This window comes from Sphingomonas astragali (assembly GCF_051400615.1).
In the GTDB taxonomy this organism is placed as follows: domain Bacteria; phylum Pseudomonadota; class Alphaproteobacteria; order Sphingomonadales; family Sphingomonadaceae; genus Sphingomonas.
Map to the genome: position 1 here is coordinate 1,320,455 of NZ_JBLFFH010000002.1, position 57,671 is coordinate 1,378,125.

Annotated in this window: 41 protein-coding genes and 1 tRNA gene (2 of these 42 running past the window's edge); 21 read left to right on the forward strand and 21 right to left on the reverse strand. The window is 69.0% G+C overall.

Features of this window, described 5'->3' with window-relative positions; translation table 11 throughout:
• Nucleotides 1-29, reverse strand: the beginning of a protein-coding gene (locus ACMGER_RS14340) for an endonuclease V (protein WP_436812803.1). It extends 679 nt beyond the left edge of the window; the window shows 29 of its 708 coding nt (coding positions 1-29); the start codon lies at nucleotides 27-29; the stop codon falls past the left edge of the window.
• 209 nt (nucleotides 30-238) lie between these two features.
• On the opposite strand from ACMGER_RS14340, the gene ACMGER_RS14345 reads away from it, so the two are divergent.
• Both ACMGER_RS14345 and glnA read left to right on the forward strand, forming a co-directional pair.
• Entirely contained in the window at nucleotides 239-577 is a 339-nt protein-coding gene (locus ACMGER_RS14345) for a P-II family nitrogen regulator (protein ID WP_118863029.1), read from the forward strand.
• 93 nt (nucleotides 578-670) lie between these two features.
• A complete protein-coding gene (glnA, locus tag ACMGER_RS14350) occupies nucleotides 671-2,083 on the forward strand; it encodes a type I glutamate--ammonia ligase (protein ID WP_436812804.1) in 1,413 nt (470 codons plus the stop codon).
• 299 nt (nucleotides 2,084-2,382) lie between these two features.
• On the opposite strand, the gene ACMGER_RS14355 is transcribed toward glnA, so the two are convergent.
• Complete coding sequence (locus ACMGER_RS14355; RefSeq protein ID WP_436812894.1) at nucleotides 2,383-4,650, reverse strand: TonB-dependent receptor; 2,268 nt, start codon at nucleotides 4,648-4,650, stop codon at nucleotides 2,383-2,385.
• Nucleotides 4,651-4,876: 226 nt separating this feature from the next.
• On the opposite strand from ACMGER_RS14355, the gene ACMGER_RS14360 reads away from it, so the two are divergent.
• A complete protein-coding gene (locus tag ACMGER_RS14360; RefSeq protein ID WP_436812805.1) occupies nucleotides 4,877-6,187 on the forward strand; it encodes a M20/M25/M40 family metallo-hydrolase in 1,311 nt (436 codons plus the stop codon).
• 36 nt (nucleotides 6,188-6,223) lie between these two features.
• On the opposite strand, the gene ACMGER_RS14365 is transcribed toward ACMGER_RS14360, so the two are convergent.
• Nucleotides 6,224-7,201 carry a quinone oxidoreductase family protein gene (locus ACMGER_RS14365; protein ID WP_436812895.1) on the reverse strand — a complete coding sequence of 326 codons (978 nt, stop codon included), beginning with the start codon at nucleotides 7,199-7,201 and terminating at the stop codon, nucleotides 6,224-6,226.
• An 85-nt stretch (nucleotides 7,202-7,286) separates the two neighbouring features.
• Here ACMGER_RS14365 and ACMGER_RS14370 point away from each other — a divergent pair, with 85 nt between their 5' ends.
• The gene (locus ACMGER_RS14370) at nucleotides 7,287-8,711 is read left to right on the forward strand and encodes an aldehyde dehydrogenase family protein (RefSeq protein WP_436812806.1); all 1,425 of its coding nucleotides are present in this window, start codon (nucleotides 7,287-7,289) and stop codon (nucleotides 8,709-8,711) included.
• Between the two features lie 4 nt (nucleotides 8,712-8,715).
• On the opposite strand, the gene ACMGER_RS14375 is transcribed toward ACMGER_RS14370, so the two are convergent.
• The 3 genes from ACMGER_RS14375 to ACMGER_RS14385 form a co-directional block, all read right to left on the reverse strand.
• On the reverse strand, nucleotides 8,716-10,473 hold the full coding sequence (locus ACMGER_RS14375) for an SLC13 family permease (RefSeq protein ID WP_436812807.1): 1,758 nt from the start codon (nucleotides 10,471-10,473) through the stop codon (nucleotides 8,716-8,718).
• A 43-nt stretch (nucleotides 10,474-10,516) separates the two neighbouring features.
• Nucleotides 10,517-14,575, reverse strand: a complete 4,059-nt coding sequence (locus ACMGER_RS14380) for a translocation/assembly module TamB domain-containing protein (RefSeq protein ID WP_436812896.1) — start codon at nucleotides 14,573-14,575, stop codon at nucleotides 10,517-10,519.
• A gap of 113 nt (nucleotides 14,576-14,688) precedes the next feature.
• Nucleotides 14,689-16,644 carry an autotransporter assembly complex protein TamA gene (locus ACMGER_RS14385; RefSeq protein WP_436812808.1) on the reverse strand — a complete coding sequence of 652 codons (1,956 nt, stop codon included), beginning with the start codon at nucleotides 16,642-16,644 and terminating at the stop codon, nucleotides 14,689-14,691.
• A 175-nt stretch (nucleotides 16,645-16,819) separates the two neighbouring features.
• Here ACMGER_RS14385 and ACMGER_RS14390 point away from each other — a divergent pair, with 175 nt between their 5' ends.
• Nucleotides 16,820-17,005, forward strand: coding sequence for a hypothetical protein (locus tag ACMGER_RS14390; protein ID WP_436812809.1), 186 nt, complete (start codon nucleotides 16,820-16,822; stop codon nucleotides 17,003-17,005).
• Between the two features lie 143 nt (nucleotides 17,006-17,148).
• Nucleotides 17,149-18,048, forward strand: a complete 900-nt coding sequence (locus ACMGER_RS14395; RefSeq protein WP_436812897.1) for a hydrogen peroxide-inducible genes activator — start codon at nucleotides 17,149-17,151, stop codon at nucleotides 18,046-18,048.
• Nucleotides 18,049-18,093: 45 nt separating this feature from the next.
• On the opposite strand, the gene ACMGER_RS14400 is transcribed toward ACMGER_RS14395, so the two are convergent.
• From ACMGER_RS14400 to pgsA, 3 genes are read right to left on the reverse strand one after another with little or no spacing between them, the layout of a single operon-like run.
• Entirely contained in the window at nucleotides 18,094-18,537 is a 444-nt protein-coding gene (locus ACMGER_RS14400) for a molybdenum cofactor biosynthesis protein MoaE (RefSeq protein WP_436812810.1), read from the reverse strand.
• On the reverse strand, nucleotides 18,534-18,791 hold the full coding sequence (moaD, locus tag ACMGER_RS14405) for a molybdopterin converting factor subunit 1 (RefSeq protein WP_436812811.1): 258 nt from the start codon (nucleotides 18,789-18,791) through the stop codon (nucleotides 18,534-18,536). The genes ACMGER_RS14400 and moaD overlap by 4 nt, the downstream gene beginning before the upstream one ends.
• Nucleotides 18,791-19,345, reverse strand: coding sequence for a CDP-diacylglycerol--glycerol-3-phosphate 3-phosphatidyltransferase (gene pgsA, locus ACMGER_RS14410; protein ID WP_436812812.1), 555 nt, complete (start codon nucleotides 19,343-19,345; stop codon nucleotides 18,791-18,793). The genes moaD and pgsA overlap by 1 nt, the downstream gene beginning before the upstream one ends.
• Before the next feature lie 123 nt (nucleotides 19,346-19,468).
• On the opposite strand from pgsA, the gene ACMGER_RS14415 reads away from it, so the two are divergent.
• Nucleotides 19,469-20,764, forward strand: a complete 1,296-nt coding sequence (locus tag ACMGER_RS14415) for an MFS transporter (RefSeq protein WP_436812813.1) — start codon at nucleotides 19,469-19,471, stop codon at nucleotides 20,762-20,764.
• Between the two features lie 43 nt (nucleotides 20,765-20,807).
• On the opposite strand, the gene ACMGER_RS14420 is transcribed toward ACMGER_RS14415, so the two are convergent.
• From ACMGER_RS14420 to ACMGER_RS14455, 8 genes are all read right to left on the reverse strand, one after another.
• The gene (locus ACMGER_RS14420; protein ID WP_436812814.1) at nucleotides 20,808-20,972 is read right to left on the reverse strand and encodes a hypothetical protein; all 165 of its coding nucleotides are present in this window, start codon (nucleotides 20,970-20,972) and stop codon (nucleotides 20,808-20,810) included.
• Between the two features lie 73 nt (nucleotides 20,973-21,045).
• Entirely contained in the window at nucleotides 21,046-22,275 is a 1,230-nt protein-coding gene (locus ACMGER_RS14425) for an NAD(P)/FAD-dependent oxidoreductase (protein ID WP_436812815.1), read from the reverse strand.
• Nucleotides 22,276-22,440: 165 nt separating this feature from the next.
• A complete protein-coding gene (locus ACMGER_RS14430) occupies nucleotides 22,441-25,650 on the reverse strand; it encodes an autotransporter outer membrane beta-barrel domain-containing protein (protein WP_436812816.1) in 3,210 nt (1,069 codons plus the stop codon).
• Nucleotides 25,651-25,860: 210 nt separating this feature from the next.
• Nucleotides 25,861-28,344: a TonB-dependent receptor gene (locus ACMGER_RS14435; RefSeq protein ID WP_436812817.1), complete on the reverse strand. Its 2,484-nt coding sequence runs from the start codon at nucleotides 28,342-28,344 to the stop codon at nucleotides 25,861-25,863.
• Nucleotides 28,320-29,246 carry a FecR family protein gene (locus ACMGER_RS14440; RefSeq protein ID WP_436812818.1) on the reverse strand — a complete coding sequence of 309 codons (927 nt, stop codon included), beginning with the start codon at nucleotides 29,244-29,246 and terminating at the stop codon, nucleotides 28,320-28,322. The genes ACMGER_RS14435 and ACMGER_RS14440 overlap by 25 nt, the downstream gene beginning before the upstream one ends.
• 36 nt (nucleotides 29,247-29,282) lie before the next feature.
• Nucleotides 29,283-29,798 carry an RNA polymerase sigma factor gene (locus ACMGER_RS14445; RefSeq protein ID WP_436812819.1) on the reverse strand — a complete coding sequence of 172 codons (516 nt, stop codon included), beginning with the start codon at nucleotides 29,796-29,798 and terminating at the stop codon, nucleotides 29,283-29,285.
• A gap of 147 nt (nucleotides 29,799-29,945) precedes the next feature.
• Nucleotides 29,946-30,851 (reverse strand): FecR family protein, encoded by a 906-nt coding sequence (locus tag ACMGER_RS14450; protein ID WP_436812820.1) that lies wholly within the window; start codon nucleotides 30,849-30,851, stop codon nucleotides 29,946-29,948.
• On the reverse strand, nucleotides 30,848-31,378 hold the full coding sequence (locus ACMGER_RS14455) for an RNA polymerase sigma factor (protein WP_436812821.1): 531 nt from the start codon (nucleotides 31,376-31,378) through the stop codon (nucleotides 30,848-30,850). The genes ACMGER_RS14450 and ACMGER_RS14455 overlap by 4 nt, the downstream gene beginning before the upstream one ends.
• A gap of 176 nt (nucleotides 31,379-31,554) precedes the next feature.
• Here ACMGER_RS14455 and ACMGER_RS14460 point away from each other — a divergent pair, with 176 nt between their 5' ends.
• From ACMGER_RS14460 to ACMGER_RS14510, 11 genes are all read left to right on the forward strand, one after another.
• On the forward strand, nucleotides 31,555-34,974 hold the full coding sequence (locus ACMGER_RS14460; protein ID WP_436812822.1) for a TonB-dependent receptor: 3,420 nt from the start codon (nucleotides 31,555-31,557) through the stop codon (nucleotides 34,972-34,974).
• A complete protein-coding gene (gene ggt, locus ACMGER_RS14465; RefSeq protein WP_436812823.1) occupies nucleotides 34,974-36,704 on the forward strand; it encodes a gamma-glutamyltransferase in 1,731 nt (576 codons plus the stop codon). The genes ACMGER_RS14460 and ggt overlap by 1 nt, the downstream gene beginning before the upstream one ends.
• A 49-nt stretch (nucleotides 36,705-36,753) precedes the next feature.
• Nucleotides 36,754-38,217 carry an amidohydrolase gene (locus tag ACMGER_RS14470; protein WP_436812824.1) on the forward strand — a complete coding sequence of 488 codons (1,464 nt, stop codon included), beginning with the start codon at nucleotides 36,754-36,756 and terminating at the stop codon, nucleotides 38,215-38,217.
• A 139-nt stretch (nucleotides 38,218-38,356) separates the two neighbouring features.
• Nucleotides 38,357-38,935, forward strand: coding sequence for a DNA-3-methyladenine glycosylase I (locus tag ACMGER_RS14475; RefSeq protein WP_436812825.1), 579 nt, complete (start codon nucleotides 38,357-38,359; stop codon nucleotides 38,933-38,935).
• A gap of 40 nt (nucleotides 38,936-38,975) precedes the next feature.
• A complete protein-coding gene (locus tag ACMGER_RS14480; RefSeq protein WP_436812826.1) occupies nucleotides 38,976-40,136 on the forward strand; it encodes an alpha-hydroxy-acid oxidizing protein in 1,161 nt (386 codons plus the stop codon).
• A gap of 214 nt (nucleotides 40,137-40,350) precedes the next feature.
• Nucleotides 40,351-40,623, forward strand: a complete 273-nt coding sequence (locus ACMGER_RS14485; RefSeq protein WP_436812898.1) for a PadR family transcriptional regulator — start codon at nucleotides 40,351-40,353, stop codon at nucleotides 40,621-40,623.
• Nucleotides 40,624-40,646: 23 nt separating this feature from the next.
• Complete coding sequence (locus tag ACMGER_RS14490) at nucleotides 40,647-41,264, forward strand: hypothetical protein (protein ID WP_436812827.1); 618 nt, start codon at nucleotides 40,647-40,649, stop codon at nucleotides 41,262-41,264.
• A gap of 298 nt (nucleotides 41,265-41,562) precedes the next feature.
• Nucleotides 41,563-41,931, forward strand: coding sequence for a hypothetical protein (locus ACMGER_RS14495; protein ID WP_436812828.1), 369 nt, complete (start codon nucleotides 41,563-41,565; stop codon nucleotides 41,929-41,931).
• A gap of 593 nt (nucleotides 41,932-42,524) precedes the next feature.
• Nucleotides 42,525-43,571, forward strand: coding sequence for a 4-hydroxyphenylpyruvate dioxygenase (gene hppD / locus ACMGER_RS14500; protein ID WP_436812829.1), 1,047 nt, complete (start codon nucleotides 42,525-42,527; stop codon nucleotides 43,569-43,571).
• A 66-nt stretch (nucleotides 43,572-43,637) separates the two neighbouring features.
• On the forward strand, nucleotides 43,638-44,930 hold the full coding sequence (gene hmgA / locus ACMGER_RS14505; RefSeq protein ID WP_436812899.1) for a homogentisate 1,2-dioxygenase: 1,293 nt from the start codon (nucleotides 43,638-43,640) through the stop codon (nucleotides 44,928-44,930).
• On the forward strand, nucleotides 44,927-45,298 hold the full coding sequence (locus ACMGER_RS14510) for a Rieske (2Fe-2S) protein (protein WP_436812830.1): 372 nt from the start codon (nucleotides 44,927-44,929) through the stop codon (nucleotides 45,296-45,298). The genes hmgA and ACMGER_RS14510 overlap by 4 nt, the downstream gene beginning before the upstream one ends.
• Before the next feature lie 16 nt (nucleotides 45,299-45,314).
• Here the strand turns inward: ACMGER_RS14510 and ACMGER_RS14515 are convergent.
• Nucleotides 45,315-45,401, reverse strand: a tRNA-Leu gene (locus ACMGER_RS14515).
• A 325-nt stretch (nucleotides 45,402-45,726) separates the two neighbouring features.
• On the opposite strand from ACMGER_RS14515, the gene ACMGER_RS14520 reads away from it, so the two are divergent.
• Together ACMGER_RS14520 and ACMGER_RS14525 are read left to right on the forward strand one after the other, a co-directional pair.
• Nucleotides 45,727-48,351 (forward strand): TonB-dependent receptor, encoded by a 2,625-nt coding sequence (locus tag ACMGER_RS14520; RefSeq protein WP_436812831.1) that lies wholly within the window; start codon nucleotides 45,727-45,729, stop codon nucleotides 48,349-48,351.
• A 147-nt stretch (nucleotides 48,352-48,498) separates the two neighbouring features.
• On the forward strand, nucleotides 48,499-49,884 hold the full coding sequence (locus ACMGER_RS14525; RefSeq protein ID WP_436812832.1) for a glycoside hydrolase family 140 protein: 1,386 nt from the start codon (nucleotides 48,499-48,501) through the stop codon (nucleotides 49,882-49,884).
• A 383-nt stretch (nucleotides 49,885-50,267) separates the two neighbouring features.
• Here the strand turns inward: ACMGER_RS14525 and ACMGER_RS14530 are convergent, their stop codons facing one another.
• From ACMGER_RS14530 to ACMGER_RS14540, 3 genes are read right to left on the reverse strand one after another with little or no spacing between them, the layout of a single operon-like run.
• Nucleotides 50,268-54,299 carry a glycosyl hydrolase gene (locus ACMGER_RS14530; RefSeq protein ID WP_436812833.1) on the reverse strand — a complete coding sequence of 1,344 codons (4,032 nt, stop codon included), beginning with the start codon at nucleotides 54,297-54,299 and terminating at the stop codon, nucleotides 50,268-50,270.
• 24 nt (nucleotides 54,300-54,323) lie between these two features.
• Entirely contained in the window at nucleotides 54,324-55,442 is a 1,119-nt protein-coding gene (locus ACMGER_RS14535) for a CaiB/BaiF CoA transferase family protein (RefSeq protein WP_436812834.1), read from the reverse strand.
• A complete protein-coding gene (locus ACMGER_RS14540) occupies nucleotides 55,439-56,542 on the reverse strand; it encodes an extracellular solute-binding protein (protein WP_436812835.1) in 1,104 nt (367 codons plus the stop codon). Before ACMGER_RS14540 ends, ACMGER_RS14535 begins: the two co-directional genes overlap by 4 nt.
• 111 nt (nucleotides 56,543-56,653) lie before the next feature.
• On the opposite strand from ACMGER_RS14540, the gene ACMGER_RS14545 reads away from it, so the two are divergent.
• A protein-coding gene (locus ACMGER_RS14545; protein WP_436812836.1) for a CaiB/BaiF CoA transferase family protein crosses the window boundary here: on the forward strand, nucleotides 56,654-57,671 show its 5' portion. 146 nt of this gene lie beyond the right edge of the window; only the first 1,018 of its 1,164 coding nucleotides appear in the window; the start codon lies at nucleotides 56,654-56,656; the stop codon falls past the right edge of the window.

A 57,671-nucleotide genomic window follows, 5' to 3' on the forward strand; every position in this document is an offset into this window, starting at 1 on the left:
GCGAGCCAGTCGGCGGGAACGTCGCGCATCCTTGTCTCCTTCCTCGCTGCCGTCCGATTGGGCAACGGCGCGCCCGCTGCCCAATTGCTGGGCAACGCTCGGCCTTCGATTGCGATGCGGCGGTGCAACGGCGCGAGGATTTCCACCGCATCCGCGAATGGCACGCTTGCTGCAAGCCGCGCGATCAGGGAGTATGGGGCCGCTCTCAACACAGCGACCAACAGGGAAACCCAAGCCGGTGAAGAAGATTGAAGCCATCATCAAGCCGTTCAAGCTCGACGAGGTGAAGGAGGCGCTGCACGAAGTGGGCGTGTCCGGCATCACCGTCACGGAAGCCAAGGGCTTCGGGCGGCAGAAGGGGCATACCGAGCTTTACCGGGGCGCCGAATATGTCGTCGACTTCCTGCCGAAGGTGAAGCTGGAGGTAGTGGTCGAGGACGGGCTCGCCGACCGGGTGGTGGAGGCGATCGCCGCGGCGGCGCAGACCGGCCGGATCGGCGACGGCAAGATTTTCGTGATCCCGGTCGAGACGGCGCTGCGCATCCGCACCGGCGAGCGCAACGAGGACGCGATTTGACGCGGCGCAATAATCTGTGAAGACGATGCACCGCGGCGCAACATGATTCTGCCGCATCCCGGCGGCACATTTTGAGAGAGCAAAGGGCAAGACATGGCGAATTCGGCGAGTGACGTCCTCAAGATGATCGAGGAGAAGGAGATCGAGTGGGTCGATCTCCGCTTCACCGATCCGAAGGGCAAGTGGCAGCACCTGACGATGGTCTCGAGCGTGCTCGGCGAGGACGAGCTGACCGACGGCCTGATGTTCGACGGTTCCTCGATCGCGGGGTGGAAGGCGATCAACGAATCGGACATGATCCTGAAGCCGGACCTCGACGCGGTCTATGTCGATCCCTTCTCGGCGACGCCGATGCTGATCCTGATCTGCGACATCGTCGAGCCGTCGACCGGCGAGCTTTACGCCCGCGATCCGCGCTCGACCGCGAAGCGCGCGGAGGCGTACCTCAAGACCACCGGCATCGGCGACACGGTCTACGTCGGCCCCGAGGCCGAGTTCTTCATGTTCGACGACGTCCGCTTCGAGAACGGCTACAGCACCAGCTACTACAAGATCGACGACATCGAGCTGCCGACCAACACCGGCCGCGAATATGAGGGCGGCAACCTCGCCCATCGTCCGCGCGCCAAGGGCGGCTATTTCCCGGTCGCCCCGGTCGACAGCGCGGTCGACATCCGCGGCGAGATGGTCTCGACCATGCTCGAGATGGGCCTGCCGTGCGACAAGCACCACCATGAGGTGGCGGCGGCGCAGCATGAGCTGGGCCTGACCTTCGGCACGCTCACCACCACCGCCGACCGGATGCAGATCTACAAGTACGTCGTGCACCAGGTCGCGCACGCCTACGGCAAGACGGCGACCTTCATGCCCAAGCCGATCAAGGAGGACAACGGCTCGGGTATGCACACCCACCTGTCGATCTGGCAAGGCAAGGAGCCGCTGTTCGCCGGCAATGGCTATGCAGGCCTTTCCGACACCTGCCTCTACTTCATCGGCGGCATCATCAAGCACGCCAAGGCGATCAACGCCTTCACCAACCCGACCACCAACAGCTACAAGCGGCTGGTGCCGGGTTACGAGGCGCCGGTGCTGCTCGCCTATTCGAGCCGCAACCGCTCGGCCTCGTGCCGCATCCCGTACGGCGCGGGCGCAAAGTCGAAGCGCGTCGAGGTGCGCTTCCCGGACGCGATGGCCAATCCGTACCTCGCCTATGCGGCGCTGCTGATGGCCGGCCTCGACGGCATCCAGAACCGCCTCCACCCGGGCGACGCGATGGACAAGAACCTCTACGACCTGCCGCCGGCCGAGCTCGCCAACGTGCCGACCGTGTGCGGCTCGCTCCGCGAGGCGCTCGACAGCCTGGAGGCGGACATGGACTTCCTGCTGAAGGGCGACGTGTTCTCGAAGGACCAGATCGAGGCCTATGTCGAGCTCAAGCGCGAGGAGGTCGCCCGCTGGGAGATGACGCCGAGCCCGGTCGAGTTCGATATGTACTACAGCGCATAGGCGCGGCCGCGACCGCGCCCGTTGCGGACCGGCAAAGCCCGGTCCGCAACGCGCTGTACGGCCGGCCTCGCCAAAGCGAGGACCGACGGCGCGGCTTCGCCCGGCGTCCTGCCGCACAAAGAAAAGGGCGCCCGGATTACCTCTGGGCGCCCTTCTCGTTTCCAGACTCGAAAGTCGGATTCAATCAGCGTAAATCGTTCCCCGGCGAAGGCCGGGGTCCAGTATCGAACCGCTCGCAACTGGGCCCCGGCCTTCGCCGGGGAACAGCTGTTTCGAGCCGGATGGATAAACCTCTGCTCTCAGCGGAACTTGCCGCTCAGCGACACGCCGATGATGCGCGGCTCGTTGAACACCGCGGCCATGTAGTTCTCGATCACGCCCTTGAGGTTCTTCTCGTTGGTGATGTTGCGCGCGAATAGCGCGACCTCGTATGCGTCATCCTTCGCGGCATAACCGATCTTCAGCCCGCCCTCGAAGTTGCCGTTCGAGGTGAACTCCCTGGTCCGGTAGAGCACGAACTGGGTATAGCCCTGCAGGTTCCAGTCGGTCGCGACGAAGGCGCGGCCGCCGTTGCCGAGCGGCAGGTCGTAACGCGCGTTGACGTTGAGGTTGTACTCAGGCGCGTTGGGCAGGGGCTCGCCGTCGATCTGCGCGAACACCGCGGGAGCGCCGAATACGGGACGCGTGATCGTCGGATTCTCCACCGTGCAGACGACTACGCCGTTCAACGCGCAGACCTGTGCGTAGACGCGCTTGTCCTTGATCTCGCTGTGCAGCAGGCTGAGCCCCAGCCCCGCGGTGAAGTTGCGCGTCGGCCGCCATTCCAGGTCCGCTTCCAGGCCATAGGCATAGGCATGGTCGGCGTTGAACAGCACGCCGTTGCCGTCGGCATCGTTGCCGTTGAGCTGGATGTCCTTGACCGAATAGGCGAAGGCGGTGGCGTTGAAGCGCAGCGTGTTGTCGAACAGGTTGCTCTTGAAGCCGGCTTCGAGTGAGGTGATCGTCTCCGAATCCGCGGTGGTGAAGTCGGAGTTGAACACCGCCGAGCGCCCCTGGATGGTCGGGCCGCGGAAGCCGCGGGCGAGACGGGTATAGAAGCTGAGGTCGGGGTTCGCCTGCCACATCAGGCTGACGTCCCAGCTCGGCTTGGTATCCGACAGGCGGACGTGGCGGCGGCCGCGATAGGTCACCACGCCGGCCGCGGTGTCGGCGGTCTTGATGAGGTCGGTCTTCTTGGTGTCGTTGGTCTCGCGCGCGCCGATCGTCAGCGTGAAGTCCGGCGCGAACTGGTAGCTGAGCTGTCCGAACACCGCCCATGAGGTGTTGATGTTGTGCAGCCGCACCCAGTTGTTCGGGTTGTTCGCCGGCGGCGTCAGGAAATAGGCGCGCTGGTAGAAATCGGTGATGTCGCGGCTGTCGAAATACATGCCGCCGAGCTGCCACTTGACCGGGCCGTCGCCGTTGCTGGCGAGGCGGACCTCCTGCGTCCACTGGTCGAGGTCGCGGACGTTGCCCTGCGACTGGCCGAAGCCGTTGGGCGCGCCGTTCACCGGGAAGTCCGCCGCCGCGCCGCCGTCGGTGTCGCCGCGGCTGTAGCCCGAGGTCGTCTCATAAGCGGTGATCGAGGTCAGCGTGACCGGGCCGAAATCATAGGCGGCGCGCACCGACCCGCCGTAGGTGTCATAGGCCTGCCGATTGTCCTGCGCCTCGTCATAGGCGACCGTGCCGCGCGGCTCGTCCGAGACGTCGTTCGATCCCTTCCTGAGCGCGGCGCGATGGAACAGCGTCGAGGTGCCCTCGTACCAGCGGGCATGGGCCGAGGCGGTGATCGAGAAGGCATCGGTCGGCTCGAGCAGCAGCTGGAAGCGGACGTTGCGGTCGTCATAGCCGCCCATCGCGTCCTTCTTCGGCGTCTCGGTGCCGTCGGCGCTGGTGTCGGCAAATGTGTTGTCGACCCAATCGTCGCGGTGCTGGATCAGCGTCGACAGGCGGAAGGAGATGCCGTCGGCGATCGGCCCGCCGACGCCGGCGTCGAGGCTGACCGTGTTGTAGCTGCCGTAGGAGAGATCGGCGCGGCCCTCGAAGTCGTGGCTCGGCTGGATGGTATCGAACTTGACGATGCCGGCGGTGGTGTTGCGCCCGAACAGCGACCCCTGCGGCCCGCGCAGCACCTCGACCTGGCGGATGTCATAGGCCGGGTTGGACTTGAGCACGACATGCTCGAGCACGACGTCGTCCTGGATGATCGACACCGGCTGCGACGCGCCGAGGTAGAAATCGATGTTGCCGAGGCCGCGGATGTAGAAGCGCGGGAAGATGCGGCCGGTGGTCGTCTCCGCATAGAAGCTCGGCACGCGGCCCGACAGCGCCAGCAGCGTGTCGTCGCCGCCGCTGGTGTAGGTGCGCAGGTCCTGCCCGCCGACGACGCCGACCGAGACGGGCACCTTCTGGAGATTCTCCGAGCGACGCTCGGCGGTGACGACGATGTCGCCGACGCCCTCCTGCGGCGCGGCGTCGGCCGTCGGCGCGGCACTGTCCTGCGCATGGGCCGAGACGGCGCCGAGCATCGCCGTGGCGGCGCTCAGCAGCAGGATGGATTTGGTGAGTTTCAGATGCGGCACGAAGGCCCTCCCTGGGACGTGGGTTTGGTTCTGCCCCCTCCTGTGCCGGGCATTCTGCGACGCTTGGCGCGGGCGCGGTATCGATAGCTTGTGACCGAATCGTGACCCGCTGGGTCGGCCTGTCATGTGATGGCCGCTTCCCTCGCCGCGCCGGCTTTGTTAGCCCGGCGGAATGACCCATGTCCTGCCCACCCTGATCGCCGCCGGCCTCGCCGTCGCCGGCCTGCCCGCTGCCGCACAGGGCCTCGTTCCCGCCGAGGCGAAGATGAAGGCCGTGATCGCCGCCGAACAGGACCGCGACATCGCGCTGCTCGAACGCGCGGTGAACCAGAATTCGGGGACGCTGAACCTCGACGGGGTGCGCAGGGTCGGCGACATCTTTCGCGCCGAGCTGGAGCCGCTCGGCTTCGCCGTGCGCTGGGTCGACCAGTCGGCGGTCGGCCGGGCCGGGCATCTGATCGCAACACACCAAGGCAACGGCAGGGGCAAGCGCATCCTGCTGATCGGCCACCTCGACACGGTGTTCGAGCCCGATTCTCCGTTCCGGAAGTTCGTCCGCGACGGCAGCCGCGCCACCGGACCCGGCACCAGCGACATGAAGGGCGGCAACGTCGTGATCGTCGCGGCGATGCGGGCGATGCAGGCGGCGGGAACGCTCGGGGACGCCGACATCCAGATCCACCTGATCGGCGACGAGGAACGTACCGGCACCCCGCTGGAGGCCGCGCGCAAGGACTTGATCGAGGCGGGCAGATGGGCCGACGTCGCGCTCGAATACGAAGGGCTCGCCGAGCAGGACGGTCGCGACATGGGCACCGTCGCACGGCGCAGCGCGGCGAGCTGGGAGCTCAGGACCAGCGGCACGACCGGCCATTCGAGCGGGGTGTTCTCGGTCGGCCTCGGCTATGGCGCGGTCTACGAGATGGCGCGCATCCTCGACGACTTCCGCCGCGAGCTGCCCGAGCCCAACCTCACCTACAATGTCGGCGTGCTGGCGGGCGGCACGCCGGCCGAGATCGATCCGTCGGGCTTTCGCGTCACCGCGCAGGGCAAGACCAACGTCGTCGCGGCGAGCGCGATCGCGCGCGGCGACCTGCGCTCGCTGACCCCCGAGCAGGACGCGCGGGCGCGGGAGAAGATGCAGGCGATCGTGGCGAAGCACCTGCCCGGCACCGGCGCGACGCTCAAGTTCTTCGACAGCTATCCGCCGATGGCGCCGACCGAGGGCAACCGGGCGCTGCTGGCCAAGCTCAATGTCGTCAACCGCGACCTCGGGCTGGAGGAGATGGGCGAATATGATCCCGCCAAGCGCGGCGCGGCCGATTCCGGCTTCGTCGCCGCCTATGCCGACACGCTCGGCGGCATGGGCGTCGCCGGCGGTGGCGCGCACGCCGAGGGTGAATGGGCCGACCTCGACAGCATCCAGCGCCAGGCGCTGCGCTCGGCCGTGCTGATCAGCCGGCTGGCGAAGGAGCGGCGTTAACTCAAACCCTCCCCGCTCGCTGGGAGGATTTGGGAACTACGGCAGCAACAAGCTGCTCCCTATCGTCTCCCCCGCCTCCATCGCGCGGTGGGCGTCGGCGGCATCCTCCAGCGCGAAGGTGCGGCCAATCTCGGGCCTGATCGCTCCCGCGCGCAGCATCGCGAACACGCGCTCGATGCCCGTCTTTCGCTCCTCGGGCGTCGCATAATAGTCGAACAGCGTCGGGCGGGTGACGAACAGCGACCCCTTGGCCGCGAGCACGCCGAGATTGACGCCGGTCACCGCCCCGCCGGCATTGCCGAAGCTGACGATCAGTCCCCTGCGCGCGGCACTGGCGAGCGACACCTCCCAAGTGGCCATGCCGACGCCGTCGAACACCACCGGCACGCCGGCGCCCTCGGTGATCTCGCGCACGCGCTTCGCCACATCCTCGGACTTGTGGAGGACGACATGGTCGGCGTCGGCCTTGCGTGCGGCCTCGGCCTTCTCCTCGCTGCCAACGGTGCCGATCACGGTGATACCGAGCGCCTTCAGCCAGCCGACCAGCAGGTGCCCCACCCCGCCCGCGGCGGCGTGGACCAGCACCGTCTGCCCCTGCTCAACCCGCGCGCAGCGCTCGACGAGGAACTCGGTGGTGCAACCCTTCAGCATCAGCGCCGCGGCGGTGCGGTCGTCGATGTCGTCGGGTAGTCGGAACAGCTCCTTCGCCGGCACGTTGCGCGCGGTCGCATAGGCGCCGCGGGTCGGACCGAACGTCGCCACCCGGTCGCCGGGCGCGAAGCCCTCGACGCCCTCGCCCACCGCCTCGACCACGCCGGCCGCCTCGGCGCCAAGGCCGGTCGGCAGCTCGAGCGGGTAGAGCCCGCTGCGGTGATAGGTGTCGATATAGTTGAGCCCGATCGCGGTATTGCGCATCCGCACCTCGCCGGGGCCGGGCTCGGGCACCTCGACGTCGACGATGCGGATCACCTCCGGCCCGCCGGTCGCTTCGATCCTTGCCGCCCGTGCCTGCATCGTCACCTCCGAACGCGTTTCGACTTGCAACGCTCCGCCCGCATCGCCATCCACATACCCAAGGTTCGAACCGATGGAGGCGAGGATGCGGAGCTATCTGAAGCACTATATTGGCGGCCGCTGGGTCGAAAGCCAGGGCGGCACGCGCCATGAGGTGATCAACCCGGCGACCGAGCAGCCATGCACCGAGATCACGCTCGGCACCGCCGCCGACGTCGATGCGGCGGTGAAGGCGGCGCGGGCGGCGTTCGAGAGCTTCGGCCGCACCCCGGTCGACGAGCGGGTGGCACTGCTCGAGGCGATCCTCGCCGAATACAGGAACCGCGCGAATGACCTCGCCGAAGCGATCGCGCTGGAGATGGGCTGTCCGATCGCCATCGCCAAGACCGCGCAGGTCGGCTCCGGCATCGGCCACCTGATGGCGGCGATCAAGGCGCTCAAGGAATTCCGGTTCGAGGAGACGATCAACCAAAGCATGGTCGTCCACGAGCCGATCGGCGTGGTCGCGCTCATCACACCATGGAACTGGCCGATGAACCAGATCGTCGCCAAGGTCGCCCCGGCGCTGGCGGCGGGCAACGCGATGATCCTGAAGCCGTCGGAGGAGGCACCCTCCTGCGCCGCGATCTTTGCCGAGATTATGGACAAGGCAGGCGTGCCGGCTGGCGTGTTCAACCTGGTCCAGGGCGACGGCCCCGATGTCGGCACCGCGCTGGCGCAGCATCCGGGGATCGACATGGTGAGCTTCACCGGATCGACCCGCGCCGGCATCCTCGTCGCCAAGAACGCCGCCGACACGGTCAAGCGCGTGCACCAGGAGCTGGGCGGCAAGTCGCCCTCGGTGGTGCTCGACAGCGCCGATTTCAGCCGCGCGGTGCCGGGTACGCTGATGAGCGTGCTGATCAACTCCGGCCAGAGCTGCATCGCCCCCACGCGCTTGCTGGTGCCCAGGGACCGGCAGGAGGAAGCGGTGGCGATCGCCAAGCAGGTGATGTCCGCCACCGAGACCGGCGACCCGCTCGCCGAGGGCCGCCACATCGGCCCGGTGGTAAACAAGGCGCAGTGGGACAAGATCCAGGGCCTGATCACCAAGGGCCTGGAGGAAGGCGCGAAGCTGGAGGTCGGCGGTCCGGGGCGGCCCGACGGGGTCGACAGCGGCTATTATGTCCGTCCCACCCTGTTCTCCAACGTCGCCAACGACATGACCATCGCGCGCGAAGAGGTGTTCGGGCCGGTCGTCACCATCATCCCCTATGAGGATGAGGAGGATGCGGTGCGCATCGCCAACGACACCGACTACGGCCTGTCGGCGGTGGTGTTCGGCGATGCCGAGGGCGTGAAGCGCGTCGCGCCGCGGCTACGCGCCGGCATGGTCTATGTGAACGGCGGCGCACCCGACCCCAACGTCCCGTTCGGCGGCTACAAGCAATCGGGCAACGGGCGCGAGTACGGCAAGTTCGGACTGGCCGAATTCATGGAGGTGAAGTCGCTGGTGGGCGCGCTGGCCTGATCGGTTACCGCACCGGCCACATCCACAGGATCAGCGGCGTCGCCACCAGCAGCACCAGCAGCGACAGGGGCGCGCCGAGCCGCGCATAGTCGCCGAACTTATACCCGCCCGGCCCCATCACCAGCGTGTTGCACTGGTGGCCGATCGGCGTGAGGAAGTCGCACCCCGCCCCCACCGCCGTCGCCATCAGGAACGCCTCGGGCCGATAGCCGAGATCGCCGGCGAAGGTCGCGGCGATCGGCGCCATCACCAGTACGGTCGCGGCGTTGTTGAGGAACGGCGTCACCGCCATCGCCGCGGCCAGGATCAGCGCCACCGCCCCCCACGGCGGCAGGCTGGCTGCGGCACCCGACAGCCAGGTGCCGATCAATTCGGTGACGCCGGTGGTGCGCAGGCTGTCGCTGACCGGGATCAGCGCGCCGAGCATGATCAGGATCGGCCATTCGATATGGCCGTACGCCTCGCGTGCCGGCAGCGCGCCGGTCGCGATCACCAGCCCGGCGGCGGCGAAGAAGGCGACCGCCACCGGCACCAGCCCGATCGCGGTCGCGGTCATCGCCGCGGCGAGGATGGCGATCGGCAGCAGCCATCTGCGCGGGCTGCCGAGGCGGAGCTCGCGCTCCGCGAGCGGCAGCATACCGAGATCGCTCAGACGCTCCGGCATCTGGGGGAGCGGTCCCTGCAGCAGCAGCAGGTCGCCGGCCGCGAGCGTGATCCGCGCCAGCCGCCGGTCGAGCCGCTCTCCCCGCCGCGAGATCGCGATCAGGTTGATCCCGGTGCGCTCGCGCAGATGAAGGTCGCCGGCGGTCTCGCCGACCAGCGGCGAATCGATCGTCACCACCGCCTCGATCACACCGATGTCGTCGCCCTCGTGCTTGTCCTGGCCGACCAGCTCGAGCTCGTCGCGGGCGATGACCCGCTCCAGAACGTCGGGCGCGCCGCCCAGGATCAGCACGTCGTCCTCGCGCAGCTTCATGTCGGGGAGCGGGGCGGTGCGCAGGCCCGCGCGAAGCAGCGCCGCGACGCTGACATCGCCTTCATAGCGTTCGAGCAGCTCGCCGAGCGGGGTGCCGATCGCGCTCGACCCCTTGCCCACCCGCACCTCGGTCACATAGCTGGCGACGTCGAGCGCCTGGCCCATCGTCGCCGGCGCCTGGCGCCGTGACTGGATGCGATAGGCGAAGCGCAGGAAAATCAGGCCGACCACCGTCAGCGTGAGGCCGACCGGGGCATAGTCGAACATGCGGAACGGTTCGCCGGTCATGTCCTCGCGCACGCGGCTGACGATGATGTTGGGCGAGGTGCCGACCAGCGTGATGAGTCCGCCCAGCAGCGATGCGAACGACATCGGCATCAAGAACACCGAGGGCGAGGTGTTCGACCGCTTCGCCATCGAGAAGGCGGCGGGCATCAGCATCGCCAGCGCGCCGATGTTCTTGACCAATGCCGATGCGAAGCCGACGCTGGCCGTCAGCAGCAGCAATTGCGAACGGACCTGCGTCACGCGCTTGGCGAGCGACCCCAGCAGCCGTTCGACCACGCCCGACCGCTGCACCGCGCCGGACATCACCAGCGCCGAACCGACGATGATGACGATGTCGTCGGAAAAGCCGGTGAAGGCGTCCTTCGGCTTGACCACGCCGACCGCCAGCGCCGCGAGCAGCGCCAGGATCGCGACGACGTCGTAGCGCAGCCGCCCCCAGACGAAGAGCGCCATCATGCCCGCGAGCACGGTCACGGACAGGATCTGCGGCAGCGTCATCGTTCAGCCCTGAACCGCGCTGCCGCCGGGGAGTTCCGGCGCATCAATAATCCTTCGACACCCTGACGTTGGCGCTCTGGCGGCCGATGGTGGAAACGGTCGCGAGCAGCGACAGCCAGCGCGTCACCTGGAACTCCAGCCGCGTCGCCGAATAGCCCTGCCCGTCGGTGATGATCTCCACATAGGTCCGCCGCGTGACGTACTTGCCGGCCGCGATCGAGGTCGCCGCGCCGGTCTGCGGATCGGCGGGCAGGATGCGCAGGCGATCGAGGCCGGCGGCGCGGCGCACCGCGTTGATCGGGTTGAGCCCGTCGCCGCCCCCGCCCTGGAGCGCCGCCACCGCCGCGGCGAGCTGGAGCGCCTCGGGCGCCGACAGGTTGGTGATCGAGGTGCCGAACAGCAGGCGCGACAGCAGCTCGTCCTCGGGCAGTGCCGGGGTGCTGGTGAAGCCGATGTCGGGCTTGGACGCGGTGCCGGTGACGCGGATCGTCGCGTTGAGGCCCTGGGTGTCGGCATTGGCCGAGATGTCGAGCGCCGGGTTGGCCGGCACGCTGCCGTCGAAGCGGATGATGCCGCGCTCGAGCTCGAAGGTGCGCCCGGCGAACTCATAGTCACCGTCGATCAAGTCGAGCTGGCCGGTGATCTTAGGGTTGGTCGGCTCGCCGGCGATGGCGAGGTCGCCCGACCAACGGCTGTCGAGGCCGAGGCCCTGCACGCTGATCCCGCCAGGCGCGCGTGCCCGGATGTCGAGCTGCCACGGCTTGGCGGCGGTCTCCGCCTCGTCGTCGTCGGGACCACGCACGTTGATCTCGCGGATGTTGAGCTTGGGCACCGCCGCCGCGGTCGACGCCTGGCCCAGCCGATAGCGGCCGCCGTTGATCGTGATGTTGCCCGAGATGGTGCCGCCCGATCCGTCCGAGTGGAAGCGCAGCGGCCCGGTGACGGTGCCGCTGATGTCGTCGCGCGCGATCAGCCGGGCGCGCTGCGCCTGGATGTTGAGGTCAATGCCGAGCCCGTTCGCGCGGGAGAGATCGAACACGCCGCTGCCGCTGACGCTGCCCTGCCCCGGATCCTGCGCGGCCAGATGGTCGAGCACCAGGCGCGAGCCATCGAAGCGGCCGGAGGCCTGGACGTTGCGCAGCACGGTGCCGGTGACCGGGCTTTCCAGCCGCGCATTGTTGGCGCGCACCGAGCCGCGGATGCGCGGGTCGTTGAGCCGGCCGGTCACGTCGGCGCCGATCGCGACCGGGCCGGAGAGGTCGAACAGCTCGATGCCGGTCATCCGCCACAGGGTATCCGCCGGGCCGGCATAACGGAACTGCGCGAACAGCGGCGCATTCATCAGCCGGTCGCCCAGGCTGCCGTCGCCCAGCGGCGCAAGCTGCATCTGCCCGCGCCCGATGATGCTGCCGCGGCTCGCCACCACCGCACGCGCGGCCGCCTTGTTCGGCTGCAGGATGCCGGCGATGCCGACGTCGATCGGGGTCGAGGACAGCACCAGCCCCGACCGGGTGAGGCCGCGGACGGTCATGTCGATGCGGCCGGTCGGTGCCTCGCCGGCGTTCTGCGCATAGCGGAGCGTGCCGGACGCGCTGCCGCCGAGCCCGAGCCCAGGATAGCCGATGTCGAGCACCGACATCGGCATCCGCGACATGCTGGCGTCGAGTGCGGTCGCGGCGGCGGAGAAGCGGCCGGAAACCTCGGCGGTGCCGCCAGCGAAGCTGAGCTTGGTCGGCTGCAGCTGCCAGCCGTCGCCGTCGCGGACGATCACCGCCGGCGTGGTGAGGCTGATCGGCCGGCGATCGACCGTGCCCTGCGCCTGCACCGTATAGCGATCGTGCGCGATCCCGACCACCGACTTGATGTCGAACGCGCGCCCGCGCCGGCCGCTGATCGCGACGCGCGCCTCGCCGGTGCCGCCGACCAGCTTCACGCTGGCGTCGAGCCGCCCGACCGCCATCGCGCCGCGGCGCACGCCCCGCGCGGTGACGGTCGCGTCGATATTCGCGCCGTCCGGGTCGAGCACGACGCTCGCTTCCAGATGCCCGCGGCGGATGCGCAGGCCGTTGGCGAGGCGCGCGCGATCGGCGTCGACGGTGGCGTCGATGCGCTGGACGCCATTCTGCGGACGGAAGGCGAGCACGCCGGTGAGACCGTTGCCGGCGACGTTGAGCCGCCCCTCGAACCCGCCCGTGACGATATCGAGCGCGCCGTTGGCCCGCATCCCGCCGACGTCGAGCCGGGCGATCTCGATGCGGCCGGTGCCGCCCCTCGGCAGCAGGATCGCGCCCTCGCCGGTGAAGGCGCCGAGCAGCGATCCGCCCGCCGCGGTGAAGGCGAAGCCGGCCGGCGTGGGGGAGAGATGCGCCTTGACGTCGCTAAGGCCCATCGCCGCATTGGGTCGGGCGAGGACGAGGTCGATCGTCGGACGGCTGATGTCGCCGTCGAGGCGGAGCTGCACCGGCCCATAGGTCGCCTGGCTGCCCGAGCCTTCGAAATGGAACGTACCGTCGCGCCGGCGGAAACCGTTGCCGGCGAGCTTCAGCCCCGGCGAGGTCAGCACCAGCCCGCGGAAATGGAGCACCCCGTCGGGCCCGCGCTCCAGCCCGGTGGTGATGCGGGGCAGCCCCTGGGTCAGCGAGGCGAAGAAGCTGTTGTCGAGCCGCACCACCTGCGCCGCTCCGCGCCCGACCACGCGGGTGCCGCGCCCGCCCGGCCCTGGCACCACCGTCAGGCGCGACGTCACGTCGACCACGCCGATGCCGGGGATGAGGTAGCGCCGGAGTCCTCCGGAAAGGCCGACCTCGTACCTGCCGGTGCGCAGGTCCAGGAACAGGCTGATGCGGCCGTTGAGCTTGTCCGACCTCAGCACCAGATCATCGCCGGTGACCTGCCGGGCGGTGACGCGGAGCGGCCCGCGCACGCTGAGGTTGCGCAGGATGCCGCCGGCGACGTCGCCGACGCCGGTGACGCGCGCCGCGGTGAAGGCGAGCGGCACCAGCACCGGCGGCTTCGACAACCGCCCGCGCCCTGCGGCGCGCGCCACCTCGAACCCGGTATTGTCGAACGCGAAGCGATCCGCGGTGATGCGATAGTCGAAGCTCGCGGTCGCAAAGGCGCCGTCGAGGATCGCGCGCAGCTCGACGTTGCGGCCGGTCATGTTGGGGAACAGCGCCGGGGGCCGCAGCAGCCGGGCGGTGACGCGGACGTTGCGATAGGCGCTGGCGGCAAGGTCGAGCCCGCCGTTCGCCTCCACCACCAACGCCGCCGAGCGCAGCAACAGCGTGCCCTCCATCCGCCGGTTGGCAAGCGTGCTGGCGCCGCTCACCAGCACGCGCGGCGCCGTCAGCCGCTGGAGCCTGCCCTTGAGCAGGCTGCCGGGCGTGACCGTGCCGCCGAGCGAATAGCGGCCGGCATCGTTGGCGAGGCGCAGGTCGATCACCCGCACGCCGCCGACGTCGGCGGTGCCGGTGCCGCGCCACGCTTTCCAGCGGCCATCGCCCTGGATGTCGAGCGCCAGCGGGCGCGACACGCCGGCAAGCTTCGCCAGCACGCCGTTCGCCGCCCCCCGCGCGGCGAGGTCGATGTCGAAGCGGTCGCGATCCGGCTCGGCGTCGAGCCTCAACGTGAGGCGGTCGCTGCCCTGCACCACCGCCGCGAGATCAACCATCGCGCGGCCGGAGCGGATCTCGGCGCGGCCTCGGAGGCTGCCGTTGCGGACGACGCCGGTGACGGCGGGTGCGATCGTCAACCGGTCGACGCGCAACTCGCCGATCGCAATGTCGAAGCCCGGCAGGATCGGCCCCTTGCGGCCGGCGCGGATCGTCTGGGGCAGCTTCGCGAGGGTCGCGCGCGGGATGACGAGGCTGCGGATGACCAGCCGGTTGTTAAGCCATTCGAGCGGCCGCCAGTCGAGCTCGGCCCGCTGCGCTTGGAACACCAGCCCCCTGGGATCGCGCACACGCACGTCGATCAGCACCGCCTTGCCGTAGATCGACCCCTCGATCCGCCCGACCGAGTAACGCAGGCCGTTGGAAGGCCGGAGTGCCCCGATCCGGTCGGCGATGAAGCGATGGCCGATGCTGGTGTCGAGCAGCATCATCGCGCCCCCGGCGAGCACCGCCAGCAGCACCAGCAGCCCGACGATCCACTGCCACCAGCGCCGGCGGCGCGAGCGTGCGGGCGGCGGCGCCGGAGGGGCCTCTGGCTCGTCGTTCAAAACGCCTGCCCCAGCGAGACGTAGACGGCGATGCGGGCGTCGCCCGGTTGCGGGTTGATCGGCGTGCCGACGTCGACGCGGATCGGCCCGAAGTTGGAATAATAACGCACCCCCACGCCCGCGCCGTACCGGAAGCCCGAGAATTTTGGCAGCGCCGAGGTGTAGATGTTGCCCCCGTCGAAGAACGGCACGACGCCGAAGTTGCCGAACGCCTTCACCCGCGCCTCGAGCGAGAACTCCGCCAGGCTGCGCCCGCCGATGGGGTCGTTATTGGGATCGCGCGGGCCGATGCTCTGATAGCCGTAGCCGCGCACCGAGGCGCCGCCGCCCGCATAGAAGCGCCGCGACGGCGCGATCGCGTCGCGCGGCGCGCCGCCGATGGTGCCGAGCCGGACGCGCCCGGCCACCACCACGCGGTCGTTGACCGGCTGGTACATGCTGCCGTCGAGCTGGATGCGGGCATAGCCGAACGCCCTACCGACCAGCGACAGCTCCGGGCTGATCCGCGCGCCGAGGCGGAAGCCGCGCGTCGGGTTGAGCAGATCGTCGGACCCGTCGTAGGTGAGGCTGCTCGGCAGCGCGCCGATGAAATAGGTCCGCCGCCTCGGCTCGCCGGTCGAGACGATCACGTCGCGCTCGTCCGACGCCGCGAGCTCGGCGCCGAGCGACCACACCCAGGCCTTCTGGAAGAAGATGTTGGTCTGCCGCTCGATGCTGCCCATCAGCGACAGCGTGTCGGCCTCATAGGCGTCGCGTTCGAGGTGCGCGGCGGTGAGCTGTGCGGTGAGGGTGCGGTCGCGCTCATGGAAATTGCTGCGGCGGAAGACGATGCTGCCGAGCTGCTCGCGCGTGCCGAGCACGCCGCGCAGGGTGACGGCGCCCTCCGGCCGGAAGAAGTTGCGGTGCGTCCAGCTCACCTCCGCCCGCGCGCCCTCGCCGGTACCGTAGCCGAGCTCGCCGGCGATGGTGCGCGGCGGCGCGGGCTCGAGGTTCACCGCGACGTCGACGGTCGAAGGGTCGGTGCCCGGGACCGGCTCGACCTTCACCGTCGAGACGAGCCCGGTCTGGATCAGCGCGCGGCGCAGGTCGTCGAGCGCCGAGGCGTCATATTCCTGGCCCGGCTTGAAGCGGGCGATATCCTGGACGTGCTTGGGCCCGAACACGCGATGCGGCTCCGGAATCACGATCCTGCCGAAATGGCGGAGCGTGCCAGGCTCGACGTTCTGCACCAGCGTCGCGGTCTTGGTGGCATGGTCGACCACGATCTCGGGCTCGCCGACCTTGGCGAACGCGAAGCCCTCCTCCCCCACGGCGGTGCGCAGCCGGGCGTCGGCGGCGGCGATGGCGTCGCTGTTGACCGGCGCGTTCTGCTCCAGTCCGAACGCTTTGGTCAGCGCACCGGCCTTGCCGTCCGCACGCTCGACGCCGGCCAGCGTCACGTCCGACAGGCGGTAGAGCGGCCCCGGCTCGACCTCCAGCGTGACGATCAGCCTGCCCGCCTGCGGCTCGACCCGCGTCAGGACCTGCGCGTCATAATAGCCCTCGGCGCGCAGCAGCGTGGTCAGCAGCTCGGCATCCTCACGCGCGCGACGGTCGATCTGCGCGGCGTTCGCCGGATCGCCGCGGTTGGCGCGCAGGGTCGAGACGGCATCGAAACGCTGGTGCATCAGCGCACTGCCGATGCCGTCGATGCCGGTGATCCGGTAATCGTAGCGCGTCTCGGTCGCGACCTCCGCGCGCTCCTCCGACACCGCGTCCTCGCCGGCCGGCGCCTTGCTGAGGTCCGGCCAGTCGACGCCGAGGTCCGGCAGCGGCGCCATCGGCGATGCCGGATCGAGCACGTCCTGCACGGCGGACGGTTGCGGAGGGATATCCTGGGCGACGGCGGGAAGCGGCGTCAGCGCAAGGCTCGCCGCCGCCCACATGCTGTGCCGACGGACGAACGCGGACATGCCACGGGCTTAACCCGATTACCTGCGCCAAGCCAACCGGTTAGTGGACGGTTCCGACCGCACCGTCGCTCGAAAGCAACACTATCAGCCGCTGATAAACGCGCGTCGCTGCCGGTGCCGCCGATCCCGACACGGGACGGTGGCGTCCGGGGACGGGACATGGCAGGGGAGCGGAATGCCGACCTACGATCCTGTCCCGCCCTCCAAATCGCCCCCGGGCGGAGGCGCCCTGTTCGTCCTCGCCCTGTTCGCGGGTATCGTGATCGGCTTCCTGCTCGGGCAGACGACGATCGGGTTCCTGGCGGGCGCCGCAGCCGGAATCGCGATCAACCTGTGGCTGCTGTGGCGCGATAAGCAATAGCTCCTCGGTCGAAGGGAAGCGGGACGGGGGTCGCGACGCTCCTCTAGGATGCGGGCACGGCCCCTCCCAGAGGGCGCTGATCCGGACTGGCGTCATCGCTGGAATCGCTTATCTAGGCAGCCATCCATCGACGGAGACGATCACTGGCCGCCACCTATCTCCCTACGCTCAAGCAGCTCCAGTATCTCGTGGCGCTGAAGGATCACGGTCATTTCGGTCGCGCCGCCGAGAGCTGCTTCGTCACCCAGTCCACCCTTTCCGCCGGCATCCGCGAGCTGGAGACGCTGATCGGCATCACCCTCGTCGAGCGTACGCGGCGGGTGGTGCGCTTCACGCCGGTCGGTGAGCGCATCGCCGACAAGGCGCGGCGGGTGATCCGCGAGGCGGAGGAGCTGGGCGATATCGCGCGCGCCGCCGGCCGGCCGCTGTCGGGCGAGATGCGGATGAGCGTGATCCCCACGATCGCGCCCTTCATGCTGCCACGCATCCTGCCGCGGCTGAGAACCGAATACCCCGACCTCAGGCTGTACCTGCGCGAGGAGCCGAGCGGCGCCGCCTGCGACGGGCTCAGCCACGGACGCACCGACTGCGTGCTGCTGGCTCTCCCCTATGCCTGCGGCGACGTGGAGGTGGCGCGGCTGTTCAAGGACCGGCTGTTCCTCGCTTTTCCGCAGGGCGAGATGGTGCCGACCCCGCCGGGCGTGAAGCCGAGCGAGATCGACGAGACGCGGCTGCTGCTGCTCGAGGACGGCCACTGCCTCAAGGACCATGCGCTGGCGGCGTGCAATCGGCCGGAGATCCGCGCCGAGGCGACGATGCTCGGCACCTCGCTCCATACGATCGTGCAGATGGTCGACAACGGGCTCGGCGTCACCATCCTGCCGGAGATGGCGATCGAGGCGGGCATCCTCGACAGCACCCATGTCGACGCGACACCGCTCGCGGCGGACAATCCGGCCCGCGACATCGCGCTGGTGTGGCGCCGCGCTTCGCCGCGCGAGAAGGACTTCCGGCTGCTGGCGGAGGTGCTGGCGGAAAGGTGAGTCTTTTGCCATCATCGCGGCGAAAGCCGGGGTGACGGATTTCAGTTATTCCGCCAGCCAGCGCGCGGAAGCTGCGATGTCGCCCTCCCTAGTCTCGACCCAACGCGCCGCGTCGCCGCGCAGCTCGCGTTTCCAGAAGGGCGCATCGGTCTTGAGTCGGTCGATCAGATAGGTGCAGGCCTCCAGCGCGGCGGTGCGGTGGCTCGCGGTGGCGGCGACGAACACCACCCGTTCGCCCGGAGCCATTGCGCCGACGCGGTGGACGATGGTCGCCCCGAGCAGCGCCCAACGGGCGGTCGCCTCGTTCGCGAGGTGACGGAGCGCCGCCTCGGTCATGCCGGGATAATGCTCCAATTCCAGCGCGGTGACGCCGTCGTCGGCGCGGACCAGGCCGGTGAAGGTGGCGACCGCGCCGGCCCCCTCCGCCTCGGCCCGCACCAGCTCGGCGGCGGCGTCGATCCGCTCCTGCTGGACCACGACGCGGATCATCCGCCGGTCACCGGGGGGAAGATCGCGATCTCGCGCGCGCCGGCGATCGGCGCGTCGAGCGGGGCAAGATGCTGGTCCACCGCCGCGCGCAGGCGCGTCCGGTCGGCGAAGGCGGCGGCATGGGACCGGCTGCGCGCGCCGAGCCAGTCGAGCAGGTCGGCGACCGAGGCGGTCTCGGCGGGAGGCTCGATCGTCTCGCTGCCTTTCCCCACTGCCTCGCGCACCCAGGCGAAGTAGAGCATCTCGACCGTCATCAGCTTTCCATGTGCCTGAGGCCGATGCGCAGATAGTCCCAACCGGTGATCAGCGTCAGCGCGGCCGCCGTCCACAGCGATATCAGGCCGATCGCCTTGATCCAGGACCAGGCCGGCAGCGCGCCCGCCAGGATCAGCGCGCCCAGTGCCACCAGCTGAAGCGCCGTCTTCCACTTGGCGAGCCGCGATACCGGCACCGAGACCTGGATGCCGCCCAGGAACTCGCGCAGACCCGATACCATGATCTCCCTCAGCAGGATCACCAGCCCGGGAATGAGGTGGAAGCCGGCGATGTCGTGAGTCGCGACCAGCATCATGATCACCGCGGCGACCATGATCTTGTCGGCGATGGGGTCGAGGAAGATGCCTAGCTTCGACACCGTGCCCTGCGCGCGCGCGAGATAGCCGTCGAGATAATCGGTCGTCGCGATCACGCAATAGAGCACGAACGCCAGCCAATAGCCGACCGTCCACTGCGGCCACCACAGCATCCACACGAGCAGCGGCACGGCGAAGATCCGCGAGAGCGTCAGGATATTGGGCAGCGTCAGCATCGCGTGTTTCTTAACGGGTAGATCGCGGCCTTGGCACCCCTCGCGGGCAAAAGCGGCGTTGTCGCACCCTCCCCGGCTCGGCTATGCCCGCCGCCAGTCGCAACCGCCGAGGCCCATTCTCGCATGATCAACGCCCTCGGGCTCCTCAAGCAACGGCGCTTCCTGCCGCTATTCGTCACCCAGTTCCTCGGCGCCTTCAACGACAATCTGTTCAAGACGACGATGGTGCTGTTCGCGACCTACGAGATCTTCAACGACGCCAAGCTCGAATCGAACTTCAACGCGCTCGCGACCGGATTGTCGCTGATCCCCTTCTTCCTGCTCTCTGCCCTGTCCGGCCAGCTCGCCGACACGCACGACAAGTCGAAGATCATCCGGCTGGTGAAGACCGCCGAAATCGCGATCATGCTGTTCGGCGGCGCGGGAATGCTCGCGGCACGGGCAGGACACACCATGGTCGGCATCGGCATGATGCTGGCGTCGGTGCTGTTCCTCGGCGTCCATTCGACCTTCTTCGGACCGATCAAATACGCGATCCTGCCGCAGCACCTCAAGGAGGACGAGGTGCTGGGCGGCACCGGCCTCGTCGAGGCGGGGACGTACCTCTCGATCCTGATCGGCACGGTGGTGGCGGGGTTTGTGGTGCACGACATCCGCCTGGCCGCGGGCATGACGCTGGCAGTGGCGCTTGCGGGCTGGGTGACCGGACGCATGGTGCCGTCGGCGCCGCGCGTCGGGCCGCAGCTCGCGATCAACTACAACCCCCTCACCTCGTCTTGGCGGCTGATCGGCGCGACGATGCACATCCCGCGCCTGTTCCTCTCGATCTGCGCGATCAGCTTCTTCTGGACGATCGGGGCGGTGCTGATCATCATCTTCCCGCCGCTGGTGAAGAACGTGCTGACCGCTGACGAGCGCGTCGCGAGCATGACCATCGCGATCTTCTCGGTCGGCGTCGCGATCGGATCGGTGATCATCAACGCCATGCTCAAGGGCCGCATCTCGGCCAGATACGCGCCGATGTCGGTGCTGCTGATGGCGGGATTCGTCGTCGCCTTCTCCCTCGAAGCCCGCAATTTCATGCCCGCGCCCGACGGCGGGCTCTATGACATCGCCGAGTTCGTGACGATGCCGCAATCGCTGCTGGTGATCGTCACGCTCGTCGCGATCGCGATCACCGGCGGCATGTTCGTGGTGCCGCTCTACGCCTTCCTCACCACCACCGTCACCAAGGACCAGACGGCGCGGACGGTGGCGGCGAACAACGTCGTCAACTCGGGCGCGATGACGGTGGGCGCGGTGGCGGTGATCGGGCTCACCGCCGTCGGGGTGACGCCCGAGAACATGCTGTTGCTGGTGGCGGCGATGTGCCTCGTCTCGGCGTGGCTCGCGCAGAAGCTGCACGAGGCGTGCGATTGATCCCTACTGTCCCTCTCCCATTGGGAGAGGGAATAAACCCGCCTCAGAACAGGAACGTGTAGAAGCAGACGAAGAAGGCGGTGAAGCTCAGCGCGAAGAGCTTCAGGTCCTTGTCGTCGTCGTGGACACGCTCGACCCGCTGCGGCGGGAGCGAGCGGCGGAAGGGGTGGCGTCGGCCTTCATCGGTGAGAACGAGATAGCGTCGCATGGCGGGGAGTTAACGCCTCGTTTACGATTCTGGCCATGCGAAAAGGTGGTTAACCGGCGTCCCGGTGCGAGACTCAGCCGGCGAGCTCCTTGAGCGGCATCGCCGGGTCGGCGAGCGCCGCCTTGTCGGGCGCGGCGCCGTTCACCACCAGCGCGCGGCCCTGGACATAGTCCTTGACCACGTTGACGCAGTCGAGGGCGATCACCCGTCCTTCCCTCAGATAGACCAGCGAGAAGGAACGCGAAGCCGGATCACCGCGCAGCACCACATCGTCATGATCGGCCGACAGGCCCACCGTCTGCAGCTTGAGATCATATTGGTTCGACCAGAACCACGGCACCGCGCGATAGGGCTGCGGCTGGCCGAGGATCGCCTTCACCGCGGTCGCGGCCTGGTCGTTGGCGTTCTGGACCGATTCGAGGCGGATACGCCGGCCGCCGCAGAAGCCGTTCTCATGCGCGGCGCAGTCGCCCACCGCATAGACGTCCGCCAGCGAGGTGCGGCAGAGCTCGTCGACGTCGACGCCGTTCCCGCCGGCTGCGCCCGCCTCCAGCAGCGGCTCGACGTTGGGGACGATGCCGATGCCGATCACCGCCAGCTCGGCCGGTACCATCTCGCCCCCCGCCAGGCGCACGCCGGCCACGCGGCCGCCCGCACCGGCGAAGCCTTCCACCTGCGCTTCCAGCCTGACGTCGACGCCGCAGGCGCGATGCTCGGCCTCGTAGAAGCGCGACAGCGGCTCGCCCGCGACGCGCGCCAGCACGCGCGGCAGCGCTTCGAACAGGGTGACGCGCTTGCCGAACTTGCGGAACACCGCCGCCGCCTCAAGCCCGATATAGCCGCCGCCGATCACCGCGACATTGGCCACGCCGCCGAGTGCCGCCGCGATCGCATCGGCATCGGCGAGCGTGCGCACGACATGGATGCCGGCAAGGTCCGCACCCTCGCAGGCGAGCACGCGTGCCCGGCCGCCTGCCGCCCAGATGCAGGTGCGATAGTCGATCGCACTTCCGTCCAAGAGCATTAGCCGATGCGCGGCGGGATCGAGCGCGGTCACGCGCCGGCCGGGCAACAGGGTGATGTCACGCCCGCGCCAGAACTCCGCCGGGCGGAGGTAAAGGCGCTCGATCGGCTTCTCGCCGAGCAGATAGTCCTTGGAGAGAGGCGGCCGCTCATAGGGGAGCCCCGGCTCGTCACCGACCAGCGCGATCGACCCGGTGAAGCCGTGTTGCCGCAGCAGAATTGTCGCCTGCGCGCCGCCATGGCCGGCGCCCACGATCACCACGTCGAACTCGTCAGCCATCATGCCACCCCCGCGGCGAGAGGCCGCGCGAGCCTATAGGCACAACAGGCGGGCCAACATCAATCCTGCGAGGAAAAGGGCGCGGCCGCGGCATTGGGGAGAATGCCGCGGCCGCGATTGCCTGCCGTGCGGGGGACCGATGCCCGGCAGTCAATCAGGGAGGAACTAGAGCCCGATCTGGAGCGAGGCGCGGATGCCGAGGACGAAGCGGTCCTGCTGCTCCTCGGCGCTGGCCTCGCCGACCAGACGGAAATAATTGTTGCCGCCCATCGCGCGCAGCCGGCCGACCCAGCCGTTGGTGCGGTCCTCCGGCGTCAAGGTGAAGGTCTCGCCGTCCTGGAAATGGGCCTTTGTGACGCCGAGCTCGCCGCCGACGATCTGGCGCCGGCCGCCCTCGGCCTCGACGCGGAACCAGCCCTCGTCGCGCTCGTAGAAGCCCATGAAGTCGATGCCCGCGGCCATCGCGCCGGTGACGGCGAGCTCGTCGCTGGTACGGTCCGCGACGGTCAGGTTCATCGCGGTGCCGCCGCCGGTCTCGGTGTAGCCGTCCTCCTTGAGCTTGTAATAATCGACCGCGGCCGACGGGCGGATGAAGAAGGTCGCGCCGCCGCTCTCGTGCGAGACGCCCGCGGAGAAGGAGGTCAGCTTGCCGCCCCAGCTGCCCTTGGCGACGCGGCTGACCGCCTCGGTGCCGATCGCGCCCTCGAAGCGGCGGGTGCTGTCGAAGTCGATCTTGGCCAGCGACGCGCGGACGTTGGCGTTGAAGCCGTTCCAGCGGCCCTTCCAGTAGCTGCCGAGCTCGTACTGGTTGCCCATCACGTCGTTGTCGGTGCTGTTGTCGTTGTCCTGGCTCCACATGTACGCGGCATAGACGCCGACATTGCCGAAGCCGGTCTTGGTCTCGACGCCGCCCGCCGCGGTCCAGCCGCCGGCGTTGTAGCCCGCCGTCTCGTCGCGGTCCTTGGACGTGCCCCACACGGTCGAGGTGACCCAATAGCCCCAGTTGCCCTCGTCCTTGAACGGACCGTGCGGGTCGGAGACCATCCGGGCGACGCTGCGCGAGCCCTGGGTCGCCGCCTCGAACGCGCCGCCGGCATGGTCGGGCAGGAGCTGGCGGAGCGAGCCGCGGAACGCCTCGCCGTCGGTGATGTTGAGGAAGGCGTCGCCGACCTTCTGATCGGTGCCGAGCGCCGCGTAGATCGCGTTGAACGCCGAGCTTTCCGACCGGTTGAGCTCGAGCTCGGTCGTAGTCTTGCGAACGACGTCGACCGCGAGCTGGTTGGCGACGCTGGTGTTCAGCGTCCCCTTGAGGAGGTAAGGCAGCAGCACCGAGCTGGTCTTGAGCTTGTCGGCACCGGTCAGCGAGCCGGCCTGAAGGACGAGGTAGTGCCCCTCCACGTCCTTGATGCTGGCAACCTTCAGCGCCAGCGTCGCCCCCTCGGCGAAGCTGGCGTTGCCGGCGACGTTGATCATCGTGCCTGTGCCGCCGGTCTTGTCGAGAGTGACGGCGAGCACGCCGCTGGCGCCGACGTTGAGCGAGGCGATCGACGCGGTCTTGGTAACGTCGAAGGCGCCGTTGGTGACGGTGACTGCCAGGCCGCCGGCATTGGCCAGCGAGCCCGCGAACAGCGAGCCGCCGTCGATCGTCAGCACGTCCGACCCGCCGCCGAAGTCCGCCGAGCCGGTGAACTTCGAGGTGCCGGACAGCGCCAGCGTGTCGTTGCCGGCGCCGAAGGTGGCCGCGCCGGTGTAGGTGCCGTCGCCCGACAGCGCGAGGCGATTGTTGCCGACGCCGAACGACACGTTGCCCGTGACCGCGCCGTCGGCGATGTCGAGCACGTCGTTGCCGGTGCCGAAGCGGATGTCGCCGGTGATCGAGGGCGCGGTGACGCCGCTCGCGACCGCGGTCTGGCGGACGGTGGCGCCGCTGGAATTGGCCGAGAGGTCGATCGCGACGTTGCGAGTCGAATCGGCCTTGGCGCCCGAGGCGGAGATGGTGCCGCTGTTCTCGACCAGCGTCACGCCGCCCGAGCGGTCGAGGATCGCGGTGGCGGTGCCGTCGTCGCCGCCGGCGGTCGCCTTGATCGTGCCGCTGTTGCGAATGGTGCCGACCGAGGCGCCCTGGTCGATCTGGATCGCGGTGATCAGCGAGGTGGTCGACTTGCCGCCGGCGGCGGTGATCGTGCCGCTGTTGCGGATCTCGGGCACGGTCGCCTGCGCGCCGATGCGGATCGCGGTCGCGCTGGCGCCGTTGCTGTTCGCCGAGACGGTGCCGCTGATACCCATGCCGCCCGCGACCGTCACCGCGCCGCCGCGGCCGCCGATCACCAGGCCATTGCCGTCGACGCCCGAATAGACGCCGTCGCCCTTGATGGTGCCGTCGACGACGATGCCGAAGCCGGTGCCGGTCCCCGCGACCGGGCCGATCGTGATGGCGCGGTCGGTCGCGCCGATCACCACCGCCGGCGCCGCGCCTTGCGAGGAGACGGCGGCGCTGCCTTCCTTCGCATCCTCGATGCCGTCCTTGTCCTCGTCGTTATCGGTGGTGCTGCTGTCCTTGGGCGGCACGGCAAAGACGATGCCGCCGCCGACATTGCCCTCGACGATCAGCGCCGAGCCGCCCTGGAGCAGGTCGTCGCCATCGAGCTTGGAGGCATCGGTAGGCGCGGTCGGGAAGCGATAGCCGCTCGAGCTGATCGTGCCCTGCACCACCATCGCGCCCGAGATGTCGCCGGCGAAGCGGGCGCCGATCGCATCCTTCCCCTGCGCGGTGACGGTGCCCGCCAGGCGCACGTTGCCGTTGATCGCGCCGGCATCGACGCCGATCGAGCGGTCGCCGACGACCGTCGTCTTGCCGTCGTGGGTGAAGTTGCCGGTCAGCGGGCCGCCGAGGCGGATGCCGGCGGAATCATTGCCTTCGACGGTGATGACGCCGGCCGTGCCGTTGACGATGTTGCCGGTGTAGGCGCCCTGGGTGCGGATGCCGGCGCGGTTGCTGCCGACCGCGAAGGGACCGTCGCCATCCCCGTCGTTGTCGGCATCGGCCGCGGTATAGGTCTCGTCGATGGTGATCGCGCCGTTGTTGGTGATGCCGCCGCCGGTGCCGGCATTGGCGCCGATGCCGATCGCGCCGTCAGCATTGGTGATCTGGATGGTGCCGCCGTTGGTGACGGCGTGGTTGGTGTCGACCGTGACCGCCGTGCCGCCGGCCGGCTTGACCGATCCGGCGCTGGTGATGTTGATCGCGTCGGGCGTGCCGTTCTTGATGGTCGAGGTGCTGATCGGCGTGGTGCGCGCGGTGTCGACATTGGTCTGCGCGGCGGCGGGCGCCGCCATCGCGGCGAGCGCGGTGGAGGCAAGCAGGTAACGACGCATCAAGGGTCCCTTTTGCAGATGTTCTGATCTGCAGGACGGAGCCGATCGGTCGGCACCTTGGCGGGCAGTGAATTTTTTGTCTTCAGCTGCGCCGAATGGACTCGTGCTCCTGCGAAGGCAGGAGCCCTGGATCATAGGGACGCCGCTTGAGGCCGGAGCTCCTGCCTTCGCAGGAGCACAGACGCTGCTTCGATCCGAACAGGATAGCGCCTAAAAGCTGGCGTCGAGGCCGAGGCGGACGGTGCGCGGGCGCAGCGGCGTGATCTGGTCGCGTCCGGTGGTGAAGGGCGTGCCGAGCGCGAAGCGGTTGCCTTCGACATCGGCGATGTTGGTGATGCTGAGCGTCGCGCCGATCCCCGGCGTGCCGATGCGGACGGTCAGGCCGCTGTCGAGATAGTCGCCCTGCCGCGCGCCGAGCTCCGGCCCGACGCCGAGCCGCGACGGGCCGACGTAGCGCACCCAGCCGTTGGCGGTGAGCGAAAGATCGCCGGTGAGCTGGCGGCGATAGTCGAGCCCCGCCCGTCCGCCGAAGCGGGCGATGTTCGGCACCTGGTTCATCCGCGCGATCACCGCGAGTGCCCGTTCGCCGGCGCTGACCGGAGTCGCCGGCAGGCCGATGGCGTAGTCGAACGTCGGGGTGGAGATCGAATAGGGAAAGTCGCGCGCCGGATCGTCAATGCGGCTGTCGTTGTAGCTGACGCCCGTATCGAACCTGAGGCCCGGCGCCAGACGCACGCTCGCCGCGGCGCTCACCGACCAGATGCGGCCGTCGCCGATGTTGGCGGTGCTGGGCAGGCCGGTCGCGTCGATGAAGTCGGCCTGGATGTCGCGCCAGCGCGTGTAGGAGAGGCTCGCCGACAGCGCGAACGGGTCCGAGCCCCGGCTGCCGTGGCGCGCGCCGATCTCGATGCTGGAGGCGCGATCGTTGCGGAAGCGGCGGACGAAATCCGCCTCGATCGCGAGGCCGCCCGGGCGGAAGCCCTCCTGATAGCGCACATAGATGCTGGTGCGCGGCAGCACCGACGCGATCACCGATGCCGATGGCAGGAAGGCGGTCTCGACCCGCCCCGCGGTCATTTCTGCGCGCGCGAAGGCGAGCGTCTCGGTCGCCGCCGGGGAGACGTCCTCGCCCGCGCCGTCGAGCTCGGAGCGCGTGTAGCGGGCGCCCGCGGTGGCGGTGAGGCCGGGCACCAGCTCGACGCTGCCTTCGCCGAACAGCGACAGCTCGTCGATCCGGTTCTCGACGCCGGTCACCGGCTGCGGGTCCTCGGGCGCGCCGAGCTCGCGCGACAGCCGCGTGGTGTTGTGGGTGAAGCTCACGCCGACCATGCCGCCCCAGCCGTCCGCCATCGGCCGCCACAGCCGCGTCTCGTGCGCGATCATCGTGGTGTGGTTGTGCTGGACGAACAGCCGCGGCACCTGATCGGGCAGGGTCGCGTCGTAGCGCTCCTCGAGCACCTGGCGGGAGATGCCGGTGGACGAGCTCAGCTTGAGGTCGCCGATCGGCCCCGCGACGACGACCTGGCCCTGGGCATAGTCGGCATCGAAGCCCTCGCCGGTCCGCGCGGCGCGGGTAAGCGGCGGGCCGTCACGGTCGGCGTACTGGCTGTCCTCGCCGCGGGTGCGCTGGCCGAGGCCGATCAGGTCGACCGTCCAGCCGCCGCCCGCATCGAAGCGCAGCGCAGCGCGGCCGCCGGAGATGCGGGTGCGGTTGACGTCCTTACGATCGAGCAGCGGCTTATCGATGTAGCCGCCCTCGCTGGCGACGTCGGCGACGAGGCGCAGGCCCACCCGCCCCTCGTCGATCGGCACGTTGAGCACCGCGCTCGCATCCGCCCCCGGCGCGCCGTGCCAGGTCGCCGAGCCGCCGAGCGCGATCGAGCCGCTCACCGCATTAAGGTCGGGCGCGTTGGGCACCAGCCGGATGATACCGCCGAGCGATCCGGCGCCGTAGAGCGTGCCCTGCGGCCCCTCCAGCACCTCGACCGCAGCGAGGTCCGAGAGGCGCAGATCCGGATCGGGCGCGTTGTAGCTGAGGCGCAGGTCGCCGAAATATTGCCCGACGGTCGACTGCGTCGGGCCGGTGAAGCTCGAATCGGCGATGCCGCGGATGAACAGCTTGTTGCGGCCCGCGCCGAGATGGGTGGAGGAGACGCTGGCGACACGCGCCACCAGCCGGTCGGTGCCGCCGGCCCCGCCGAGCGAGAGCTCCGGGCCGTCGATGCGCGAGACCTGCCCGGCGAAGTCGCGGAGCGTCAGCTCGCGCTTGCTGGCGGTGACGACGATGTCCGGCTGCGGCACCTCCGCCATCGGTGCGGGCGGCGGCGGCAGGGGTGCCTTGCGGGGTGCGGACGCGACGCGCGGGCGGGACGGCGCGGGACGACGCGCGACCAGCCGCCAGCCGGCGGGGCCGGCCGCCCGCACCTCGGCATTGGCGGCGCGGGCGAGCTTCTCCAGCGCCTCCCGCGCGGTGTAGCGCCCGCGCAGCGCCGGCACCCGCCTACCCCACAATGACGCGTCCGCGACCGCGATGTTGGTGCCTGTCTGCCGCCCGAGCGCGAGCACAGCATCACCCAGCCTCCCCGCTGGCAGCACCAGCGCGACAGGTTCCGCAAGAGCGGGTGCGGCGGCGACCATTGCGGCCGCCGCGAGGATGCGGGCAGCGGCGATCACGGTCCTGCGGTCAGCACCCACCCTTCGCCCGACCGTCTCGCCGCAACGCCGAGCAGCGGCGCGACGGCGGCCGGGTCCTTCCTGAGCGTGGCCACGGCGAGCGTGCCGCGGAACGGACGCTCCGCAACATCGGGCGCGGCGGCGATCGACACGCCGAGCGCCCGCGTGAGATCGGCGGCCACTTCGCCGATCGGTTCGCCCTGATAGCTGAGCCGGCCCTCGCGCCAGCCGCCGACCGCCTGCGGATCGATGCTGGAGAGGCGGAGCCTGTGCGCCGTCTCGTCGGAGACCAACGCCTTGCCGGGATCGACCCGCACCGCCTCGCGGGCCGGATTGAAGACCACCGCGCCCTCCGACACCGCGACGCGCATGACGCCGGCGGCACGCTTGACGTCGAAGGCGGTGCCGACGTCGACCAGCTCGTCGCTGCCGACCTTGACCCGAAAAGGATGCGCCGCATCGTGCCGGACCACGAACATCGCCTGCCCGCGCTCGAGCCTGGCGACGCGGTCGTCGCGACGGTCGAGCAGCAGCCGCGTGCCGCCGGCCAGCGCGATCGTGCTGCCCTCGCCGAGCGTCACCGTGCGCGTGCTGCCGGCGGCGGTCTCGATCGCATAGGGTTGCGGCTGCAGCGTCCAGGCGCCGTAGCCGACCACGCCGGCCAGCGCGGCGGCGATGCCGGTGCCGACCAGCCAGCGGCGCTGGGGACGCGCCGGTGCTTCGACCGGTTCGGGAACGGGCACGGTGAGCAGATCGTCGGCGGCTTCGGCGACGCGGCTCGCGATCGCATCGTAGCGGGCGGCACGCGCAGGATCGCCTTCGAGCCAGAGGGTGAAGGAGTCCCAGTCGTCGAACGCCGGGTCGGCGGTGCGGACGGCCCACGCCAGCGCTTCTTCATCGATACGGTCACGCGGCTCGGCCATCATAATCTCCTAGCCGACATGACGGAGACATGCGCGTCAAACCTCATCGAGCCGCTCCCGGAGCGCGGCGAGCGCGCGATAGGCCTTGCGCAGGTCGCCTTCGACGGTGCTGAGGCTGACGCCGAGCTCGGCCGCGATCTCGCGCTGGGCGACGCCGTCGATGCGGTGGCGGCGGAAGATGGTGGCGACGCGCGGCCCCAGCGCGTCGAGCGTCTCGGCGACCCGCGCCGCCGCCTGCCGCGCGGCGATCACCCGCTCGCCCGAGGGCTCGTCGGAGGTGCCGGGGACGCTCGTCCCCTCGGCCTCGCTCCAATCGCGGTCGCGCTGCTCGGCCTGGCGGCGCGAGCGGTAGCGGTCGATCATCAGCGTATCGGCGGCGCGATAGAGATAGGCGAGCGGCGCCGCCACCGGCCCGCTGCGCGCCGCCGAGACCTTGAGCCACAGCTCGTGCAGCAGATCCTCGGCGGCATCGCCCGCGCCGCGCGCGCGGAAGAAGCGCAACAGCTTGTCGCGGCTGGCCAGGAAGACGGCCTCGAGTCCGGCGGGTGGCATGGCGTTCGGGCGGCGCGGTCGGATCACTGTTTCGGAAAAGCGCGGCGATAGCTGTTTGCCGCGACGGTTGGAAGCGGGGCGTGATGTCCGATCTCCGGGACAGTCGCGGCTGATCGGAATCAGGGCTCGATGCTGATCGAGATGGCCCTATCGTTCCGATCGAACCGCCACCGCGTGGGGATCGGCGACGAGATCGCGGATCGCCGACGTATCGCCCTGGTTGATCACGCCATAGACCGGGATCGATCCTGCCGCGGGATCGGTCAGCACGACGCGATCGTTGGTGTAGCGGTTGATCTCGGCGATCACCTCGCGCAGCGGTTCGCCGTGAAACACGAGCTGACCGCGCGTCCAGGCGGTCACGCCCGCGACGTCGACGGTATCGGCCTGGCGGATGAAGCCGGTGCTGCCACCCCCGCTGCGGTCGACCCCGAACGCCAGCCGCTCGCCCTTGCGGGCGAGCTTCTCGATCGGCTCGGCATTGCCGCCGCGCGTGCCGCCGGCGAGCGCGATCCGCACCACGCCCTCGACCACCGTCACCTCGGCCTCGCGCTTCCTCACCGCCACGTCGAAGGCGGTGCCGACCGCCTTGACCTCGCCGTGGCGGGTCTCGACGACGAACGGCCGCGCCTTGTTGTGGGCGACCGCGAACAGCGCCTCGCCCTCGGTCAGCCGCAGCCGGCGCTCGCCGGGCGTGAAGGCGATCTCGACCCGGCTGTCGGCGGCGAGCGTCACCGTCGACCCGTCGGCGAGCTGGACGCGCTTGCGCTCGGCATGACCGGCGGCGATGCTGCGCACCTCGTCCCGCTCAGCCGGCGTGCGGGCGATCCAGCCGACGCTGCCGAACACCGCCGCTGCCAGCGCCGCCGCGGCGGCCCAGCGTGGCCATGACCGGCGCGGACGCTCGGGGATGCCGGGATGCTCCAACCCGCCGAGCCACGACCAGAATGCCGCCGCCTCGTCGCGGTCGGCCGGGTGCAGCCCCGCCTCGCGGCCGTCGAAGAATGCCTCGAACACCGCCGGCGCACGGCTCCCGAGCTTGCCCTCGCTCACGCGCCACGCTCCATCAGATGCGCGAGACGGTCGTAGAGATGCGCGACGGCGTGGGTCAGATGCTTCTGCACCATGCGCGGGCTGATCCCCAGCTCGCGCGCGATCTCGCCGGTGCCGCGCTCGTCGAAGCGGCGCATCACGAACACCTCGCGGCAGCGCGGCGACAGCTCGTCGAGCGCCGCGGCCAGCGCGGCCTGAAGATCGGCGACGCGGCGGCCGTCCTCCTGCATGGGCTGAACCGGCGGGTCGGTCTCCGGGCCGAGCGGCACCGTCGGCGCAGCGCGGCGATGGCGGTCGACGATCAGGTTGGCGGCGATGCGGAACAGATAGGCGCGCGGCTCGTCCAGCGCCTGCTCGCGCGCGGTGGCGACCAGGCGGGCGCAGGCCTCCTGCACGAGATCGTCGACCTCATTGGGGTCATCGACTCGCCGCGCGATGAACGCACGCAGGGCGGCACGATAGGCATCGACGTCGGTGCTGCCCGCCCCGCCGACCGCCCCTGCCCCTGCCTGTTCCGCCGTCGCCACGCCGCCCCCTTTGCCCAATGCCGTCAATGTCATGACGTACACAATGCGCAAAGGCGAACCCGTCGATCGCGGCATGATGCAAAAAATCTGCGCAGCGGGGTTCGCATTGGCAGCGTAACCGCGTCGTATACGGAACGAGCGTCCTGGGGAGGGCGCCAAAACAGGGGGGCAACCATATGAACACCTGCCATCTGCTGTTCGGCACCGCGATCATGACCGTGATCGCCGCGCCCGCCGCCGCTCAGGCCGCGGAGACCGTCCGCGTTCCCATCGACCTGCCGGCCGGGCGGCTCGACAAGGCGCTGCTCCAGGTCGCGCAGCAGACGGGCGTGCAACTGGTCTTCACCGATCCGGCGATCGCCCGCGCCCGGAGCCCGCGGCTGTCGGGCCGCTACACCGCGCACGAGGCGCTGGACGCGCTGCTGGCGAAGAGCGGGTATACGTGGCGCTACACCGGTCCCAACAGCGTCCGCGTGATCGCCCGGGCAGACGCTGCCGCGACCACCGCGGCGATGCGCCCGATCGCGCTGGTGCAGGAGGCGGCTCCGACGCCGCCCGCGCCGCCCCCGGCGCAGGACGCCTCGACCGCGAGCGCCGAGCAGGCGGCGGCCGGTGACCAGCCCGCCGAACCCGATATCGTCGTGGTCGGGACGCAGATCCGGGGTAGCAAGGTCGCGGCGGCGCTGCCGGTCACCGTGATCGACGAGACGCAGATCGGCGCCACCGGCGCGGTTTCGGGCGACGAGCTGTTCCGATCGATCCCGCAGCTGGGCGACGTCAGCTTCAATTCGAGCTACCTTCCCAACAGCTCGAACGCCGCCCGCGGCGACGTCGGCTCGGTCAACCTCCGGAACCTCGGCGTCGGCAACACGCTGGTGCTGCTGAACGGCCGCCGCGTGGTCAACCACCCGACCAGCCGCGCCGACGACAATCTCGTCCCGGTCCTCACCTACAACACCAACGCCATTCCGGTGTTCGGCCTCGAGCGGCTGGAGGTGCTGCGCGACGGCGCCGCGGCGATCTACGGCTCGGACGCGGTGGCCGGCGTCGTCAACACGGTGCTGAAGTCGGATTTCACCGGAGTCGAGGCGGAAGGCCAGGTCGGTTGGGCCGAGGGCACCGACATGATCGAGAGCAACCTGCACCTGCTCGTCGGCCACAACCTCGGCGACCGCGGCAACGTCACGCTGTTCGCCAGCTACGACCACCGCACCGCGCTGCGAGCGCATGACCAGGACTATACGGCGTCGGCCAATCTCACCTCGCTGTTCGAGGGTACGCCCTTCGCAGGATCGACCTCCGTCGACAACCGTCTTTCGACCACGCCCTGGGGGTCGTTCCAGGTCTATGGCGGGCGCCCCGTCAGCGTCGGCGGCAGGCGCATCACCAACGCTTCGGGCCAGTTCCACATCCAGCCTGCGACCAACGCGGGCTGCCTGTCGGCGCTTGCGGGCGGCATCTGCATCGACGACGGCGCCAACACCGCCACCGCCGACCGCAACCTGCGCTTCGACGCGCCACATGCCTACAACACCTCGGTCATGCCCGAGGTCGAGCGCCTGAACCTCTTCCTGAACGGCCATTACGAGTTGATCGACGGCCTCGAGGTCTTCGGCGAGGCGGGCTATTATCGTGCGACCACGGAGAGCCTGCAGAATTCGACCTATACGCTGTCGTCCGGGCCCGTCGTTGTCCCCGCCAGCAACTATTACAATCCGTTCGGGCCGGTCGGCAGCCCCAATCGCCTGCCGGGGATCGATGCGCCGGCCGAAGGATTGCCGGTCACCCTCAGCAGCTACAATTTCTCGGATGTCGGCCCGAGCCTGGTCGAAGTGCTGAACACGCAATATCGCCTGCTCGGCGGGCTGCGGTTCGAAGCGCTCGGCTTCCGCTGGGAAAGCGCGCTGCTCTATTCCGAAGCGCGCGTGCGCGATCGTTCCGACGGCATCAGCCAGACGCTGCTCCAGCAGCAGCTCGCGCTCGACACGCCGGACGCCTACAACCCGTTCAGCGGCGGCAACCCGCTCGACCCGAGCGGCGCCGACACGACGCTCAGCAGCCGGGCGGCGATCGACGCGATCCGGGTCAAGACCACGCGCGTCAGCAAGTCCACGCTGGCGATGTGGGACATCAAGGGGTCGAAAAGCGATCTGTTCCGGCTGCCGGGCGGCGATGTCGGTGTCGCGATCGGCGGCGAGGTGCGGCGCGAGACCCAGCTCGACGACCGCGATCCGCGCCTCGACGGCACCATCCAGTTCGTCGATGCCGTCTCCGGCGCGGTCAACGGCTCCGACCTGGTCGGCACCAGCCCCTCGCCCGATACCAGGGGACGGCGCACCGTCGCCGCCGCCTATCTGGAGTTCGCGGTGCCGGTGGTCGGCCCCGACATGAACGTGCCGCTGATACGCTCGCTCGAGCTCCAGCTTGCCGGCCGCTTCGAGCATTACAGCGACGTCGGCTCGGTCGCGAAGCCGAAGATCGCGGCGGCCTGGGACGTGGTGAACGGCATCCGCTTCCGCGGCTCCTACGCCGAGGGCTTCAAGGCGCCGAACCTCGAGCAGATCAATGCGACCGTGGTGACACGCTCGAACTCGCGTACCGATTACCTCCGCTGCGAGGCGATGCTGCGCCAGCCCGCCACCGTTCCGGGACCCGACGGCACTCCTGTCGAGAACCCGCTCCACATCGGCAGCTTCAGCGATTGCAGCCAGAGCTTCTCGACCACGGCGCAACGCTCCGGCAACCCCGACCTCAAGCCCGAGGAGTCGAAGACCTGGACGGTCGGCATGGTGCTGGAGCCGCACTTCCTCGACGACGCGATCGGCCGGATCACCTTCACCGCCGACTATTGGCATATCCGGCAGAAGGGCATCGTCGGCCTGTTCGGCGAGGGCAATGCGCTCATCAACGACTATCTGCTGCGCGTTCAGGGCAGCAGCGATCCCAACGTGATCCGCGCCGCCCCGACCGCGGACGACATCGAGCTGTTCACCGGCACCGGCCTCGCGCCGGCAGGCCGCGTGCTCTACGTCAAGGATCAGTACGTCAACCTGCTGCCGCAGGAGGCGGCCGGCGTCGACCTCAGCCTCAATTGGCGCCTGCCGGACTTCGGCGCGGGCCGGTTCAACTTCGGCGTGAATGCAGCCTATCTCGACAAATTCTTCCTCCAGCCCTCGCCGCCGATCCAGGCGCTGATCGACGCGCGCGCGGCCGGCACCATCAATCCCGACACCAACATCGCCGAAGCCGGCGACCGCGTCCGCCAGAACGGCAAGCCGCGCTGGAAGGTGACCGGCACCGCCACCTGGACCTATCGCGAGTTCCAGATCGGCGCCTTCACCCAATATACCAGCGACGTGCTGGACACGGGCCTGTTCGATGCGACGAACGGCAACTGGATCATCGACGACCGGATGACCTTCAACCTCTACGGCCAAGTCACGGTGGGGGATGATACCGCCGGCCATTATCGCCTGCGCATCGGCGTCCGCAACCTCACCAACGAGCAGCCGCCGCTGTCGTCCGAGGGGTATCTCGGCTCGATGTACAATCCCTACGGCCGCTACTGGTACGCCAACGTGCGGGCATCGTTCTGATGCGCCGCGCTCCCGCTCTGCTCGCCCTCCTCGCACTTTGCAGCCCCTTAGTCGCGCAGGAGGGCGGGCAGACCGCCCGGCCGGGCACCGGCGGCGACATCGTCGCCTATGATCAGATTCATAAGCCGGCGATCGGCCGCGGCGGCATGGTAGTCAGCCAGAACAAGCTCGCCGCAGCGGTCGGCGCCGACATCCTGCGCAAGGGCGGCAACGCGGTGGATGCGGCGGTCGCCACCGCCTTCGCCCTCGCCGTCACGCTGCCGCGCGCCGGCAATATCGGCGGCGGCGGCTACATGCTGATCCATATGGCGGCGAAGGACGGCAAGCCGGCGCAGACTATCGCGATCGATTATTACGGCCAGGCCTCGCGCCATACCACGCCCGGCCTGCTGCTCGGACCCGACGGCAGGTTCGACCGGGCGAAGGGCTGGTCGATGAAGGGCGTGGCGATCCCCGGCACCGTCGCCGGCCTCTGGGAGGCGCACCGCCGCTTCGGCTCGCTGCCCTGGGGCACGCTGCTGGCACCGGCGATCGCGATGGCGGAGCGCGGCGTGATCCTCTCCGACGACGAGGCGCAGGCGACCGCCGACCAGAAGCAGGCGATGAGCAGGGACGTCGCCGCCATGGCCGCGTTCTTCAAGCCCGACGGCCGCGCCTATCGCCCCGGCGAGCTGTGGAAGCAGCCCGATCTCGCCACGACGCTGAAGACGATCGCCGCCAAGGGCCGCGACGGCTTCTACAAGGGGCCGATCGCACGGAAGATCGCGGCCGGCATGAAGGCTGGCGGCGGCGTGATCGACGGACAGGACCTCGCCGATTATCAGGCGATCGTCTCCGAGCCGATCTGGTCGAGCTACCGCGGCTTGCAGATCGCCTATATGCCGCCGACCGCCTCGGGCGTCAGCGTCGCCGAGGCGATGAACATCCTCGAGAATTTCCCGGTGCGCGAGGCGCGCTGGGGCAGCGTCGCCAACCTCCATCTGCTCTCGGAGACGATGAAGATCGTCGCCGCCGACCGTCGCCTCGTCGGCGGCGCGCCCGACTGGCGGACGCCGGCAAAGGGCCTGGCGAGCAAGGACTATGCGGCCGAGCGCGCCAAGCTGATCCGCCCCGACGCCTCGCTGAGTGCGAAGACGCTGCCCGACGGCAATCCCTATCCTTACGAGAGCAAGGACACGACGCATTTCTCGGTCGTGGATGCCGCGGGCAACGCGGTCAGCAACACCTACACGCTCTCGGCCTCCTACGGCGCGCACGTTGTCGCGCCCGGCACCGGCATCCTGCTCAACAACTCGCTCGGCAATCTCGCCTGGGGCCGCCGCGCGGAAGAGGGCAAGGCGACGCTCCCCGTTCCCGGCAAGCGCGTCGGATCGACGATCACGCCGCTGATCGTGTTCAGGGACGACAGGCCCTGGCTGGTCACCGGCACGCCCGGCGGCGGCTACATCATCGCGACGATGGTGCAGCTCCTCTCCAACGTGATAGACCACCGCCTCAACATCGCCGAGGCCGCCGAGCGCCCGCGCATGAACCAGGCCGGCGGCGACGCACCGCTCGAGCTGGAGGACGGCTATTCGCCCGACATCATCCCCCTGCTCGAGGCCAAAGGCCACAAGGTGCGCACGTCGAACACGATGGGCAGCGTCCAGTCGATCATGGTCGACGGCGAGCGGTTCCTCGGTGCTGCCGACACCCGTCGGCCGGATGCGGCGGCGGTGGGAGTGCGCTAATCTCCCTCTCCCCTCTCCCCGACGGGGAGAGGGCTTTGAAAGGCGATCGATGAAGCTCTTGTTTCTTGCCACCGCCCTCCTCCCCGTCGCCGCCCACGCCCAGGCGCTGCCCGACCCGCAGCGCGGCGCCATCCTCGCCGACGTCGACAAGCGCGCTCCCGCCTTCGCCGCGACGGCCAACCAGATCTGGAACTGGTCCGAGGTCGGCTATCAGGAGAACAAATCCTCCGCCCTGCTCCAATCGGAACTCAAGAAAGCAGGCTTCACCGTCACCCCCGGCGTCGCCGACATCCCCACCGCCTTCGCCGCCAGCTTCAAGACCGGCAACGGCCCGGTGATCGCGATCCTGGCGGAATATGACGCCCTCCCCGGCCTCGCCCAGCAGGCGGTGCCGACCCGCACGCCGATCGCCGGCAAGGCGGCCGGCCACGGCTGCGGCCACAATCTGTTCGGCGCAGCCAGTGTCGCCGCAGCGCTCGCGATCAAGGACTGGATGGTCGCCAACAAGGTCCAGGGCGAGCTGCGCGTCTACGGCACGCCCGCCGAGGAGGGGGGATCGGGCAAGGTCTACATGGTCCGCGCCGGCCTGTTCGACGATGTCTCGGCGGTGCTCCACTGGCATCCGGGCGACGCCAACGGCGTGTCGACCGGCAAGAGCATGGCCAACATCTCCGGCAAGTTCCGCTTCCACGGCGTCTCCGCCCACGCGGCCGCCGCACCGGACAAGGGCCGTTCGGCGCTCGACGGGATCGAGGTGATGAACGTCGCGGTCAACTATCTGCGCGAGCACGTCCCGTCGTCGACGCGCATCCACTATGTCGTGACCAAGGGCGGCGAGGCGCCGAACGTCGTTCCCGACTTCGCGGAAAGCTACTACTACGTCCGCAACGTCGATCCCGCGATCGTCAAGGACGTATGGGAGCGGGTGAAGAAGGCGGCCGAGGGCGCCGCGATGGCGACCGGCACCAGCGTCGACTACGAGATCACCGGCGGCGTCTATTCGATGCTGGCGAGCGAGACGCTGGCCAGGGTGATGCTGCGCAACCTCCAGGCGGTCGGCGGCGAGCAATGGACGCCGGAGGAGACCGCCTGGGCGACCGAGCTCCAGAAGACGCTGCCCACCCAGAAGCCGCTCGATTCGGTGACGCGCGTCTCGCAGGGCGAGCGTGGGCCGGACGGTGGCGGCTCGACCGACGTCTCGGACATCAGCTGGACGGTGCCGACGATCGGCCTCAACACCGCGACCTGGGTGCCGGGCACGCCCGCGCACAGCTGGCAGGCGGTAGCGGCTTCGGGCATGAGCATCGGCGTCAAGGGCGGCGTGGTCGCGGCCAAGACGATCGCCCTCACCGCCGCCGAGCTGTTCGGCAGCCCCGAGGTACTCGCCGAGGCCAGGGCCGAGCTCGACAAGGCACGCGGGCCGGGATTCAAGTATCAGGCGATGCTCGGCGACCGGAAGCCGGCGCTCAACTATCGCGCGCCGACGCCGGCGTGGGAGGGTGGGGCGAAGTAGGTCCAATTATCCGTCGCCCTCACCCTTCCCACCGCCTTGCGGCGGCGGGCCCCTTCCCTCTCCCATTGGGAGAGAGAGGGAGGGAGGCGCGAAGCGCCGGAAGGGTGAGGGTGGCCCGCGCTCGACGTATAACCATCTCATGACCGATTCTCCCCACGACCCCCACGCCGGACACCGCTGCCGCTGGTCGGAAGGCGACGCGCTCTACCGCGCCTATCACGACACCGAATGGGGCGTGCCGGAGCGCGATCCGCGGACGCTGTGGGAAATGCTGATGCTGGAGGGCTTCCAGGCCGGGCTCGCCTGGATCGTCATCCTGCGCAAGCGCGAGGGTTTCCGCCGCGCCTTCGCTGGCTTCGATCCGGCCAGGATCGCGCGCTTCGGCGAGGCGGACGTGACGCGGCTGATGACCGACCCCGGCATCGTCCGCGCCCGTGCCAAGATCGAGGCGACGATCCGCGGCGCGCAGCTCTACTGCGACATGGCCGAGCGCGGCGAGAGCTTCGCCGACCTCGCCTGGTCCTTCACCGACGGCAGGGTGCTGAAGGGCGACGGCCGCACCGTCCCAGCCTCGACGCCTTTGTCCGAGACGATCTCCAGGGAGCTCAAGCGCCGCGGCTTCAAGTTCGTCGGCCCGACGATCGTCTACGCCTGGATGCAGGCGGCCGGCATCGTCAACGATCACGCCGCCCATTGCTTCCGCCGCGATCAGGTCTGACACTCGCCGCCGACACATAGGCAGGCGAGGATGCGATACGATGGGCCACTACGGCGACTACCAGAACGAGATCTACGGCGCGGGGCTGCGCGGGATCGTGCCGAAGCTGCCGGTCGACCATGCGACGCTCTGCGCCCGCGCCGGCGCGGCGATGCCGCCGCATGTGCTGAACTACGTCCAGGGCGGCTGCGGCGACGAGTTCACCCAGGAGGAGAACGCCCGCGCCTTCAACCGCTGGGGCATGGTGCCGCGGATGATGGTCGACTGCACGAAACGCGACCTCTCGATCGAGCTGTTCGGGCTCGCGCTGCCTTCTCCTGTTTTCATGAGCCCGATCGGCGTCACCGGCATCGTCACTGAGGACGGCCACGGCGACCTCGCCGCCGCCCGCGCCTCGGCGATGACCGGCGTGCCGCTCTGCGCCTCGACGCTGTCGAACGATCCGCTGGAGGCGGTGATCGGCGAATGCGGCGACACGCCCGCCTTCTTCCAGCTCTACACGCCGAAGAACCAGGAGCTGGCGGAAAGCCTCGTCCACCGCGCCGAGGCGGCGGGCTACAAGGCGCTGGTGGTGACGCTCGACACCTGGGTCACCGGCTGGCGCCCGCGTGACCTCAACACCGCCAACTTCCCGCAGCTGCGGGGTGCGGTGCTCACCAACTACACCTCCGATCCGGTGTTCCGGAAGCTGCTCGGCAAGCCGCCCGAGCAGGACCCCGCGGCCGCGGTGATGCTGTGGGCGGGGCTGTTCGGCAAGGTGCTGACCTGGGACGACATGGCCTGGCTCAGGTCGATCACGAAGCTGCCGCTGGTGCTGAAGGGCATCTGCCACGGCGACGACGCCCGCCGCGCGATCGATCTCGGCGCCGATGCGGTCTACTGCTCCAACCACGGCGGCCGGCAGGCCAATGGCGGGATTGCCGCGATCGACATGCTGCCGGACGTGGTGGCGGCCGCGGGCGACGTGCCGGTGCTGTTCGATTCGGGCGTCCGCTCGGGCAGCGACGTGGTGAAGGCGCTCGCGCTCGGCGCCCACGCGGTCGGGATCGGGCGGCCCTACACCTATGGTCTCGCGCTGGGCGGTGCCGAGGGGGCGGCGCACGTCCTCAAGTGCATCCTCGCCGAGGCCGACCTGCTGATGGCGGTGAACGGTTATCCCACCATTGCCGACGTCCGCTTGGCCGGGGCGCGGCGGCGCTAGGGCCGATCGACATCCAGATCCTGCCCTGGAAGGGGAGGTGGCAGCAGCGAGCGGCTGACGGAAGGGTGTACCCCATCTCGATAGGGCGCCCCCCTCCACCACCGGCTGCGCCGGCGGTCGCCCTCCCTTGCACGGGAGATTCCAGCCGGTTGACTCTTAAATCTACATATGTTGTATTGATCTCATGGCCCGGAAGCGAAACCCCTCGAAGCAGATGCGTGTCCTCCTCGATGCGCTATCCGCGCAGCGACAGCAATGGCGGCATGGCTATGATCTCATGAAGGAGACCGGCCTCTCGTCCGGGACGCTCTATCCTCTGCTGATGCGGATGACCGATCAGGGGCTCGTCGAGGCCGAGTGGCGCGAGCCGGCGCAGCCTGGCCGGCCTGCCCGGCACGCCTACCGATTGACCGCCGCCGGCCTCGCGCTCGCGCTGCAGATGCCCGGCGATCGGGAGGCCCTTCCCTCCAAGGCGTTGCCCGCGTGAGGGCGGCAGTATCGCGCGCGGTGATGGCCCTGGCGGTATGTTGCCTGGGTGAGAGCCGTCGCGAATGGTCGGCGGCGATGCGGGTGGAATTCGAGACGGCGATAGCCGAGGGAAAGCCGCTGCGGTTCGCCACCGGCTGTCTCGCTGCGGCCTGGCGAGAGCTGCTGACGCAGGAGGAAGGCCGCTTCGTCCTGACGAACTACGCCCTGGCGCTCGGCCTGATGATCCCGATGGCCGCTCTTCAGATCGGAAGCGCGCTGTTCGGACTCCCCTATCTTTATCCGGGCCGGCACGGGCTTTCCGGCGCGCTGCTGGAGGGCGGCGCATATGAAGTCCTGCTGCGCGGCGTCTATCAGGCGGCGATCCCCTCGCTGGCGCTACTCCAGCTGTTGATCGCCCTCGGGCATCTTCGCATCGCCTGGATGATGCTCGAGCGCGATTGGGCCGGCGTCACGCGCTTGGGAATGCGCACGGTAGCCAGCGCGGTGACGCTCGTCCTCTTCATGGGCGTCCTCTTCCTCGACGGCAGCCAGGCGCTGCTGCAGGGGGCCGTGCTGGTGGTCGAGTTGGCGGCTGTCTCGATGATCGCACGCTGGCAGGCCCAGCTCTTCCCCGCGGCCGCGAACGAACAGCCCGGGTAACGCTTCCGGCCCTTTTTGTTTGCCGAACTTCGGGAGCACCGCCCCGAAGACGAGGGCCGCACGCCTGCAAGCGGTGCCGCGAGGCGACGCGAGTTATCGCCGGAAATCAACGCCGAGGCCATGCCTCGAAACAAAGGAGAGTTCCATGCCTTGCTCACACCCACGCTTCAAAGCATTCCTCCCCGCTGCCGCCGTCGCAGCTCTGATCGTTGGCGGCCAAGCCATTGCGCAACCGGGACATCCGCCGGCGGCCGGGCAGTCGCCCTTCCTCGGCGAATGGGAGCTGGACCTGACGAGGATGCCCGACAGCTACGGCCCGCTCCCCAAGCGGGTGACGTACACATTCGAAGATGCCGGCTCGGGCCAGTGGCGGACGAAGATCGACATTACCGCGCCGGATGACAGCGTCAGGCACATGGCGGTCCAGTATCGGCGCGACGGCAAGATGGCGCCGGGCGAAGGCGATACGAGCGAAGCGGACAGTGCCGCGGTGAACTCTCCGGCGCCTGATGTGCTCGTCATGAGCCTGTCCAAGAACAAGGTTCTGGGATCGGTGCGCGTCTATGCCGTTTCGGCCGATGGCAAGGAGATGACCGAATCCGCCGCCAACGTCGACGGCACGGGCGCGCCTTTCGTGCGCAACTTCCACTTCAGGCGCATTCGCTAAGAACCTGTTTGGAAATACGGCGCCAGCCGCCGAAATGCGCCATCGGGCGCATTTCCAAGCAGGCTCTAAGCCCGCGGCCGGTTTCGACGCCGGCGACCTTCGGGATCGCCGGAGTTCACGCCATGAAATCCCTTCCAATGTAGGACTCCATCTGCTCCACCATCGTCGATGGAACAGCAGTCGCTCCAGAGCCTTCCGCCAGCTGCGCCGCGCTTGTCGCATCAGGCGCGCATCTGTGACGCGTCATCGCCGCGCAGTTGTCGTGAACCCGGCGCCGATGCGCCGCCTACCCGTCGCGCCGATGTCGCACGGGTGGCGCCAAGGTGGCGCGTCGGTGCCGCATCAGCGGCGCATAACTGCCGCCTCGCCGCCGCGTCCGCCCCGGCTCCCCTCGTGCGGCCCGCGCGAAACCGCGCGGTCGAGTCAATTTGGTCAACTTCGGCAGCGTCGGTCCCGTCATCGCAGGAGCATCATTTCACCCTCCGTCAGCTCACCCCCTGCCAGGAGCAACCAACCCACCTCGACATCGTTGCAATTGACACCATATCCACGCGGCGTATTGGTTTCATTTGTTACTATATCCGGAGGTTTCGATGACCGATCAGGCAAATCCGCTCGGGCTCGACGGCTTCGCCTTCGCCGAGTTCACATCGCCCGATCCGGCGGCGATGGCGGCGCAGCTGGAGCAGCTCGGCTTCGTTCCCGCGGCGCGCGTGCCCAAGCGCAAGCTGACGCTCTACCGCCAGGGCCGCATCGCCTTCATCCTCAATGCGGGCGAGGGTCAGGCGGCGGCGTTCCGTGCGCTGCACGGCCCCTCGGCCAACGGCATGGGGTTCAACGTCGCCGACGCCGAACGCGCCCACGCGCTGGCGGTCGAGCGCGGCGCCACGGCAGCCGACACCAGCGACAGCGCCCTGCCCGGCGCCAAGGCGATCGAGGGCATCGGCGGGTCGCTGCTCTATCTTGTCGACAATGACCCCTTCGCCGATTGGGAGGAGGCCCCCGGCTGGCGCGAGGCGGCCGCGCGCAACTCGGTCGGGCTCGACCTGCTCGACCACCTCACCCACAATGTCCGTCGCGGCCAGATGCGGATGTGGTCGGAATTCTACGCCCGAATCTTCGGTTTCGAGGAGCAGAAGTATTTCGACATCAAGGGCAAGGCGACCGGCCTGTTCAGCCAGGCGATGATCGCCCCCGACCATGCGATCCGCATCCCGCTCAACGAGAGCCAGGACGACAAGAGCCAGATCGAGGAGTTCATCCGCGACTATAACGGCGAGGGCATCCAGCACCTCGCCCTCACCACCGACGACATCTACGAGACGGTCGAGAAGCTGCGCGAGCGCGGCGTGCGCCTGCAGGACACGATCGAGACCTACTACGAGCTGGTTGACAAGCGCGTCCCCGGCCACGGCGAGGACCTGGAGCGCCTCAGGAAGAACCGCATCCTGATCGACGGCAACGTCGGCGACGAGGGCATCCTGCTCCAGATCTTCACCGAGAACATGTTCGGCCCGATCTTCTTCGAGATCATCCAGCGCAAGGGCAACGAAGGCTTCGGCAACGGCAACTTCCAGGCACTCTACGAGTCGATCGAGCTTGACCAGATCAGGCGCGGGGTGATCACCGTCGACGCGTGATGCAAATTTCCGTCATCCCGGCTTCCGCCGGGATGGCGAACATGGTGAGGATTTATGCCTGACTATATGACCGGCTTCGCCAACCATTTCGCGACCGAGGCGGTCGGGGGCGCGCTGCCGGTCGGGCGCAACTCGCCGCAGCAGGTGCCCTGCGGGCTCTACACCGAGCAGCTTTCGGGCACCGCCTTCACCGCGCCGCGCGGCGAGAACCGGCGGAGCTGGCTCTACCGGCTGCGGCCGACCGCCAACCACCCGGCATACCGGCCGTACGAGCGGCCCTCCCTGATCCGCTCGGGCCCGTTCGACGAGCTGCCGCCCTCCCCCAATCGTCTGCGCTGGGACCCGCTGCCGCTACCGGCCGAACCCACCGACTTCGTCGAGGGGCTCGTCACCTACTGCGGCAACGGCGATGTCGCTGCCGGAGCAGGCGTCGCCGTCCATCTCTATGCCTGCAACCTGTCGATGATGGCACGCGCCTTCTATAATGCCGACGGCGAGCTGCTGATCGTGCCGCAGCAGGGCGTGCTGCGGCTGGTCACCGAGATGGGCGTGCTGACGGTCGAACCGCAGCAGGTGGCGCTGATCCCGCGCGGCCTGCGCTTCCGGGTCGAACTGCTGGACGACGCGGCGCGCGGCTATGTCTGCGAGAATTACGGCGCGCTGTTCCGCCTGCCCGACCTCGGCCCGATCGGCGCCAACGGACTCGCCAACCCGCGCGACTTCGAGACGCCCGTCGCCTGGTTCGAGGATTCGGACGAGCCTTATGAGATCGTGCAGAAATTCCAGGGGCGCCTGTGGACGACGATGCTCGACCATTCGCCGTTCGACGTCGCCGCCTGGCACGGCAATCTCGCGCCGTGCCGCTACGACCTGCGCCGCTTCAACACGATCAACACGGTGAGCTTCGACCATCCAGATCCGTCGATCTTCACCGTCCTGACCAGCCCGAGCGATACGCCCGGCACCGCCAATTGCGACTTCGTGATCTTCCCGCCCCGCTGGATGGTGGCGGAGGACACCTTCCGCCCGCCCTGGTTCCACCGCAACGTAATGAGCGAGTTCATGGGGCTGATCCATGGCGCCTATGACGCCAAGGCCGGCGGCTTCGCGCCGGGCGGTGCCTCGCTCCACAACCAGATGGCGGGGCACGGGCCCGACCAGGCGAGCTATGATGGTGCGGTCAGGGCGGAACTCAGGCCGCACAAGATCGAGAATACGATGGCCTTCATGTTCGAAAGCCGTTTCGTGTTCCGCCCGACCCGCTTCGCGACCGAGACGCCGCTGGCGCAGCTCGACTATGACGACTGCTGGTCCGGCTTCCGCAAGGCCGAGGTGCCGGCGGCGAAGCGCGAGGCGTGAGCGCCGACGAACGGGTCTATGCCACCCCGGCTGGCGTGCGGCTGGGGCCGCTCGACCTCGTCGATCCCGGAGCCGCGCGCAGCTTCGTGATCCAGCTCCACGCCGGGCGGTTCCACGGCTTCGTGGTGCGACAGGGCGACAGCGTCCACGGCTATGTCGACCGCTGTCCGCACATGGGCCTGCCGCTCGCACAGACGCTCGACGACTATCTCGCGCCGTCGGGCGAGCTCATCGCCTGCAGCTGGCATTCGGCGCTGTTCGAGATCGCCACCGGCCGCTGCGTCGGCGGTCCCTGCCACGGCGCAAGCCTCGCGCCCTGGCCGGTTAAGGTGGAGAACGGCTTCATCGTCACGGCCGCAGCGGACTGAGCTCGATCGAAGAGGCTGGTACGGGTGGTCGGACTCGAACCGACAATCTGTTGCCAGAGGCGGATTTTGAATCCGCTGCGTCTACCAATTCCGCCACACCCGCGTGCCGCCCGGCACGCTCGGGAGCCAGCGATCGACTTCGGCGGCCTATAGGTCGGCTAGGAACGGATTTCCAGACCGGATTATCGGCCAGCAGCCAGCGCGGGACTGGGATGCTTTCGCGCGCCCCCGCAAGCGTGCCGTGTGTCGAGCGTGGGCGCGTAGGCGTCGTAGCGACATTGCCCGACGAAGATCGCCCAAGGCCGATCACGGGCAGCGAGCCGCTCCGAGCAGCTGCATTCAAAACAGGGTTGATTGCAAAAATAGTATTATATATCACTTTAAATAGTATTATATGCGTAAACCAGAAACTCCTGGGGAGGATGGAAATGCGAGTGATCACCCGTGCCCTGGCTGGCGTTGCCACGCTGGCGATCGTCGGCCTGCCCGCCGCCGTCTATGCGCAGGACGCGCAGCCGCAGGCCCCCGCTGACCAGACGGCGACGGATCAGCCCGAGGCCGAGCAGGACATCGTCGTCACCGGCATCCGCGCGAGCCTCGAGTCGGCGCAAGGCCGCAAGCGCAACGCGAACGCCATCGTCGACTCGATCGTCGCCGACGATATCGGCAAGTTGCCCGACGCCAATACCACCGAGGCACTGCAGCGCGTGTCGGGTATTCAGATCGGCCGCGATCGCGGCGAAGGCAGCAGCGTCGCCATCCGCGGCCTCAATCAGGTCCTGACCACGCTCAACGGCCGCGCGATCTTCACCGCCGATGGCGGGCGCAGCTACAACCTGCAGGATTTCCCGTCCGAGCTTCTCGCCGGCATCGATGTGTACAAGACGCCTACGGCGGACCTGATCGAGGGCGGCATCGGCGGCATCATCGACCTGCGCACGCGCAAGCCGCTCGATCTGGAGGATTTCACCGTCACCGGGACGTTGCGCGGCCGCTATTCCGACCTCGCCGACAAGATCTCGCCGCTCGGCTCGCTGCTGGTGTCCAAGAAATGGGACACCGGCATCGGCGAGATGGGCCTGCTGCTCAGCGGCTCGTACCAGGAGCGCGCCTTCCGCTCCGACGTGATCTCCGCCGGCGCGCCCGGCAAGCGCACCGATCTTATCGCCGGCCGTACCATATACACGCCCAACGGCGATTATGAGCCGCTGATCAACGGCAAGCGCCGCCGCATCGGCCTCGACGGCACGTTCCAGTGGAAGCCGAGCGCGGAGCTCGAGCTCTACGCCCAGGCGAGCTATCAGGCGTTCCGTTCACGCCAGCAGCAGCTTGGCCTGAACAACCCGACCAACGGAATCGCGGTCGAACCGGGATCGGTCACTACCTTCGAAGGGACCGACGATTTCCAGAGCGGCACGTTCGTGAACCTGCCGATCTCCACCTATGGCGTCCAGCGCAACACCGAAGACCGGAACCAGCAATATTCGGTGGGCGGCCGCTGGGACAATGACGAGGCTGTCATCTCTGGCGACTTCACCTATCAGAAGTCGCGCAACGATCTCTATTACTCGGAGCTCGACCTCAAGGCGGTGGCGCCGCGGGCGACGCTCGACCTCAGCGGCAGCCGACCGTCGATGCTGTTCGAGGGCGTCGATCTCACCGACATCAACAGTTACCAGGTCGGCGCGCTGACCCGGAGCGAGAACCACTATCGCGGCGACATGTATGCGGGGAGGCTCGACGCCGAGTTCAAGATCGAGAGCCCGTTCCTGTCGGGCTTCAAGACCGGCGTGCGCTATCAGAAGATGAGCACCACGTTCACGCCGATCCGCTTCTACCAGAATCCGCCGGCCGGCACCTCGGCTGCGGGATTCGCCGATCTGTTCCAGCCGATGCCGTTCACCGACTACTTCAGCGGCGATCCCGGCCTGGAGCACGATTATCTGACCGCGATCGCCTCGCCGCTACACAGCGATTTCGACGCGATCCGCCAGAAGCTCGGCTTCACCACTGCGCCGGCGGTCGACCCCACGTCGATCTTCGACAGTTCCGAGAAGACGACGGCGGGCTATGCCGAGATGCTGTTCAACGTGGACGGGCCGCTTCGCATCGACGGCAACGTCGGCGTGCGGGTCGTGAAGACGAATCTGACCGTCAACGGCAACCAGCGCATTTGCGACGCCCAGAACAATTGCGTCATCACGCCGGTGGCGATCGACAACAACTATACGAACGTGCTGCCGAGCGCGAACGTCCGCTTCCGCTTCACCGATCAGCTCCAGCTGCGCCTGGCGGCGTCCAAGACGCTGACGCGCCCGACGTTCAGCCAACTCTCGCCTGCGCTGACGCTGGTTCCGGCGCAGGGCCAAGGTTCTGGCGGCAATCCCAACCTGGAGCCGCTGCGCGCCGATCAGCTCGACGCATCGCTCGAATATTATTTCTCGCGCACCGGCTCGGTCTATCTCGCCGGCTTCTACCGCAAGGTGAAGGGCTTCATCTTCACCATGGGCAACCGTCAACTCATCGACGGCATCGATTACATCATCCAGCAGCCGATCAACGGCGACAATGGCACGATCAAGGGCCTGGAGGTCGGCGGGCAGACCTTCTTCGACTTCCTGCCGGCGCCGTTCGACGGGCTCGGCATTCAGGCGAACTACACCTTCGTCGACAGCAACACGCCGAGCGCGATCGCCGGCTACCGCACGCCGCTTCCCAACCTTTCGAAGCACAGCTTCAACCTGAGCGGCCTCTACGAGAAGGACGGGCTGTCGATCCGCGTCGCCTACAACTACCGGACGAAATATCTCGGCAGCATCTACGGCATCCCGCTCACGGGCGGCGGGCTCGAACTGCTGCCGGTCTACACCAAGGGCTACGGCTGGCTGGACGCGTCGATCAACTACGACATCACCAAGAACGTGACCGTCACGCTGGAAGGCAGCAACCTGCTGCGGCGCAAGGAATTCACCTACTACGATGTCGAGACGCGGCCCAGCAACTACTCGATCGACGACATCCAGGTCATGGCCGGCGTCCGGTTCAAGCTCTGATCCGGAGCGGCGACATAAGGTTCCGGCCGGTGTCCGCTTCGTCATCCACTCTCCTCCACTCCCCCGCGGCTTCGGCCGCGGGGAATTTTTCGTTCTGGGGACGCTCGCTATCGCCTTCACCGCGCCACCCAAGCCATGGAGATGCCGATGCTCCGTCGATTCCTGCTTGCAACCGCCCTGATCGCCTCCCCCGTCGCGATGGCCGCGGACAAGACGCCGTGGCTTCATGTTTCCGCCAACGGCCATTTCCTCGGGGCTGGCGGCAAGCCCTTCTTCTGGCTCGGCGACACCGGCTGGCTGATGCTGGGCCGCCTGAACCGCGAGGAGACCGAACGCTATCTCGCCAAGCGTGCCGCGCAGGGGTTCAACGTCATCCAGGTGATGGTGCTGCACAGTCCCGCAATGACCAACCGCTATGACGCGCCGGCGCTCGAGAACGGCGATCCGTCAGGACCGCGGACCACCCCCGGCGCCGATCCCGCCAAGCCCGGCGAGTATGACTATTGGGACCATCTCGACTGGACGGTCGACCGCGCCGCGGCGCGCGGCATCTACCTCGCGCTGGTGCCGTCGTGGGGATCGCTCGCCGACGCGGGCAAGCTGACACCCGAGACCGCCGCCGCCTATGGCCGATTCCTGGCGGAGCGTTATCACGACAAGCCCAACATCGTCTGGCTGAACGGCGGCGACACGCCCGGAGACAAGAACACCGCGACCTGGCAGGCGCTGGGGACGGCGATCAAGGCGGTCGACCGGCGGCACCTGATGACCTTCCATCCCTTCGGCCGCACCGATTCGTCCTGGACCTTTCACCAAGCCGCGTGGCTCGACTTCAACATGTTCCAGTCCGGCCACCGCAGCTATGCCCAGGAGGAGCCGGGCGCGCGCAGCGAGGACAATTGGCGCTTCGTCGCCGAGGACTGGGCACGCACGCCGGCCAAGCCGACGATCGACGGCGAGCCGTCCTACGAGACCATCCCGCGCGGGCTGCACGACGTCACCCAGCCGCGCTGGGGGGCGGACGACGTGCGCCGCTACGCCTGGTGGGCGGTGTTCGCCGGGGCGTTCGGCCATACCTATGGCGAGAACAGCGTGATGCAGATGTACGTGCCGGGCCGCGACAAGCCCGCCTATGGCGCCGAGCTGCGCTGGGACGTGGCGCTCGACGCTCCGGGTGCGGGGCAGATGCGGCATCTCAAGACGCTGATGCTGTCGCGGCCGTTCTTCGAGCGGGTGCCGGACCAGAGCTTGATCCTCGACAATGGCGAGCGTTACGAGCGCGTGCTGGCGACGCGCGGGCGGGACTATGCGATGGCCTATAGCTACACCGGCAAGCCGTTCCGGATACGGCTCGGCGTCATCGCGGGGAAGCGGGTGCGGGCCGCGTGGTATTCGCCCCGTACCGGCGAGACGAGGGCGATCGGTGTCTTCGCCAACGCGGGCGAACGCCGCTTCACGCCGCCGGGGACGCCGCGGCCCGGCAACGACTGGGTGCTGCTGCTGGATGATGCGGCGGCGAAGCGGAGGCCGTGACGGACAGCGTGCTCCTGCGGAAGCAGGAGCCCCGGATTACGGAGATCCTGCTTGCGGCCTGGGCTCCTGCTTTCGCAGGAGCATTGGTTGACCGAAAATGTTGACTAAATTGACTCGCGTCGTGTGTTTAGGAGCGGATACGACGTGGATGCGACAGCGACGCGACGCCGACGCGGCGTGCGCGCGACACGGACGAGATGGACGGGATCAAAGAGCGGGCCGGCGCCGCGGCAGCGCCGGAAGCCCGAGCCAAGCACGCGAAATCCTACATTGCAAAGGAGAACCGCTGCGAAGCGGAGGTCCCGACCGGCATCCCAGGGTCACGGTTCATCCTGAGCCCCTCCCCTTCAGGGATGGGCTAAGTTGCTGGACGTCGATCCAACCTATTTGACCGCCACCTCGTCCGCGAACACCACCCGCACCGGCCCGAGCAGGCCGGAATCGAGCGGCGGCTCGTCCTTGGTGTAGAAAAGCCATGGCGTGAAGGTGACGCGGCCGCCCGGCGGCTTGGGCTTACCGTCCTTGTACCATTGCGGAAGCTCGGCGATCTTGCGGGCCATGATGTCGCCGGTCTTCCTGCCGTCGGGCCCGAAGCGCTCGCCAATCGGCCATTCGGCGTCGACGAACCTGCCTTCCTCGGGCAGCGCGGCGTCGGCGATCATGCGGTTGGCCCAGAGGTTGGTGACGGCAAGCGACACGCTGTTGGCGCCGGGACGGACGACATCGGTGATGTCGATCCGATAGGGCTCCTTCCAGGTGACGCCCAGGTCCTTGCCGTTGACGGTGACGCCGGACAGCACCTCGACCCGGCCGAGGTCGAGATAGACGCGCCGGCCCTTGCGCAGCAGCGACGCGGGCACGTCGATCGTGCGGGTGTAGGTGGCGGTGCCGGAGAAATGGCGGATACCTTCGCCGGCATGGCGGCTGAGGCTCTCGAGCTTCGGCAGCACCGTCTGGTCCGGCGCGCCGCGGCCGGGTTGGAAGCGGACCGTCCACGGCCCCTCGACCGCAAGCGGCGCAGGGACGTCGGCCTTGAAGCTGCCGCCGTTGCTGATGGTGTAGCGGCCGCTTTCCCATGCCAGCGCCCGGAGCTTGCCGTCGTCGGTGCGGGTGAGCTCGGCGGGCGTCGGCGACACCGTCGGCGCGGGCGGGCCGGCCGCTGCCTCGGCGGCGATCTCCGCGGGGGTCAGCACGCGGGCGACGGTGCGCGCGGGCGTGAAATTGCCCTCGAAGAAATAGGTGACGCCGTTCGGCGAGGGCGGATCGCCGCCGCCAGCGAAGACGGTGCGGCCGCTCCGGAGGCCGGTGCGGACGAGCTTGCCGTTGAGGTAAAGGCTCGGCGTACCCTTATCGTAGACCAGCGCGACATGCGTCCAGCCGGCGACCGGCTGGTGGCTGACCAGCACGGCCGGCACGCTGTCCGGCGAGACGCGCTCGACGACGAAGGCGCCGTTGCGGCCGAGCGCGAGGCCCGCCGCCGCGGTGCCCGGCCCATGCATGTCGCGGCCGGAGCGGGCGGGGATGAGATAGTTCTTGCCGGTCTCGTTGATGCGGCCTTCGGCCTTCTCCTCGGGCATCAGGCGCAGGTCGATGTCGGGCTTGGCCCACAGCGAGATGGTGAAGCTGTCCCGCGGCGCGGCGGGCGCTTCCGCCGGCGCTTCGCCGACGTCGGCGAAGCGGGCGCCGTCCTTCGCCACCCAGTCGATGCCTCGAGCGTTGCTCGCGGGATCCAGCATCACGAAGATCGAGCCGGCCGGCGACAGGTCGAACGTCACGCGGGTCGTGTCGCGGCCGCTCTCGAACAGCGCGGGATGGGTGACGGTGCCGGTTTCCGCATCCCATAGCGCAGGCGCGGCGCCGCCGACGCGGAAGGTGCAGGTGACCCGCTCCGGCCGGCGCTGGCGGTTGGCGACGAAATACATATCGCTCACGGCGAGGCGGCGGTGCAGCCACACCACCTGGCCGTCGGGCGTGGCGGTGCGGCATTGCGCGTCGGGCGCGACGCCGATCGCGGCCAGCACGTCGCCGACGGTGCCGGACGCGAACACGCGGCCCTTCCCCACCCGGCGATCGGCGGCGCCATCGCCCCAGATCGCCTCGGTCACGGCGCGGAAGCCGGCGTCACCGTCCTGCTTTCCCGCCAGCGTCATCGGGTGCACGGGCCGCGGGCCCAGGATCACCATGCCCTGCTCGACGAACGCCTTGAGTCTGGCGGCGAGCGCGGGCGTCATGCTGGAGAGGGTCGCCGGCAGCACGAGCAGGCGATAGCTGGCGCCGTTGGGGAGGACGATCCGCCCGTCCTCGATCCGCGCGCGGGTCAGCAGCACCTCGGCGTTGACCAGATCGTACTGGTAGCCGGCCGGCACCTGCGGGTCGAAATACTGGCCGATCTTCGGATTGGTGTCCGGCGACACCTGGGGACGGACATATTCGGCCTGATTGGGGCTTTCCTCGCCGACGAAATAGAGCACGTCGGCGACATAGGCGCCCTGGCGCAGCAGATATTGCGCGCGGGCGAGGTAATCCATCCAGGGCCTGGCCTGGGCGAACCAGGTGTTCGAGCGGTCGAGGTTGATGCCCCACGGCCCCATCACCATGCCCGGCGCCGCTTGCGGATTGGGCTGGTGCGCGTAGCGGTGGAAGTAGATCTGGTTGAAGCCCTGCGCGAACATCTGGTCGCCCAGCGTCTTCATCGCATAGGGGAAGTCCTGCCAGCGGCTGGTCTCCGCCTCGCCGGTGAAGGCCTCGGCGGCGATGACGTCCTTGCCGTAGACGTGACCGGCGGAGGCGACCATCTTGACCGTGCGGTTGTCGGTCCAGGGCGTGCGCGACCAGAATTCGGTCATCGGCACCTGCGCGCGGCCCGAGACCTGGAGCGCGTCGAACGCGCCCGGGCCATAGCCCTCGACATGGAAGCGCAGCCCGGCGGCGTTGGCGTGCCGCTGCATCCGGCCATAGTAATTGTCGGCCATCAGGTCGGCGAGCGTGCGGCGGAAGTCGAACAGGAAGCGGTTCGAGGTGTCGAGGTCGCCGACGATGCGGCCGGTCAGCGCCGGCAGGTAGGGCAGGATGTCGTAGCCGTTGCGCTTGGCGAAGTCGGCGGGGAGGTTGGGCGTCCAGTTCTGGAGGCCCGCCTCGAAGCTGTCGATCTCGATCATGTCGAACGACTTGCCGGCGAGCGGGCCCGCCGCCTTCACCAGCCGGGCGACGCTGCTGTCGAACTGATGGTCGACCGCGGCGGCACTCAATTTGTCGACCTCGAGCCCGCGGCCCGAATCCGACGCGGCGACGTTGAGGTGGCCGGTGGTGGTGTGGCCGAAGCGCAGCACCGTCCAGCGGCCGTTCGGGGGCGTCCACCTGAGTGTGCCGTCGGGATCGAGCTTGGCGGTGATGTCGATCACCTTGGCCGGATCGATCGCGTAGCGGGCGAGCAGGTCGGTCGGATGATGCTCGACCGCGCCCTGCATCTGGAAGTCGTGCTCGCCCTTGAGATCCCAATTGTCGATGCGCGGGTTCGCGTAGAACAGCGCCTCGGCGATCCTGGTCTTGGCAGCGGGCGTGATGCGGAACTGCCTGGCGGTGACGCTGGCGACGTTGAGCGTGCCGGGGGATTCGATCCCGCGCGCGGGGCCCACCGCGACCTTGCCGATCCGCGTCCAGCTCCTGCCGTCGTCGGATGCCTCGATCGTCGCGGAGAAGACCGCGTCCTTGTCGCCGTAGAGCGTCACCGCCTGCGCGGTGAACGGGGTCTTCATCGTCACGATCAGCGGCGCGTCGGGCGCGATCTCGACGCTGGTGTTGAGATTGCGGTCGGTGAGCGTCGACGCGGGCACCGCGGTGCCTGCGCGCATTCCGGCGACCGCGCTGCGATAGTTGCTCTCGTCGCCGGCCGAAGCGGGAAAGGCGAGCACCGCGGCGTCGCGGTAGTAGCCGCGCTTGGCGTAGGGCCGGGCGAGCTTGACGGTCAGCGGCTTACCGCCCGCGACGGTCGTCTCCGTCCAGACGATCTGCTGCATCGACTGCGCCGGGGTGATCCACGGGCCGCCGCTCGACGACCAGCCGGGCGCGTTGTGCAGCCCGACCTTGAGGCCGAGCTGGTCGGCCTTCGCCGCCATGTGCGTCATGAGGTCGAGCCAGTGCGGGCTCAGATAGTCGACCGGCCCCTTCGGCACGTCGCTGCTGCCGTCGAACATCAACGCGCCGCCGAGGCCGATCTCGCGCATCGCGGCGAGGTCGGAATCGATCCCTTCCCGCGTCACGTTGCCGTTCATCCAGAAATAGAGCGTGTTGGGGCGCGTCTCGGCGGGGGGATTGCGGAAGGTCTCGGGATCGGGGGCGCGGTCCTGCGCGGGCGCGGTCGCCGCCGCCAGCACCGCCAGCGCGCCGCCCATCGCCCATCGTGCCGTGCCCGCCATGTCCTTCTCCCTCTGGCCTGTTCTCTAGAGACCGAACTCGCGCCGGATCGCGGCGCCGTGCTGGTCGATCGCGGGCGCGCCCGCGGGGTTGCTCGCGCGCGCGCCGTCGATGCGGAGCGGGGCGCGGGTGGTCGTGATCCCGCCCGCCTGCTGGAGCAGGTCGAGGCGGCGGAAGGCTTCCGACGCGAGCAGCGCCGGCCAGTCGAGCACCGGCGCGCACCAGATGTCGCGCGGGCGCAGCCTGGCCATCCAGGCGTCGGTGGTGTCGTCGGCAAGGCGGGCGGCGATCCGCGCCTTGATCGCGTCGCGATCGGCGAAGGGATCGCCTGTGAGGTCGAGGTCCAATAGCGGCGCCAGCCGGTCGAGCGGCGTCATCGCCAGCGCCAGCCAGCCGTCGGCGGTGCGGTACACGCCATAGGGCGCGGCGAGATAGGCGTGGGCATTGTCGACCGCCGCGCGCCGCGGCAGCCGGCCGCCGTCGTTGAGATGCGTGGTCAGCACCTCGAACTGGAAGTCGACCAGCACCTCGAGCAGGCTGGTCGCGACATGCGCGCCCTCCCCCGTGATGCCGCGGCGGACGAGCGCGGCGAGGATACCCTCGACCAGCACGTGCCCCGCCAGCATGTCGGCGATTGACAGGCCGACCGGCACCGGCCCGCCCCCGGCGCTGCCGTTCAGCCACATCACGCCGGACAGCGCCTGCGCGAGCAGGTCCTGTCCGGGGAGGTCGGCCCAGGGCCCCTCCTCGCCATAGCCGCTGATCGAGCCGACCACGAGGCGGGGATTGGCGGCGCACAGCTGCTCCGGCCCGACGCCGAGCCGCTCGGCGACGCCGGGGCGGAAGTTCTGGATCACCACGTCCGCCCGTTCGGCGAGGCGGAGCAGCGCGTTGCGGTCGGCGGGCTGCTTGTAGTCGAGCGTGATGCCCTCCTTGCCGCGATTGATCGCGTGGAACAGCGTCGAGGCGCCGCCGATCTCGGTGTCGGAGAGATAGAGGGTGCGGCAGATGTCGCCCGTCCCCGGCCGCTCGACCTTGATCACCCGCGCGCCGAGGTCGCCGAGCCTGAGCGCCGCCGAGGGGCCGGACAGGAACTGCGCCATGTCGATGACGAGCAGCCCGTCGAGCGGGCGCGCGGCGCTCATCGGCTGTCCCGGTAAAGCGCATTGAGCGCGGTGAGCGCGGACGCCGCGTTCTCGCCCGCGCGCAGCGCCTGGTTGAGGCGATCGGAGGCGGCCTGCTGGAACGCCATGTAGCCGTCGTGGCGGGGGCGTACCCAGGCGCGGTCGAGCGTGACGCGCGTCTCGGCATAGAAGCCGGCGACCGGCGCGTTGACCGCCACGTCGCTCCAGGCATCAGCGTGGGCAGGTTGTCCGCCCGCGGCTGCGTAGAGGCCGCGCTGGACCTGGCCGCTCGCCACCCATTGTGCGAACCGGGCGGCTTCGGCGGGCGCGGCGCCGAATGCCGACACCGCGATGCCGGTGCCGCCGAGCGTCGATCCGCGCGGGTCGGACGCGGGCAGATCGGCGAAGACGATCCGCGTGGGGCGGAAGCCCCCGAGCGCATAGCTCACATAGCCGTAGATCAGCGGCGCGGCCGCGATCCGGGCGTCCGGCTCGGCCATGACCTCGAGCACGGCGATGGGGTCCTGGTCATAGGCGGCGGGGTCGATTGCCGCCACCAGCTCGGCGAGCCGGTCGTAGGCGGCCCGCGCTTCGTCCGGGAACAGCGTGTCGCCCTCGACCGGCAGCGTCACGCCGGCAAGCCCGCTCAGCGTGAAAAGCGACATCAGCGAATGTGGCGGACGGAGCGGCAACGTCAGCCGTTCCTCTTTCGCCAGCGCGATCACCGCGTCCCAGTCGCCGAGCGGCGCCTCGATCCGCCCCGGCACCCAGGCCTGCACCTGCGCCGCCGCGTCGATCGGCAACGCCCATTGATGGCCGGACCAGTTGTAGCTCTCGTACGACCCGCCGACCGATCCGGCGGCGATCCCCGCCAGCGCATCGGCATCGCACAGCGCGTCGAGCGGCGCCAAACAGCCGGCATCGGCGACCTGGCCGACGTGCGGATGGTCGATCACGATGAGGTCGTAGCGGAGCGCCAGCTCCTCCACGGAAAAGCTCTCGAAATCCTGGAGCGAGCGGCGGTCCCACCCGATCGGCTCGCCGCCGTTCGCCACCCATTCGCGCGTCGCGGCGACCAGCGGATCGAACCCGCGTGGATGGTCCCACGTCATTCCGCGCATCGCCCTCTCCCCTCGCTTCCGAAACCCGGTTGACTCGCCTCCTACCGCGCCGCATAGCGCTTGGGAAGGAAATATCATATAAACATACTAATCGAGGGGATCGACACCATCATGGCCGCCGCCCAGCAGGACAGCGACCTCGTCATGCCGCTCGGCGGTGTGACGGTGCTCGATTTCAGCCAGTTCCTCGCCGGCCCCTCGGCGGCGCTGCGGCTCGGCGACCTCGGCGCGCGGGTGATCAAGGTCGAGCGGCCCGACGGCGGCGACGCCGGCCGCAGGCTCTATCTCGCCGACCTCGCCTTCGACCGCGACAGCGCGCTGTTCCACGCGATCAACCGCGGCAAGCTATCGGTCGCGGCCGACCTCAAGGACGCCGGCGATCTCGCCAGGGTGAAGGCGCTGGTCGCACGCGCCGACGTGCTGATCCACAATTTCCGGCCGGGCATCATGGAGCGGCTGGGGCTCGGGTGGGAGGCGGTATCGGCGCCCAACCCGCGGCTGATCTATGCCGGGGTCAGCGGCTATGGTCCGACCGGGCCGTGGCGCGACCGGCCGGGGCAGGACCTGCTCGTCCAGTCGCTTTCCGGGATCGCTTGGCTGTCGGGCAATGCGGACGGGCCGCCGGTGCCGGCGGGCCTGGCGATCACCGACATGATGGCGGGCGCGCAGCTCGCGCAGGGCATCCTCGCGCTGCTGGTGCGGCGCGGCGTCACCGGCAAGGGCGGGCGCGTCGACGTCAGCCTGATCGAGGCGGCGATCGATCTCCAGTTCGAGCATCTGGCGGTCTATCTCAACCGCGGCGGGGCGATGCCCGAGCGGAGCAAGGTCGCCAACGCCAACCTCTACCTCGCCGCGCCCTACGGCATCTACGCCGCCGCCGACGGCCATCTCGCCATCGCGATGTGCCCGGTCGATCGGCTGGCCGAGGTGATCGACTGCCCGGCGCTCACGGCCTTCCCGGCCGACCGCTGGTTCGCCGAGCGCGATGCGATCAAGGCGGTGCTGCGCGACCATCTCGCGACCCAGCCGAGCCGCCATTGGCTCGACCGGTTGGAGCCCGCCGGCATCTGGGCGGCGCCGGTCAACGACTGGCCGGGCTTCACCGCCGACCCCGCCTTCGCCGCGCTGG

Bases quoted from the DNA above. Each gene is read 5' to 3' on its own strand.
- glnA (WP_436812804.1), top strand. From the start codon at position 671: ATGGCGAATTCGGCGAGTGACGTCCTCAAGATGATCGAGGAGAAGGAG.
- ACMGER_RS14355 (WP_436812894.1), bottom strand. From the start codon at position 4,650: ATGCTCGGCGCCGTCTCGGCCCATGCGCAGGACAGTGCCGCGCCGACG.
- ACMGER_RS14360 (WP_436812805.1), top strand. From the start codon at position 4,877: ATGACCCATGTCCTGCCCACCCTGATCGCCGCCGGCCTCGCCGTCGCC.
- ACMGER_RS14365 (WP_436812895.1), bottom strand. From the start codon at position 7,201: ATGCAGGCACGGGCGGCAAGGATCGAAGCGACCGGCGGGCCGGAGGTG.
- ACMGER_RS14370 (WP_436812806.1), top strand. From the start codon at position 7,287: ATGCGGAGCTATCTGAAGCACTATATTGGCGGCCGCTGGGTCGAAAGC.
- ACMGER_RS14375 (WP_436812807.1), bottom strand. From the start codon at position 10,473: ATGACGCTGCCGCAGATCCTGTCCGTGACCGTGCTCGCGGGCATGATG.
- ACMGER_RS14380 (WP_436812896.1), bottom strand. From the start codon at position 14,575: ATGATGCTGCTCGACACCAGCATCGGCCATCGCTTCATCGCCGACCGG.
- ACMGER_RS14385 (WP_436812808.1), bottom strand. From the start codon at position 16,644: ATGTCCGCGTTCGTCCGTCGGCACAGCATGTGGGCGGCGGCGAGCCTT.
- ACMGER_RS14390 (WP_436812809.1), top strand. From the start codon at position 16,820: ATGCCGACCTACGATCCTGTCCCGCCCTCCAAATCGCCCCCGGGCGGA.
- ACMGER_RS14400 (WP_436812810.1), bottom strand. From the start codon at position 18,537: ATGATCCGCGTCGTGGTCCAGCAGGAGCGGATCGACGCCGCCGCCGAG.
- moaD (WP_436812811.1), bottom strand. From the start codon at position 18,791: ATGACGGTCGAGATGCTCTACTTCGCCTGGGTGCGCGAGGCAGTGGGG.
- pgsA (WP_436812812.1), bottom strand. From the start codon at position 19,345: ATGCTGACGCTGCCCAATATCCTGACGCTCTCGCGGATCTTCGCCGTG.
- ACMGER_RS14415 (WP_436812813.1), top strand. From the start codon at position 19,469: ATGATCAACGCCCTCGGGCTCCTCAAGCAACGGCGCTTCCTGCCGCTA.
- ACMGER_RS14420 (WP_436812814.1), bottom strand. From the start codon at position 20,972: ATGCGACGCTATCTCGTTCTCACCGATGAAGGCCGACGCCACCCCTTC.
- ACMGER_RS14425 (WP_436812815.1), bottom strand. From the start codon at position 22,275: ATGGCTGACGAGTTCGACGTGGTGATCGTGGGCGCCGGCCATGGCGGC.
- ACMGER_RS14430 (WP_436812816.1), bottom strand. From the start codon at position 25,650: ATGCGTCGTTACCTGCTTGCCTCCACCGCGCTCGCCGCGATGGCGGCG.
- ACMGER_RS14440 (WP_436812818.1), bottom strand. From the start codon at position 29,246: ATGGCCGAGCCGCGTGACCGTATCGATGAAGAAGCGCTGGCGTGGGCC.
- ACMGER_RS14445 (WP_436812819.1), bottom strand. From the start codon at position 29,798: ATGCCACCCGCCGGACTCGAGGCCGTCTTCCTGGCCAGCCGCGACAAG.
- ACMGER_RS14460 (WP_436812822.1), top strand. From the start codon at position 31,555: ATGAACACCTGCCATCTGCTGTTCGGCACCGCGATCATGACCGTGATC.
- ggt (WP_436812823.1), top strand. From the start codon at position 34,974: ATGCGCCGCGCTCCCGCTCTGCTCGCCCTCCTCGCACTTTGCAGCCCC.
- ACMGER_RS14470 (WP_436812824.1), top strand. From the start codon at position 36,754: ATGAAGCTCTTGTTTCTTGCCACCGCCCTCCTCCCCGTCGCCGCCCAC.
- ACMGER_RS14475 (WP_436812825.1), top strand. From the start codon at position 38,357: ATGACCGATTCTCCCCACGACCCCCACGCCGGACACCGCTGCCGCTGG.
- ACMGER_RS14480 (WP_436812826.1), top strand. From the start codon at position 38,976: ATGGGCCACTACGGCGACTACCAGAACGAGATCTACGGCGCGGGGCTG.
- ACMGER_RS14485 (WP_436812898.1), top strand. From the start codon at position 40,351: ATGCGTGTCCTCCTCGATGCGCTATCCGCGCAGCGACAGCAATGGCGG.
- ACMGER_RS14490 (WP_436812827.1), top strand. From the start codon at position 40,647: ATGGCCCTGGCGGTATGTTGCCTGGGTGAGAGCCGTCGCGAATGGTCG.
- ACMGER_RS14495 (WP_436812828.1), top strand. From the start codon at position 41,563: ATGCCCGACAGCTACGGCCCGCTCCCCAAGCGGGTGACGTACACATTC.
- hppD (WP_436812829.1), top strand. From the start codon at position 42,525: ATGACCGATCAGGCAAATCCGCTCGGGCTCGACGGCTTCGCCTTCGCC.
- hmgA (WP_436812899.1), top strand. From the start codon at position 43,638: ATGACCGGCTTCGCCAACCATTTCGCGACCGAGGCGGTCGGGGGCGCG.
- ACMGER_RS14520 (WP_436812831.1), top strand. From the start codon at position 45,727: ATGCGAGTGATCACCCGTGCCCTGGCTGGCGTTGCCACGCTGGCGATC.
- ACMGER_RS14525 (WP_436812832.1), top strand. From the start codon at position 48,499: ATGCTCCGTCGATTCCTGCTTGCAACCGCCCTGATCGCCTCCCCCGTC.
- ACMGER_RS14530 (WP_436812833.1), bottom strand. From the start codon at position 54,299: ATGGCGGGCACGGCACGATGGGCGATGGGCGGCGCGCTGGCGGTGCTG.
- ACMGER_RS14535 (WP_436812834.1), bottom strand. From the start codon at position 55,442: ATGAGCGCCGCGCGCCCGCTCGACGGGCTGCTCGTCATCGACATGGCG.
- ACMGER_RS14540 (WP_436812835.1), bottom strand. From the start codon at position 56,542: ATGCGCGGAATGACGTGGGACCATCCACGCGGGTTCGATCCGCTGGTC.